The organism is Thainema salinarum CENA647 (assembly GCF_057732415.1).
On the sequence record NZ_JBYJZJ010000022.1, the window covers coordinates 5,410,495 to 5,468,165 of the forward strand.

The following is a 57,671-nucleotide window of genomic DNA, read 5'->3' on the forward strand; positions in this document are numbered from 1 at the left end:
ATACAGCAATGGGCGAATGTCTGGATCGTCGGTTAGTCCTTGTTCTGCGGCAATTCGCTGGAGATACTGTCGCTCTTCAGGCTGAATGCGACCATCAATCCAGGCCGCACCCACCAAGATTTTGAATAGTTTTTTGGTTTGGGTCGATTGAGTCATGCTGATATGCGATCGCAGATCCACGTTACGAGCATTGTGTTCTAAATCGTAGCTTGTAACGGCTGGATTACGTTGTCGAGTCTCAGCCCATCAATAGATACATGTCTGTGGGACTCAATCCTGCAAAGCGATACAGACGCGCTTCCAATCAAGCAGCGCAACAAATCTTAAAATATTAAATCTGCGTTAAGAATCTTGGGCTGCAGGTCATCATATGATGTCAAAACGATAGGACAGCACGAATCTATCCGCAGAGTCAAATCCAAATTAGATATATTAAGAAGGATAAGTGTTTTTGTTTTGGAGCGATTATGGTAGGCAACCTCGCTCAGGCTTCTGCTTTTCCCAGACCTAAAGCGCAGGGTGCTGTCAAGCTAGAGCAGTTGTTTCGGACCGTCAATGCGGAAAGTTGCCCTCGGGTCTACAACTTCCACATGCATACCGTTTGTTCAGACGGACAGCTGGAACCAGAAGCCTTGATGCAGCAAGCAGTTGATTTGAACCTGCAAGATATTGCGATTACCGATCACCACACGATCGTAGGCTATCAGCGAGCCAAGTTGTGGTGTGAAGATTGGCAATGGCGGAATCCGTCCCGCCGATTTGGTCGTGATAAATCGAGATCGCGATCGATTCCCAGACTGTGGCCTGGGGTCGAAATCAATGCTGGATTGCTGAACACCGAAGTTCACATTTTGGGCTATGCCTTTCATATTGATCATCCCAGCATTCAACCCTATCTACAACGTCATGCCCGCCACCGCAATGATCCGCTTTATGCTGCCGAAAACGTGATTGCCGGTATCCAAGAAGCGGGCGGTCTTGCCGTTTTGGCCCATCCGGTGCGGTATCGACGTTCTCCTGAAGATTTGGTGCGGGAAGCGGTGCGATTTGGCATTGATGGAGTCGAAACCTATTACGCCTACGACAATCCAGCGATTTGGCGACCGAGCCCACAGCGTACGGAGCGAATGGAGCAGCTTGCTCAGCGTTACGACCTATTGAGTACCTGTGGCACAGATACCCACGGTAAGAATTTACTGCGTCGCCTGTAAAGAAGATCTAAAGAATGAGTTCTATAGAATGTTGATCGAGTAGATCGAGTACCTCGGAAGATACTCCAAAACGGTCACACAAACAAAAACGCTCAGACCGCAAACGCTGCTCCTATCCGGGGGCAGCGCTTGACTTTTGGGTTGATTTTTTTAGATTGACTGTTGCGGTGCTAAACAACCGTAAACTTGAAATGCTTTACCCCAATAGGATTTCCAACACCAGCAGGGGACTTGATTGGGAAAACAGGAGAAGAAGGTAGAGGGCTTGTTCGACAATCTTCTCCCATAGCTTGTTCTATTTCTGTATGCTTTCCGCGTTTTTGCTGATTAGCTAAACCGCACCGGATTGAGTTGCCAAAAGGCCGATTACGCCCAAACTAGTGACAAGCAGTAGTCCACCGAATAGGAGTGACTGCCCTAGCGTTTTTTGCGTTTGAGTAACTTTCATCTCAACCTCGGTAATTTCTCGTATAGGTTGATACTAAAAATACCAATATTTATCGGAATACAACTTCATGTAACGTAAAACACATAAAACCTTACGCTGCGTTACCTTTGGCGAGAGTTGTCTCTGACGAATATGTTGCTGCATATTACAAACCGATGGGTGAGTCCAATTACCTGACTAGTTCTCGCTTGTGGTGAGTATTGGGTGTTGTGGTGAGTACTGGGTGATAGGACTACGATCGCAATTCCGTCGGCTAAGGCAAGTCATTAGACCCTAACAGCCGGAGATGGAACGACTGGCAATGGATAGAGAACCGTTTTATAAACAGTAAAGAATTGGTTAGAAGGGTGTGCGACTCAATTACTAGATCTTAGGCTGTAAAAAGTTTTCGTACATTTCCCGTCATTCATACCGCAAACGTTCATGACTCAAACGTCTTCTCGGAATTCTCGTCGTTCTCAAGGTTGGCAGCTAGCTGGTGTGCGCTGGCTCAAATGGTTGGTTCTGTTTGGCTCATCTGCGATCGCACTACCTGCGATCGCATCCTCCCTGACCTCCTCAACTGGAGAAAGCGGAATTAATGCACAACGGCTCCATGCCGAACCCTACAACCTCACAGGAGCCAAAATTGGTTTGGGGCAAGTTGAAATTGGCCGTCCAGGTTTATTTGGGCTCGATAAAGTGGTACCTGGAATGCCCGTAGTCAGCGTGAGTCGCGTCTTTTTTCGAGATAGCCGACCCGATGCCAATCAGGGTGTAGATTCTCATGCGGCTCACGTGGCTGGAGTCATGATCAGTGACGACAAGATGTTGGTGGGAGTTGCGCCAGGCGCACGCCTCTACTCTGCGGCAGTTGGTTCCCTGCGGCGCAGCGGTCAGCCGGAAGAGTGCCTGTCGTCGCAACATGTGGCAATGCAAAACGGTGGCGATGTGCGCGCCATCAACTTCAGTTTTGGTGAACCGCTCTACCGCGATCCCCGCAGCGATGCGGTTCTGGATGGTAATGCACTCTTAACTCAGTGTATTGACTGGTCTAGCCGAGTTCACGATGTTCTATATGTCATCGCGGGGAATCAAGGCCGAGGCGGAATTCCGATTCCAACGGACAACTACAACGGCTTAAATGTGGCCTATTCCGCGCGTGTGAATGGTGTGTTTAACAAAGTGGATTTTGCCAACTTAGGCAGTGAACCGGATCCGGTGCTGACCCAAGCTCCTCGTTCGGAAAGTAACGTCGGAGCGCGGCGTTCGATTGGGATTGTGGCTCCCGGTAATCAAATTGAACTGATCGATGCGGATGGCTCCGTTCGTGTGGCCAGCGGGAGCAGCTTTGCTGCGCCCCACGTTGCGGCTACAGTGGCACTGATTCAGGAATATGGCGATCGCCAGCTAGCTAGCCAAATACCGGGCTGGACGCTAGATGCTCGCGAACCACAGGTGAGTAAAGCGGTGCTGATGAATTCGGCAAATAAATTAGAAGATACAGGCGATGGTCTAAACCTGGGCATGGATCGGACAGTAAGAACCGAAAGGAACCGCGACTGGACAGTTTCAGATGCCTTTCGTGATAGCCGAATTCCGCTGCATGATGAATTGGGCACTGGGCAACTCGATGCGTTTCGCGCCTATGAACAGTTCAGTGCTGGCCAGTGGTCATCCGATACGCCAGTCCCCGTGCGGGGTTGGGACTACTCAACCGTCGGTCTAGAAGCCGATACGGCGGAGTACCAGGACTACGAAATTGAAGTGCCGCTACAGGCGAACAGCTATTTTTCAGCGACACTCACGTGGGATCGGCTAGTCGAGTTGCAGGATGACAACAACAATGGGCTGTATGATCTGGGCGAAACATTCCGCGATCGCGGTTTAAATAACCTCGATTTGTATCTCATGCGAGCGGAAGACGACGATATCGACGATGCGGTTTGGGCTTCCAATAGCAGTGTCGATAGTGCTGAGCATATCTTTTTCCAGGTTCCAGAAACCGGACGCTATAAGCTTCGTGTCGTTTACTTTACGCGGCTCAATGATTCAACCCAAGATTATGCGCTGGCTTGGTGGGGCGCAACAGAAGGAGCACGAGACGAAACTGTTGAGGAAGGAACTGTTGAGGAAGAGATAATAGAAGAAAAAACAATAGAGGAATAGAACCCTAAGCATCTCGCCCCCCCTTAGCATCAAAGCTGGGTAGAAGGAACGCTCCCAGCTTCGGCCACCAATCGACTGGGCTGGAAGACACCAGTCCTCAGCACTTACAGGGCATGAAGAGCGGGGTTAAATTTCGATTTATAGCATTAGCCACAAGTCGCCTTGGTTAGGAGATTGGGAAACTCTGAAAACGTTCAAACGTTTAAATATTGGATTTCGTAAATATCTCAATCAAAGCGGCGACGGCTACAACTCAGCCTTAGTCAACGCTCCTCACACTTCAGACGCACGCCTGATTACGCAGAACACGCTCGTAGCTATCATCTCAACTATGACTAATCCGTTTCCTGACCCCGATGATGCACCTGACATCTATCGGCTAAAGTTCTTTTTCTACCTCGTGCCGGTTTTGGGATTTTTTCCGGCTCTGTGGACGCTCTATCAAAAACAAGGAACGCGTCAAGAACGAGAGATCAGCCGCACGGCAGTGACATTGGCATTAGGCTGGGTGTTAAGTTATACCTTATTAAACACAGGGGCACAGGCTAGTGAATCCCTAACGCTGCCGCTGCTGATTACTAGCAGTTTGGTTACGTCAGGCTATTTTGTGACGAACCTTTGGTTAATGGTGCGTCTTTTGCAACATAAGCCAGTTCATTTACCTGGTCGGGGTCGGCATCGCGATCGCTGATGGGCGCTGATTAGCATCGCCAAACCAGGATTATTTACGATTGTTACAATCAACCATCACGATTGCAAAATCAAAATCATAAGCTTGCGATCTCTCAAAAGATTGCTAAGATGGCGGCTGAAATTTGCAATGTATCTGAGCCCGAAAATGCTTTACGCAAAGAATAATCGGATCCGAGCCACTTGGTTGGAAGGTGACGGCTTGCTGTTGGGTGCATGTAGGTATATGTCGGGTGCGATCGCAGATCTTGAAGATTATTGATAAATCAGTTGATTCTTTTAACCGTAGCGGATCTATTATTGTTTGACTTAGCACGTACTGAGGCGACCTGTGACTAACTCAAAGTCCAACAAAGCACGACAGTCCCCGAAAACCTCACCATCTTCGAAGTCCACACCGGCCAAAGGGAGAAAATCCCCTCAACAGTCCCCAAAAGGCCCCAAGCTCCTGCGCTGGGCGACTTTAATGGTTGGACTAGCCGGAGTAGCAGTTGTTTCTGCTACCGCTGGCGCTTTGTTGGCCGTCTCACTGTCCAGTACACCCCTGCTGCAGAGTAATCTCACCCCAGAGGAAGAAGAAGTCTTTAATCAGGGAGACGACATCGCCTCAAACTCAACACTACGTCTGCCTAAGCTGACCCGACCCGTCAATATTTTGGTGCTGGGCATTAAAGTGATCAGCTCCGAAACCGACAACCCACCACCGGAAGTTCAAAACCTCGGTTATCACGCCTTGGTGAACTCATTTGATGGACTGTCGGATACAATGCTGCTCATCCGATTTGATCCTCGTGACGAAAAGCTAACTATCCTCTCGATTCCCCGCGATACGCGCACCTGGGTTGATGGGCTCGGAACGACCAAAATCAACGAGGCAAATTACTACGGTGGCCCTGCTCTCAGCGCTCGTAGCATCAGTGAACTACTTGGTGATGTTCCCATCGATCGCTATGTGCGGATCAATGTGCAGGGCGTCGAAAAGCTGATTGATGCATTGGGCGGCGTAACTATTAATGTGCCGACAGAAATGCGCTATCAAGACGATAGTCAGCACCTTTATATTAATCTGCAGCCCGGCGAGCAAAAGCTAGATGGCGATAAGGCCATGCAGTTTTTGCGCTTTCGTTATGACGAGTATGGGGATGTCGGTCGAGTTCAGCGCCAGCAAATGCTGATGCGTGCCCTTGTGGAACAAAGCCTGAACCCCAAGACAATTGCCCGAATTCCTAAAATTCTCTCCGTCATCCAGTCTCATGTAGACACTAATCTCAGCGTAGAAGAATTGGTCGCTTTAGTCGGATTCGCTTCACAAGTGGATCATGCCGATAACCAAATGCTGATGCTACCAGGTGAGTTCAGTTCACCCAGCGAGTTTGAGCTGAGCTACTGGCTACCTAACTATCAGCGGATTGATGAAATTGTGGATCAGTATCTTCGCTACGGCTCTTCCTCTCAGATCGCCGTGAGTCCAAGCTATCTCCGCATTGCCGTTCAAGACAGCACCCGTCGTACAGCTGCTGTTGATCGGCTCATGGATAAACTTTATGACGGCGGCTACACCGGCATTGAAATCGGTGAGCGCTGGCAAGAGCGGCTTGAAACAACTCAAATCATCGCCCAGCAAGGTGACGTTGCGAGTGCTGAAATGGTGCAACGCTATTTGGGATTTGGCGAAGTTCGAGTTGAAAGCACTGGCACGCTTCAATCAGACATTACGATTAAACTGGGACAAGATTGGCTAGAGCAAAATCCCGATTTAAAGCCTTCTGATCAATACTTGGGTGATTAATCAACCTGTCGGCTCATGGCGCACCTCTCTGCTGCCAACACTGATCTGGGATAAGTTTGTCCGTCAGTATCGGCACAATCCGCGCTGATACTGACAAATCAATGTGGCAGCGGCTACTCAAAACTGACTTTTCAGACCTATCTCGCTCCAAATTTTGGTGGCTAGGCGGTATTACGGCAGTCGAATGTAAAACGTAAAAATTAGGCTTTGGCTTGAGCAGCAAATCGTGTAAGGGCACACATCTGCTTATTTATTGCGTTTCCGAAAAATTGGTCAACTCAACTGTTGGATGTAGGTTAAGCTGTGCATCACGCACATTGTTCTTTTCTCCGTCATGACTGTCCAGAGCGAAACGATTAATCAGATTGGTCGTGCCCTTAGCAAAGTGGTTGTAGGGCAATCGGTTTTGGTTCAACAACTTCTTGTGGCTTTGCTCTGTGGCGGCCATGTCATCCTTGAAGGCGTGCCGGGAACGGGAAAAACGCTCACGGTAAAAGTTTTGGCCAAGCTGATTCAGGCCGACTTTCGCCGCATTCAGCTCACGCCCGATATTTTGCCATCGGATATCTTGGGCACTAATATTTTTGACTTGAATAGCCGGACGTTTACCCTCAAGCAGGGGCCAATCTTTACGGAGGTGCTGCTGGCGGATGAGATTAACCGCACGCCGCCCAAAACTCAGGCGGCACTTCTGGAGGCAATGGAAGAACAGCAGGTGACGCTGGATGGCAAAAGTTCGCCGCTGCCGGATTTGTTCTGGGTGATTGCGACGCAGAACTCGCTGGAATTCGAAGGCACCTATCCCTTACCAGAGGCGCAGCTTGATCGGTTTCTGTTTAAGCTGATTGTGGACTATCCCGATCAGGCCGATGAAAAGCGGATGTTGCTGAATGTGCAAAAGGGATTTGAGGCCAAACGAATGAATATTGGTCGATTGGAATCCATCATCAGCGTAGAGCAAATTTTGGCGGCGCGAAAAGAAGTGCGCCAAGTGCAGGTGCAGGACAATTTGATTGACTATCTGCTGGAAATTGTGCGCCGCTCGCGCCAGCATCCTGATTTGCTGCTGGGGCCATCGCCCCGTTCAGCGGTGTCTTGGCTACAGGCTAGTAAAGCCCAAGCGTGGCTGTGCGATCGCAACTTTGTCACCCCCGACGATATCAAAGCTGTCGCGAACCCGTTACTCCGCCATCGGCTCATTCTCAATCCCGAATCCCAACTGGACGGGGTGCAAATTGAAACGGTAATTACGTCATTATTAGAACAGGTCGCCGTTCCCCGCTGATCCTTGATTATGTTGTTGGAACTGTGTGCGTTGCACACAGTTCCAACAACAAGAATGGTTTTTACAGTAGGAGAAACTGTAGGATGATTCCCGCTGCTCGACTGTACTGGTTTTTATTGCTCAGTGGTGCGATCGCAACTGCGGTTTCGGTCTTTGTGGAGTCGAGTTTGCGCCTTCAGTTTGGCATTGTGGTGCTGCTGTTCATTGATAGCATCCTACTGCTGCTGAGTTGGTGGGATAGCGTGCAGGTGCGTAGCCAGCGGGTTGAGGTTCAGCGCCAGCCTTTGCAGCGCTTATCAATTGGGCGGGACAACAAAATTGAGCTGACGATTAAAACGGCTCAGCAACCAGCAACTTTAGAAATCTATGACCTCTATCCGGCGGAGTTTCACGTTTCGGCCATGCCGCTGCGGGTAATCGTTCCGGCTAACGCGACGGAAACCGTTACCTTTACTGTTTTTCCTGACCATCGCGGCGAATATCAGTGGGGCGATATTCAGGTGCGACAGCTTGGAGCTTGGGGCTTGGGCTGGCACGCCTGGACGGTTCCGCAGGCTCAAACCGTAGCGGTTTATCCGGATCTAATTGGGTTGCGATCGCTAACTATTAAGCTAGCCATTCAGTCTACCGGATCGATTCGTCAAGCTAAACGGTTGGGCGTTGGCACCGAGTTTACCGAACTGCGCGAATATGCCATTGGCGACGATCCGCGCTTTATTGACTGGAAAGCCACCGCTCGCCGCAGCCAGCCACTAATTCGAGTGCTGGAGCCGGAGCAAGAGCAAACGCTGATTATTCTGCTGGATCGGGGCCGCTTAATGACGGCGAAGGTGAAGGAAATCTCACGGTTTGATTGGGGACTGAACGCCACGCTTTCCCTCGCTTTGGCCGGACTGCATCGGGGCGATCGGGTTGGGGTTGGGGTTTTCGATCGCCAGCTTCACACCTGGATTCCGCCCACGCGCGGACAGCAGCATTTACCCAAGCTGATTGAGCGCCTGACGCCGATTCAGCCGGAACTGGTGGAGTCGGACTATCTCAGTGCGGTGACGACGGTGGTGAACCAGCAGCATCGGCGGGCGCTGGTGGTGATTCTGACGGATCTAGTGGATAAGACCGCGTCGGCAGAACTACTCTCGGCCTTGGTACGCTTGCGTCCGCGCTACCTGCCGTTTTGCGTCACCCTGCGCGACCCGCAGGTGGATGTGCGTGCCCATGAGCTAACGGATGAGATTGAAGCCACTTACACGCGTGCGGTAGCGCTGGATCTGATTGCTCAGCGCCAGCTCGTATTTCAGCAGCTCAAGCGCAAGGGTGTGATGGTACTGGACGCCCCAGCGGATCGGATTACAGATGAATTGGTGGAGTCGTATTTGCGGATCAAGAGCCGCAGTCGGCTATAGGTCAGCGTTTAGTTTTTTCAGCGTTTAGTTTTTACTGAGTTCACCTTGTTCTGCCCGCTCTGGATAGAGTGAGTCTAAATCGAGCCTGAAATTTTCAACGGCATTCAGATTAGAGGAAACACTGATCGCCCCAATATTTTTCACTCGACTTTCAACTGAATGTATAAATCGGTTGAAATCAACATCCTGAATCGCATCCGGATTTTCAGGATCTCCTACAAACTTCTCAGTAGCTAGAACGGTGCAAATTTCATTTTCTAGGTTTACATACCCGATATATTGAATCAGGCTTTTATTATACATATCTTCGGTAGATAAAAGTGACGGGAAATTAAACAGAAAAATGTAAGTTCCACCTAAACAGATTAAAATAGTAATTAGCTTTTGATGATTGTGATCACTCCCTTTCAACACTACTCCACCCGTATAGATTAAACAAACGCTAACAGCTAGTAAGGAAAGTGCAGAACCAACGGTTAATGCTTGATTGAGGGAGTAATAGAATCTAAAAATATCATAATGGATATAGATTCTATTATGAATGTCTTCTAACTGGTTTTCGAGTCTTTTAAGTTCTGACATCGAAATCACTGGAAGCCCTATTCCACGGAGCGTATTGTCATATTGAGCGATTGCCTCGCTGGTGCTGTCGATAGCTTGCTTTCTATTTAATATTTCTGCTTTTAATTCACTGATTTGGGCATCGGTTCGCTTTGGATTATTGGTTAATGAATTTAGGCTAGCTTCAAGCCTTTCTAGCTCTTGTTGTTGCAAAAGCTTCTTTTGATATAAGTTTTGTATTGAGATATAGGATTCATGGAGTGTAACAGAGAATGAGATGTCGGTTTGATCTAGGGATTCATCGGCAGAATTAGCAGTTAAAATAGCGGATTGCCAACTGTCTTTAATACAATTCTCGGCTTGCCCCATCCCGATTTTCTCTCCCTGTTTTAGCCAACCACTCGATTTATAAAAATAAATAAAGAAGGTGGCTACTGTTACCAGTAAAATAGACGATACCGCTCCTATATTTAGCCAAATAACCCAATGCTTTACTTGTTTCGCTTGGGTGTTGTCTTGACTATCGCTGGGAGATGCTGATGTGCCACTTGCTGATGTGCCACTCATAGTAGATTCCCTTGACCTGAAAGTACTGAATATCGATTATTCCTATTCAAATTTAATTGTTGAATTCTAGAGTGGCATCACCCGCTAAGGCCATGAGCATGTGTTAATTGGCGTTTGCCGTACGGTTATATTTTCTGTTTCTGAAGCAGCAATCTGCTAGCCGATCAGAAAGCCATGCGATCGCACTTGCAACTGTTCCATATTTCTCTCTTTAGTCAGAGCTAAATATTCCTTGCTGGGATGAGGTCATTGTGTCGGTGCTCTTTGTAGTCTCTCAACAGTAGTGTTGTGCCAAATCAGTGTGAATGGTTGATGTCACGATCAACTATTCACACCACTCAAATCAAGTTGGCAGACCCGTCAGTTGGCAGTGAGGAGGATTTCATTGAGTTTTCGGATTCTCAGCATTGATGGTGGTGGCATTCGGGGAATTGTAGCCGCCCGGATGCTGGACGTGATTGAGCAGCAGTTAAACCAGCCCCTGCGCGAATATTTTGATCTCATTACTGGCACGTCAACCGGAGCGCTGATTGCCGGAAGTTTGATGGTGGGGTGCTCACCCGCTCAACTGGTGGATCTGTACCTGGCGCGAGGCAAAGAGATTTTTCGCTATCGCAGTTGGTTTAGCCTCCAGCGCCTGCCGTTACTGCTGAAATATGGCCTGTCGGCTCCCAAATTTAGCGACCAGGGACTGATTGAGGTGGTGCGATCGCAAGGTTTGGATTTTCCTATTGCCGCTGTTTCGCCCGATCCTCAGCAGTCCACCAAGTTAATGATCATCAGTTACGATACCGTTCGTCGCCTGCCCGTGTTTTTCAAGAGTTGGCGGCATGAGGAGTGGTATGCCAATGTGCCGCTCTGGCAAGCCTGCGTCTGTTCTGCAGCGGCTCCCACCTATTTTCCAGCTCAGCTTTTACAGATCCCAATTGAGAACGAAGTGCGTGAATTTTCAATGATTGACGGGGGCGTGGGGGCGAATAATCCGGTTGCCTGTGCAGTGGCGGAGGCGATTCGCCTGTTGCGATCGGGGCCAATTGCAGCACCAAAAGCTGCATCGTCAATGGATCGCATCATTGATGAAATTAAAGTGTTATCCCTCGGCACTGGTGAATTGGAACGTGGTATTCCCTGGCGGGAAGTGCGCGGCTGGGGCCAATCCAGTGGGCACCCCGAATTGTGGATGTGATTATGGATGCGCCAGCGGATATTCATCGCTACATTGCGGAGCAAATTGTCACCAAGGCTGGCACAGAGGACGTTTATGATTACCTCCGACTACAACCAGAACTAGCGCAAAAGTTCGGTGCCATCGACAATGCCAATCCAGCTTATCTGCAACAGTTGCTCATTCAAACAGATGAGTATCTGACCGCGCAAGCTGATCAGATTAAAGCTTTTTTCACCTAGAGTTCAGTTGACTCTCATCCTCCCAACCTCCTTGCGTGAGAGAACGAGAAAAGGAAGAGTAAGAGTAAGAGTAACGGACAGAGGTTGACTGAATTATTGCTATCTATGAATTAATTCGAACAATTTTGATGAATAAAATCGATAGATTTTACGGAGGTAAAATTAGACAAATAAGGCATGATGTGGGGAACCGTCTAAAAATTTGCAGGAAATCGGTTTTTACTGACAGATTCCACATCAAGACGAGTTTGGCTTGAGGACTCATGGCAAATATCGATGTGTGTCGTTTAAAAATTTCTCAACTTCGCGCCCTGGTTGCGATCGCAGATGAAGGCACCTTCGGCAAAGCTGCACTTCAGCTCGATGTATCTCAGTCAGCCGTCAGTCACGCCATTTCGACGATGGAAGAAACCTTGGGGGTGTCACTGCTGAATCGGGGTCGTCAGGGAGCCGCCTTAACTCCAGTTGGCGAAGACATCGCCGAAGAAGCCCGTCAGGTACTGGCTTCGCTAGAGCGAATTGGTAAAACGGCCACCTCAGCTCGCGGCTTGGAAACAGGGCAGGTGCGGGTTGCTTGCTTTCGCAGCGTAGCCACTCACCTGATACCGAGCATTATTGGACGGTTTCAGCAGCGCTACCCCGACATTAAGGTCATCATCACCGAGCATGTTTCTACCGATACGATTGAAGCAGATCTGCTGACGGGTCAGGCTGATATTGGTTTTGTTTTATTGCCAACCCAAAAAGATCTGCTCGAAACGCGGGCAATTCTACGCGATGAGTATGTCGTGCTACTGCCGCCGACTGAGAATCCACCGGCCAAGCTAACCTGGGAGCAGTTAGAGCAGTATCCGCTGATTTTGCCGCCGCGCCACGTTACCTGCTGCGCGATTGTGCAGGATAATTTCGAGCGCTATAATCGCCCCTTCAAGCTGGCCTACGAAATTACGGAAGATTCAACGATTCTCAGTATGGTGATGCAGGGCTTAGGCGCAACCGTGATGGCTCGCTTAGCGGCTGATCCAATTCCCAAAGAGTTACGGATTGCCTATCCGCCCGAACCAATGGAGCGTGTGATTGGCGTCGCTATTTCATCCGAGGCGCTGCATCCTCCCGCTGTTTATGCGTTCTGGGAAACTCTGCAAGCAACGTCTGACGATACAGAATCGCGGGTTGCGTAGTTCAAAGATCTCTGGCAATGGGCGGCATCACCGCTATAACTTAAAAAATCATGCCTAAAATCATGCCGATCAGGAGGAGAAAGCCCACCCAAACGTTCTGGCGAAAGATTTGACCGTAGGCGGTAGGCGGTACTTGAGTATGATTGAGGCGGCGATAGTGGCGATACCAAACTGCGATCGCACCAGCTAGCGCCATCCAAAAGGGAATCGAGAGCTGCATCACATAGCCCATACAGCCTAGCAGGATTGCTGTTCCGGCAAAGAAGAGGCCAATGGCCAAGGGCGTGCGATCACCAAAAAAGCGGGCGCTGGAGTTGACGCCGACCTGTTTGTCATACTCTCGATCGGGCATGGCGTAAACCGTGTCAAATCCCAATGTCCATAGCACTGTTGCGCCCCACAGCAGCCAGGTGGCTAACTCTAAACTAGCCGTTACCGCGCTCCAACTGATTAGGACAGCAAACCCCCAGGCAATCGACAGAACCAACTGCGGGATGGGAAAGACACGCTTGGCTAAGGGATAGAGGATAATCACGGGAACCGCTGCCACACAGAGCCAAAAACTAAGCGGATTCAGGTAGAGCGCCAAAATTAGTGCGCAGAAAAAAGCTGCGATCGCAACGCCGATTCCGGTACGTATGGAGAGAGCACGAGCAGCTAAAGGACGATTGCGGGTACGCTCCACCTGCGGATCAATATTCCGATCCCAGAGGTCATTCACGACACAGCCAGCTGCACTGGTGGTGAGGCTGCCGAGAATGATGACGCCGACTAGCGGCAGTGGCGGCAGGAGCGAGGGGGTACTTTCCGCCGCCAGAAACACGGCCCACAGTGCCGGGATCATCAAAATCAATCGTCCTTCAGGCTTGTCCCAGCGCAGGAGACGAACAATGGCTTTCCAGGTGGGTTCTGAACTGTGCGATCGCGTAACCATAGATTCAATTTTGGGCCAAGTGAACTAAAAATAAGCTGATAAGACGGTATCTGCCGCCGTTTATTAAGATATCGCTCTCCTAGGAGATTATGAAACGGGTTGGCTTCATTTAACTCGATTTAATAGAGATAAATGTTGCCGACTGCACAACGATTAGAGGCACGAGTGGCTACGAAAAATTGGGGTTCCAACTAAGATGATCGTTGGAAATAAACATCTGGTACAAGAAACCCTGCTCTTTTGAATTGAGTGGCGCGATCGCATTTACGCCACTACGACACATTCACTAACCAGAGATAAGCGAGCATACCTAGAGCCGCCACAGCTGCGATCGCATCTCGCTGCTGGCGAACAAAGTATTGCAGACTGGCCCAAACATCCCGTAGAGCTTGGCGGCGGGCATCGCCCAACTCGGTCATCAGCCGCTGCACTTCAGCATCAACTTCCTCAAGCGTCATCTCATTGCGCTTGTAGGCGGCTTCGACCTTGTCTAGCTTTTTCCAGTACTCCCGCGTTGCACTGGTCAGGTCAGTAAACATGTTGAGTAAATCACCTCGTAAACTTTTGTGAATCGCCATTGACATTCTAGCGCCACCTTAAGGTGGGGTTCTCCGTACTCAGCGGGATATTACATCTCTCTCGATCAACTGCATCGGTATCTGGATCGGCTAGGCAGCCTGTAACCTACGGCTGATTGGCCGTCACAGCCTTGTCACTATTGTCAGAGAAAATTAGCTGGGGAAGTCTTGAGAGAAGTCCTGAATCGGCTTTTTACTCAGGTTTTCCACTCAGTTAAGTGTATTGGTGCCTACTAACGTTGTAATAACTATAAATAGTATTGTGGTTGAATGTCGCTCATTTTATTTCGAGAAATACCAGTTGTTTTAGTCTTTTTAGGTACGATTACAATGCTGGTTTCAATCCGAAAGGCTCAGAAGGTATTGGGTCTTTTCGAAACTAAGCGAATTCCTAGAAACTGGAATATTTTGTATTCATTGATGATTATGTTTTTAGGAGGTTATTCGTTCGCAGCTTGGCTCATTTGGAATCAGCAATCAACCTGGATTACATTACTAACAGGAATTGTGTTCTTTGGTGGAGCCTTTTTTGTTCTGTTTAGCGTCACGACTTATCATCAAACATTGGGCCAGCTGATTTCCTCTCAACGACTCTGTGAAGATGCCAAACAGCGTGCAGAAGAATCGTTAGAACGTCTACAGCAGATACCTTCGCTAATCCAAACGGAAAAGATGGCTGGGCTAGGTCAAATGGTTGCAGGAGTTGCTCACGAGATCAATAACCCAGTCAATTTTATTCACGCCAACATTAAGCCAGCTCAAGCTTATATTGAAGATTTAATTAATCTAGTTGATTTGTATCAGATGACGTTTCCTGATCCACCAGAACAGATTCAAACCGCATTACATGAAGCTGATTATGCCTTTTTGAAGCAAGATTTACCGAAGTTGCTCAGCTCAATGAAGACTGGCTCTCAGCGCATTTCTGAAATTGTTCGCAGCTTGAAGACTTTTTCTCGGATGGATGAATCGGCGCTTAAAGAAGTCAATCTTCATGATGGTTTGGATAGTACCATCATCATTCTGGAACATCGACTGCAAGCAACAGCCAAGCGTCCGCCAATTGAAATTATTTGCTCCTATGGTGATATTCCACCCATATTTTGTTTTGCCGGGGAATTAAATCAGGTGTTTATGAATATTTTGAGCAACGCAATTGATGCGTTAGAAGATGCAGTTTATCAACACAATTTACACCAGCCTCAGATTGAAATTAAAACACGAGTCCATCAAGACTCTATCCAAATTCATATTATGGATAATGGATCAGGAATTCCTTGCTCGATTCAACCTAAACTGTTTGATCCCTTCTTTACGACTAAAGCCGTTGGCCAAGGGACTGGCTTAGGATTATCAATTAGCTATCAGATTGTGACCAAAAAACATGGAGGCAATTTGCGCTGTTATTCCAGACCCGGCCAGACTGAATTTGTGATTGAGCTGCCGCTTCGCTGTCGGCAAGTTGCCTAGCTCTCACCTGGCACTAACAATTAAGCAGGACAATTGGTAACGTGCAAGATACGGGCAGTAGGATTATTTAGGATTTTGCGTAATCTGATAAAGCCGTTGGGTCTGTTCTCGCAGAGCCTCCACATCTTCAGCGGCGATGGACTGCACATAGTTAATCTTGATTTCCTCTAGCAGCACTGTTACCAAACTTTCGAATTCCTGCACCGTGTCACCTTTACGCACCTCAGTCTGGAGATGGCGGACAATGCTATCCACCAGCGACTGCACGAGTTCGGCTCCCTTTTCGTCTTTCACCGTCGATCGCAAAATGCCCGCAATGCTTTCGTATACGCTGTGCGTCACCTGCTGGGAAAGCTGATGCGACAGTGTTTCAAAACCAGGGAAAATTTTCATGTTGCTGTAGAGCGGTGCGGAATGGAGCGATCGCTCTAAATTGTGATCCAACAGCGCCTCGACTTGAGGGCGCACTTCTGGCAGCACTTTGTAGACCAGGATGGAAACCAAGCGTCGCGTAATCGTTTCGACTTCGTTGACATCATTGAGGTCAATGTAGCGTTGTCCACTATTAGGCGTGAGCAGGATTTTGGCAACTTCGCCTTCGCGAACCAGGTTTTGAATTTGATCAATAACGCGAATAATGACAATTTCCGTCATTTCAATCGCGAAGTGAGTGACGAAAGCGCGGCGAATTCGATTACTAATCGGCTCCAGGTTAATCAGATTGGACTGGTTGATTCGAATAATCACTGGAATGATGCGGAGCCAGCGCCAAAAGGGCAAGAGCAAAATCAGGTCATACCAGCGCCATAGCACGGCATCAATCAAGTTCGTGCCTTTGTAGCGACGGCTGAGATAGATGCTGCGGAGGATGAGTTCGGCGGCAAAAATGGCAACGAACCAAATGTCGATTTTGATAAACAGATTGGTAGGATTGCCGTCTAGACCAATGCCGCGAAAGTAGTTGGTTTCAAAGAGGGGCCGAATATCTTCATTGAAGAACTGTAACTCGTCGATCCAGCCTGCCTGATTGAGATATTCAACACTCCAAAATGTTTCGAAGGCTTCTGTAGAGGATTCTTCCCCAACCCGCTCTCGCATCCGCTGTTTAATGCGCTCTAGCGTTCCCGTTTTATCGGCAATTTCAAACGGATTTTCGTCGATGATTTCCGCGCTCATCATCTGTAGCTCATTCAGCAGAACAGGTACAGATTGAACCCCAGCATCAGCTTCAACCCCATTCGTTGCAGCCTCTGAATCATCGGTATCAATGCCAGCATCCGATTCGGCTTCCGGTTCAGACCCAAAATCGGTTGGTTCATCGGCAGGTTCGTCAACCTGCGCTTCTTCCAGGCGAATGTTGCCTGCATTCGCCCCATCCACTTCTGAACTGGCGGGTAAACCGTTGGCCTCTAAGGCTTCGACTAATTCACTGACGGTATCGAGATACGCTTCCGTCGTGCGATAGGGTTCAATGCCCTTAAACTGCTCACCATACCAGGTCGTAAACTCTGGCAGATATCGCAGATAAACATCCCGCAGCGGAATGTAGCTCAGATCAAACAGAACTAAGATGTAATTGAGAAGTGCGATCGCAGCCATGATCTTCTCAAAAACATAGCTGCGGTGTCGCTTAGGAAGCTTTCCCCGCGTTCTCGGTTGAATAATCGTCATAGTTTAATTGGGTTCAACAGGAGCCAAATCGCTCTATAAGTTTTGCCGGCTAGTTCTTCATCAAAGAGTTTAAGGGGCAATCCGTCATCTATGCCCAGATAGAACCTGATTTTTCAAGAAAATTGCCAATACAGCCTCCCTACGCTTCTACCCTCCCGTACTCCCCAAAATTGCCAATACAGCCTCCCTATGCTTCTACCTTCCCTTGCTCCCCCTTTACCAGTTGTCATACAAAGTTGGGTTAAAACCCCGGTTAAAACCCAACGATTCATTTTTGTAGACGCTTGGTTCAGCGAGGCTTCTACAAAAATGAATCGGGTTCCTACAGCAATCACAAATAGGTAATGAACGAGGGAGAATAGAATAAAGAGTTATCCTCACCGAAGTAAATCAGCCATGACCTCCCTGGAAGAATTTATCCAAAGTAATCCCTCTGCCCAAGAACTGAAACGCGCCTTGGCCGTGCAACTGCACCAGAGAGGTCAAAGCTATCGGGCGATCCGAGATATCCTACAGGTTTCTCTGGGATTTATTAGTGCGAGTCACCAGCGCTATGAAGAGCGAGGAGTCGAGGGACTGAAATCCCACTACTGGGGCACCCAAGGCTATTTAAGCGCCGAGCAGAAACAGGACATCTTTGAGTGGTTGCAGCAGAAAAACTGGTGGACACTAGAGGAGCTTGTTGAGCAGATTGAAGAGCGCTATGGAGTGCTCTATCGCTCAGCCCAAAGCTATACCCAACTGCTCAAAGACGCAGGGTTTAGCTGGAAGAAATCCCACTCGGTGCATCCGGGCCAAGAGGAGGCCAAAGTCGAGGCAAAAAAGCCGAGATTCAACAGTTGCTGGTCCAGTGGCGAGCCGAGATCGCCAGTGGGCAGGTGCGAGTGATGTTTCTCGATGAGTGCCATCTGCTCTGGGGAGACCTCCGTGGATATGGATGGAGTCGGCGCAATCAGCGAGTGGACATCCCCATTGCCTCCATTCGAGAGCGGCAGACCTACTATGGAGCCTTGGACTATTTGAGCAAGAGCTTTGTTATTCATGAGTATGAGGCAGGCAATCAGCACAATACCGTGGCCTTTCTGAAGTATCTTCAATCTCAGTATGATGAGTCCACTCGCTTTTTCATCATCTGGGATGGAGCCAGCTACCACCGTTCCAAGGTGGTTCGCAACTACCTGAGTCAACAGAATCATGGTACTCGAGAGCAGCACTGGAAACTCACTTGCATTCAGCTTGCGCCTAATGCACCCGAGCAAAATCCGGTCGAAGATGTTTGGTTACAGGCCAAGCGATTTAGTCGTAAATTTGCCCGCTTGTGCCACTCCTTTCGCTCGGTCAAACTCCTCTTTTATCTGGCGACTCATCTGCAAACCTTCATCTTTGAGAAAGCCTTCATGTATGGTTACTGTTCATGTCCTGTTTGAGATTGCTGTATACACGGACTTGATATCAATCTTGCCGAGTATGTCACAGTAAAAGAGTAATTTCAGCACATCCTCACTGGAACGATTCACATCGTGGTAGCTTCTTCGATTCAAGTTCAATCTCAAACCTGGCAGTGGAACGGTTATTCCATTCGCTATCAAACGGCGGGCGAGACGGGTTCTACTCTGCTGTTAGTGCATGGCTTTGGCGCATCTAGCGATCACTGGCGCAAAAATATTCCCGTCTTGGCCGAACAGCACCGTGTCTTTGCCATTGACCTCCTCGGCTTTGGTCAGTCAGAGAAACCTTCACCTGGTATACCCAGCCGCTATACGTTTGATACTTGGGGGCAGCAGCTTTTAGACTTTTGCCAAGAGGTAATCGGTACACCCGTGTTTTTAGTGGCCAATTCCATCGGCTGTGTGGCTGCTATGCAAACCGCCGTGATAGCCCCCGATTGGGTACAAGGCGTGATTGCCCTCGACTGCTCACTGCGGCTGCTGCACGATCGCAAACGGGTAACGCTACCGTGGTACCGTCGCTACACGGCTCCACTGCTGCAGAAGGTGCTGGCTTATCGAGCCATTGGCCATCTCTTTTTTTCCCGCTTGGCTCGGGCCAAAGTGATTCGCAATATCTTGACCCAAGCCTATGGTCGTAAAGATGCCGTCACCGACGAACTGGTGGAATTGCTGCTTCAGCCCGCATTTGATGACGGTGCCGCAGATGTGTTTCTGGCCTTTACGGCTTATTCTCAAGGCCCTTTGCCGGAAGACCTGCTGCCCCAGTTGACCTGCCCTGTTTTGCTAGTCTGGGGAGAAGATGATCCCTGGGAACCCGTTGATTTGGCTCGACAGCTAGACGAGTTCGACTCGGTGGACGAGTTTATCACACTGCCGGGTGTCGGCCACTGTCCCCAAGATGAAGCCCCGGAACTTGTGAATCCTCTCATTCACGATTGGGTAACGAGAATCACCTCCCGCACCTGATCATCCTGTAGTTTTTGTCGGTTTCCCTATGCCTCTAACCGATCTTCCTCTCAATCCAACTGGGCAACAGCGCGACTGGCAATGGCGCGGCTGGAACATTCGCTATACCTATCTGCGCCCAAAGACGTTGATTTCGCAGGCGGCTCCAGTATTATGGCTGCATGGCTTTGCCTCCAGTTTGCAGCAGTGGCGCTACAACTTGGCTCCTCTGAGTGAAACCCATACGGTTTATGCGCTGGATTTGCTCGGCTTTGGCGCGTCCCAAAAGGCGGCGGCCCAATACGGCACAGAACTGTGGGTGGCGCAGGTCTATGAGTTTTGGCAAACCTGGATTGGTCAACCTGTCGTACTAGTGGGGCACTCTTTGGGGGCGTTAGTCGCGCTGCGATTGGCGACGCTCTATCCCGAAATGGTGGATCGGCTGGTGCTGATGACGCTGCCTGCGGCGCGACAGGAGTTGATGCCGGGTGCGGTCAATTCCGTGGCCATGACGATGGAGCGGCTATTTGCTTCACCACTGCTGCTGAAGCCGATGTTTCGCTTACTGCGGCGACCGCCGTTGATTCGCAAGGTGCTGCGTTCGGTTTATCATCAGCCGGATGCCGTGACGGATGAGCTGGTGGACTTGTTCTGTACGCCACCCCGCGATCGCAATGCGGAACGTGCCTTTTGTTATCTAGCAAAATCTCGTACCGATCCGGCTTTTACGCCGACAACGCGATCGCTGTTGCAGCATCTGCATGTGCCAACCCTGCTGCTTTGGGGCGAACAGGATCGGGTAATTCCCTTACAGTGGGGTCGCCAAGTAGCACCGCTGAGCGAGTGGATTGAGCTAATTGAGATTGCCGAAGCGGGGCACTGTATTTATGACGAGCATCCAGACCAGGTCAATCAACTGATTGAAGACTGGCTAATTCGGTCACACCGCAACCGTGGGGATAGCTGATTCTGGATCTGAATCGTGAACCTTTTCTTTCCTTTTCTTTAGAGAGAAGAATCGGAGCGCAATAACCAGTATTGTAGCCATACATGGACTTGATTTGCTTTTCATCCTGTATTGAGGTTATCTAACCGTGCAGTTCGGCTCGATCCTGGGCACTATTGCTCTCATCATCTCACTCTATATCTTGTGGGAAATTCAAGGTGTCATCCTATTAGGATTCGCCGCTGTTGTGTTTGCAACCGTCATTAATCGGTTGGTGCAGCCGCTTGAGCGGTTGAAATTGCCTCGGGGTGTGGCTGTCATCTTGGCGCTGTTTGCCATCTTAATTGTGGTGGCGGGTCTACTCTCCTTGGCTGCGCCACCCGTGGTTCGGCAGTTTCAGGATTTAATTCAGCAGATTCCGGTGATTGCGGATCAAGTGACAAACTGGACAGGTTGGCTACAGAGACGGCTGCCATTAGAGGTCGCTGCCTATATTCGCAATCTCGACTCAACGGCGCAAGATTTGCAGATGTGGATTGAGCGGCTGTTTGGCAATTTTTTCAGTATTTTCTTCAGCACCCTGGGCGTGATGATCAATGCAGTGCTGTTTACTTTTGTGACCATTATGCTGCTGCTAAATCCTCAGCCTTATCGTCGGGGATTTATCTTGCTGTTTCCGTCGTTTTATCGCGATCGCGTTGATCAGATTTTGGATCAGTGTGAAAGTACGCTAACGGGCTGGGCAACTGGCGTACTGTTCAATATGACGGTGATTGGCATCCTCAGCGCTACAGGGCTTTGGATTCTCGGCGTTCCACTGCCGTTAGCGAATGCTATTCTGGCTGCCACTTTGGCGCTGATTCCCAACTTGGGGCCAGTCTTAAGCGTGATCCCGCCCGCGCTGTTGGGCTTTTTGGAAGCACCGTGGCGAGGAGTTGCCGTTATTATTCTGTACATCGTTATTCAGCAAATCGAAAGCAACATTTTGACCCCCTTGGTGATGCAGCGACAGGTCTCGATCCTGCCAGCGGTGACGCTACTCTCACTAGCGGCGTTTGGCTTACTGTTTGGGGTGCTGGGCCTCTTTCTGGCGCTGCCAATTGTGGTCGTTGCCCAGGTCTGGATTACGGAAGTGCTAATTCACGATGTTTTTGACCCCTGGCAAAAAGCGCGATCGCAATCCCAAACTCCATCCCAGGCTCCGCCTGACGATGAGGTATAAGAACCAGAAGATGGTGCTACTCAGCTGGTGGTACCGTTTCAGGCTCAGCGGCGGGAGTTTCAGTTTGAGGTTCTTCAGCCGGAGGTTCTTCAGTCGCTCCTTCCACCTCTTCCGTCCCCTCAGTGGGCGACACGGCTCCGCAGTATTCATTCACCTCTTGAATACTCTGGGATTCTTGTTGCGATAGCTGCTGAATCTTTCCGACGGCTGTTGTGACTTGGGTTTGAGACTGCTCAATTTGATCGGGTAGCTCTTCTTCCGACTGCACGTTGACAATCGAACCAATGGCGGTACTCGCTTCCGTCAATGCGCTGCTATAGCCCCGGATGATGGTGATGTAGTCATCGCGGAACTGCACCAGGATTTCATCCTCTAACTCGGTGGTTTCCAGTTCGCTCGCCAAGGTGTCCCAGTTGGTGACGACTTTCTCGACCGCTGCTGTATATTCCCCAGTGGCGGCTTTAATATCGTCTAAACTTTCGACGTTAGTAATGTCTTGGCTGAAGCTTTGAATTTCGGTTTCAAACTCCCCCATAAACGACTCGGTTTGGTTCACCATTTCAGCCAAACGATTGCACTGAGCAACTTTCGATTCACCGCAGCTCACTAAACCAACTGCGATCGCACCAGTCGCAATCAAGCTACTCGAGCGATAAAACCGAGAACGAATCCAACTCAAACAGGGACGCAACGACAACAGCATTCAGTGATTCTCCTCAAACCTTCCTCAAACTCATATCGCATATCTTGCCAATCAAGAACCGGAGGACGTGATGGCATAATCGCTTTGGCAGTGAAATCAGCCTTCTGGATTGTAGTGCAAGATGCCAATGAACCTCTGCAGGACATCATAACCAAGCGGCTATGATTCGTCAGAACCTATTGATTATTTTTTGCCAATCGGCGTTCCCGCAGCCGCAGCAAAATTTCGGCATGGGTTTCGCGGGTAATAGGATAAAAATAGGCCAGTACGAGCCCTAAAATCAGCAACACCATTGGCATTAGGCCCATCATCAGCCGAATTGCCCACAGTGCTGATTCCGGCTGAGTAGCGGACCCTGCCACGAAGCCGCTAGCGCTGAGGGCAGCACTGACGAGAAATAATCCTACTCCGCGACCAATTTTTTGCAGCAGCGTCATAAAGGCGTAGAAGATTCCCTCGCGACGCTGGCCCGATCGCAGTTCGTCCAGGTCAATCGCATCCGGCAGCATCGACCAGGGGACAACGTAAGCGGTTGCCACCCCAATACTGACAATCACACACAGGATATACATCAGCAGCGTTTGCCCTGGCTGCAGGAAGAGGAGAAAAAACTGCACAGCAATCCAGGGAGCCATGCCCAGAAAATACAGCCCCCGTTTACCCGCTTTCTTACTCACCTGATTGCAGCCGTACACCATCAAAATCGATGTGCCCTGCACCAGCAGCGCGGCTAGGAAGTAATCGTCCAGCCCCATCCAAAACTCAACGTAGAACGGGATCACGGTTGCCGTCACCTGGAGCGCCAGCCAGGAAAACATATAAATGCCGATGATCATCAAAAACGGCACGTTGGTAATGAAAATTTTGATTTGATCTGCGATCGCAACTTCGTCGTCGGTTTCATCAATCTGCTGCACCGCCTGCGTCCGCTGCTTGGCCTGAGGATAGGTGCCAAAGATACACCAGTAAATCGGTATTATCGACACTAGACCACACACACCGCCCAGCACCGCATACTGCAGTTGCTGATTTTCAATCTGACTACTAATCAGCAAGCCCAAGGCTAACGCCAGCACTGCGCCAAAGAGCGAGAATGAAATTCGAAAAGTGGTCAGCTCCGTTCGTTCGTCGTAGTCTTCGGTAATCTCTGCCGTCAGCGTCGTATAAGGCAAGTTCACTGCCGTAAAGAAAATCTGGAACACCAGTGACGTGATCACGTAGTACCAAAACTTCCCCGTTGCCCCAAAATCCGGTACCAGCCAGGTGAGGAAAAAGGTAATGCCAAAGGGGATTCCCGCGAGAAACATCCAGGGATAGCGTCGTCCCCAGCGCGTCCGCGTGCGATCGCTGAGCACCCCAATCAGCGGGTCGTTAATCGCATCCCAAATATTGCCAATAAGCAGTACCGTTCCCGCCGCTAGGGGATCAACCCCAGCCACATTAGTCAGAAAGATTAAAAACGAGAACACAATCAGGTTGCTGGTTATACCAGCTCCTGCATCTCCGGCCCCATAGGCTATCTTGGTGGCTAGAGGTAGCTTGGGTTGCTCTTCGTAGGATGAAACATCAGACGAATCGTGGCGCGGATCTAGCGGATCAGGCGGAACATCATGCATGGTAACGGGTAACGTATGAAATCGGTGACGTCATCAAGTGGCCGTTGAACCCAGTTATCGACTTGGGCGCAACGTCCAGACTCGATTTGTCACTCAAGATACTAAAGAATAGGCATTGCTTACTTTAACTATTGTTGGCGGGACTGTTGGCAGAATCGCCGCATATTGATTAGAAAGTATTGAAAACCGTTAACGCCATGTAGGGGCGAACGATGTTCGCCCCTACTCAGCCCGTAGAATAGCTACCATCGTGAATGGATTAAATCGCGAGATGCTGCTGCACTGTTTGCGATAGCAAGTCTGTCCAGTGAGCTGTCATCGCTGCGTCAATCGCTTCGACCATGACCCGAATCACGGGTTCAGTACCCGATGCCCGGACTAGGACACGGCCCTGATCGCCCATTGCCAGTTCTGCTTGAGCAATGGCCTGCTGCAGCGGATCGCAATCCTGCCAGTTCAATCTGCGATCGCGATCTTCCACCCGAATATTTTTGAGCAACTGCGGATAGGTTTGGAAGCTCTGATCCACCAGATCCGCCAGCGACGTGCCGGATTGCCGCACCAGTCCGGCAATGTGCAGCGCCGTCAACACGCCATCACCCGTCAAGCTGTAGTGGTGGCACAAAATATGACCGGACTGCTCGCCGCCCAGCATCGCGCCGCGCCGCCGCATTTCAGCGTGAACATGCTGATCGCCCACGGGAGTGCGGACGAATTCGCCACCCTGAGCCTGCCACGCCCGCTCAAAGCCCAAGTTCGCCATCACGGTCGAAACAATTAGGTTCTCAGGCAGTTGGTTGGCTGATTGCAGCAGTTTGCCCCAGAAGTAGAGAATATAATCGCCATTTACTTCCCGACCCTGCGTATCAACGGCCATCACCCGATCGGCGTCGCCATCAAAGGCAAAGCCCAAATCGGCCTGATGCTCTAGCACTGCCGCCTTCAACGGTTCGAGATGAGTCGAACCGCAGTGGACGTTGATCCGATTGCCATCGGGGGTGCTGTGCAGGGCAATCACCTCGGCTCCTAAAGACTCAAAAACTGCGATCGCAGATCGAGTGGCAGAACCCCAGGCTAGATCGAGCGCAATCCGCATGCCCGCCAAATCAACGCCCATCGGTAATGACCGATGCAGAGCTTGGGCATATCGGTTCACTAGGTCAAACCGCTGTTCACAGCGTCCCCAGGGGTTCAAGCCCGTTTCGGGTAGGGCGCTGGAGATGGGAGACAAGTTGCCGCGTAGAGCCGCCTCGATTTCTTTTTGCAGCACCGTGCTGAGCTTGGTACCATCAGCAGCAAAAAACTTAATGCCGTTGTCCTGGGGCGGATTGTGGCTGGCGGAAATCATCACGCCACCCAATGCGTTCAACTGGGGCGTTAACGTGGCGACGCAGGGCGTGGAACACAACCCCAAGTTCCAAACCTCCAGCCCAGAAGCCGTCAGTCCGGCAGCCAAGGCCGCAGACAGCATATCACTGGAGTTGCGAGAATCCTGACCAATCAAGACTACACCCGTTCGCTGGGCATGGGATTGTAAAACCTGTCCAGCCCAAAAGCCCACCTGTAGCGCTAGGGGAGCGTTGAGCAACTCTCCCACCTGTCCACGAATGCCATCCGTACCAAACAACGAAGACTGGGGTAGCGATAAGGGTGCCCAGCCCGCCATCGCAGGATGCGAAACAATACCGGGTTGAGCCAAACGAGGTTGCGATCGCGCTGTCACAGCACGACGGGGGGGAGACGTAACCATAGGTATAAACACTCCTTACACACACTCACTCACAGTGGAGCATACCATCTTCACGAAAATTTGCACTGTTTACTTATGACAACTCTCCAGAAACGTCTGAAGCGTTCGCTCTTGAGTTTGCAGCGCATCAATCGAGCTAATGGAAAATGAACAGTCACATTTCGATGGTCACTTTTTGAAAGACTATCCGAAGATGACTTGACGCTCCGATTTGGTTATGCTCCAGCATAGGATAGGAGCAGATATTCAGAATGGCTCAATCGGGAGATATTTGTTCACTGAAAATAAGGAACATCGCAATTGGCGCATCCTGAATGCGGATCCACATATAGATCTACGGCTTTAGTACAAATAGTCCGGATCTTGTTTACATCAGGGCAGAAATTCAGGCAATGGTTTGAGAACTTTCAGCGTTAGCGACAAGATATTTACCGGACGCATTCAAGGGTCAAATCAAATGACGGATCAACTGCCGACCGACTTTTGGCAAGGACTGGAACAGTTCAATCGCGGCGAATATTACGCCTGCCACGATACTCTGGAAGCGATTTGGCTGGAAGCTCCCGATCCGCCCAAGAGTTTATATCAGGGCATTTTGCAAGTCGCGGTAGGAATTTATCACCTGAGCAATCAGAACTGGAAGGGATCGGTGATTTTGCTAGGCGAGGGCATCAGCCGCATTCGCCGCTATGACTCTGACTATGCGGGCGTCGATATTGATGATCTGCTCGAACAAAGCTCCGATCTGCTGATGGGTTTACAGATGGCTGGCCCCGAACAAGCCGTGGCCTGTGCGCACTACTTAGGCTTACTGCCAGAGGATTCGGTGGCGGAAATGACCCAGGAAGCAGCGGAGCAGTTGTCCGACACCCCACTGGAAGCTGCGAGTCCAAATTTAGCCGAGCCGCTGGATGCAGATCTGAAATTGCGATTGAAGTTGCCCAAAATTCGGTATCAAAAGCCTGATTGAAACTTTAGGTGCGATCGCACCGTCATTTCATCCAACACCATCGCATGAAGCAGCCCCCGACTGATCTAACGACAGACCGACTCAAACTCCGTTGCCCCTCCCTGGCGGATGCTGCTGCCATCTTTGAGTATGCTTCTGATCCAGAGGTAACGCGCTATATGGATTGGCCAACGCATACCGATATTCAAGACACCGTTCAGTTTCTTGAATGGTGCATACCTCGTTGGGAAGCAGGCCAAGAGTTTTGCTGGATGATTACAGTTCAGTCAGCAGACCAAGCAATTGGTGCCATCGCCTGTCGGATCGATGAGCATAAAGCCGACTTTGGCTATGTTCTTCATCGGCAACACTGGAGGCAAGGGTATATGACTGAAGCCACTCGTGCGGTGCTCACATGGCTGACCCGTCTCCCAACCATTTATCGAATCTGGGCGATATGTGATACTGAAAATCTGGCATCAGCTAGGGTTCTAGAGAAGGTGGGTCTGCTCCGTGAAGGCACGCTGCGCTGTGCCACGATGCGCCCCAATCTGTCATCTCGTCCCCGCGATAGTTTCATTTTTGCGAAGGTGCGCGATCCTGAATCCGGATGTTGGGCAAATTAACCTGTAAGAGAGGGTAAAGGACTCAATCATTTTGCTACATTTCTGACGTAGCCCGTTTGACCCTGTTAGATTTTTAGTAATAACCCATCCACCGCTAAATTTGCGACGCATCAAACTCTTTTACAAAACGCTGAGAACACCCGTAAAACCATGTTGCGACGATTGTTTCGTTCAAGCTTGTCATCCGCTCGCTGGCTCTTACCGTTGATGATTGCCGGAAGTGCGATCGCACCCTATTCCGGACAAATTGCCAAAGCCCAAACGGGTGGTAACCAAGCGCTCACGCTGCGTTCTGACGTGCAGGAAGCTAACTCTGTCACGGGCGTAATCACTGCACGCGGCAATGTCCAAATTAACTATCCGGCCCGTCAAATTCAGGCCACTTCTGCCCAAGCGCAGTACTACAGCCGCGAACGCCGCATCGTCCTCAGCGGTGATGTCTACGTGCTGCAAGAAGGTAATAGCTTACAAGCTGAAACGATTACCTATTTGATTGATGAGGGCCGCTTTGTTGCCTTGCCTCGCCAGCAGGAGCAGGTTGAAGCCATTTATCTGGTTGACGACCCCAATGCCCCTGCGGAACAGCCTGCGAGTTCCGGCGGTGGCGCTGTTGGTGGTACAGAAGACTTCAATCCCAAACCTGTCTTCAAAACTCCATTCAGCGATCAGTAATTTATCTCTGCTCAAAAACTGAAAGAGGCACCTTGTCGCAGCGCGGCAAGGTGCCTCTTTCAGTTTTGGGTGTGCAATGGCTTAATCGTTTTCTTGATAAATCCGGATCGCCCTGTGTTGCACAATCCAAAGTTTGCCCGTCAGATCATTGTTTTCTAATGCTCCAATCAAGGTTGCGATCTCATCCAGCTTTAATTTCATGCCACGGAATCTATTGGAATTTCAACGAATCGTTCGCGCGACATTTCTGCGCCATAGGCGATACAGGCCAAAATATCTTCCGGTTCTAGCTGCGGATATTCCTCTAAAACCTCAGGAATCGCCATGCCGCTAGCCATAAAATCCAGAATCAGCGAAACCCAGATGCGATGACCCTGAATACAGGGCTTGCCAAAGCAGATATTGGGATTTATGGAAATACGATTTAGAAGTTCCTGGCGGCTCATCATGCCTCCTGCCTGTGCGGGATTGTGATCTCAATTTTCCCACGTGTTTTTGATAGAAAGCAGGTCTGGCCTCTACCTTTTGTCTCAGATCGCAGGGTAAACCATGCCATAATGATCCGGCTAAGACGCAAGTGAACGTTTCGCCGCATGACCCAAGCTCCTTTTACCGCAGACCTTTCGACCAGCAACCCCGAAGACTTTGACCTTTCCTTTCAACTGCCCGATCCCGAAGATGACCAAATTTCCGAAGCCGAGTTTCAGCAGCAGGTGGAAACGGCATGGCTGATCTGCGATCGCTTTGATTTGCAGACCGATATTTGGCGTGGTCGCATTCTCAGAACCGTGCGCGATCGCGAAAAGCGCGGCGGCGATGGACGCGGCACGGGCTTCCTCAACTGGCTGAAGGATCGAGAAATCAGCAAGAGTCAGGCTTATGCTCTGATTGAACTGGCCAACAGCGCCGATACGCTGCTGGAAAATGGCGTGTTGGAAGCGCAGGACGTGAACCAGTTCAGCAAGCGGGCCTTTGTCGAAACCGCTCAGTCTTCACCAGAAGTGCAGCAATTGGTCAGTGAAGCCGCGCATCGGGGCGACCACATTACCCGGCGCGAAGTGCGTCAGCTCTCGGACGAATGGACGGCGATGACCTCGGATTTGCTGCCGGATGAAATTAAGGAAAAAGCGGCTAATAACACCATTCCGGCTCGCTACCTGTCGCCGCTGGTTAAGGAAATGGAAAAGCTGCCGGAACCGCATCAAAACACGCTCAAAACCGAGGTGGCGCTCAACCCTGATATCGATACCCTGAAGCAAGTCACCACTGAAGCTCGTTACTTATCGAAGTACCTCGCTGCGGCGGTGCAAGTCCAGGTGCTGAATCAGGAATCGCTTGATATTGAGCAGGCATTGGAAGAAGCGCTCCGTGTCGGCTGTCTGAATGCCACAGCGGATCTCGTCAACCAAGCCGCTCAACTGGAACAGGCGACGGTAAAGCTCTATACGGCTTGGAAAAAGATTAAAGACCTCTCCGATCGCGTTTATGTGGATAGCGGAGCCAGTACGCCCCATCTGCGATCGCTGTTATCCCATTTAACGCCGCTCACGGGTGATCTGATCCGGGTACAGCTTGGAGATCCGAATAGTCAGCTATCCCGCACAATTCGATTACAAGTCTTACCTGACGAGGAATCGCTGTATGAGGACAACCCAGTCGAAAACCTCAACTAGCCTATTTGTGTAAGTTGGGTTGAGTGATCACGAAACCTAACAAACGCCGAAAACATTGGGTTTTGTGTTGCTCAAACTAATCTACGAAACTAGCAACCGATCAGCTCTTTACGCCTGTCGAGGCGATCCCGCGTATAAACTGGCGCTGCCCAATCAAAAACAGCAGCACAATCGGCAGCGTCGCGATCACCACCGCCGCCATCAGCAGCGGCCAGTCGCTGGTGTACTGCTCTTGGAACTGGGCCAGCGCAAGCTGTACCGTCTGTAGTTCAGGCCGTGTGGTAAACACCAGCGGCTTGAACAAGTCATTCCATTCGCCGATGAACGTGAAGAGAAATAGGGTAACCAGTGCAGGACGAGCCAAGGGCAACATAATTTTCCACAGCACCTGGAGCCGATTTGCACCGTCGAGCATAGCCGCTTCCTCTAGCTCAACCGGAATCGATTGGAAATACTGCCGCATCAGGAAAATGCCAAAAGCATTCGCCGCAGTCGGTAAAATCAATGCGCCATAGGTGTTAATCAGTCCGCCCCAGCGCAGAACCAGGAAAATTGGAATCACCAAAAGCTGAAACGGAATCACCAGTGACGCGACAATGAGCAGTAAGAGTGCTCGGCGACCTCGAAACTGTAAACGTGCGATCGCATATCCCGCCAAAGCCGAGGTCACAATCTGAGCCGCTGTTACCGCTAGTGCCACGAGTGTGGAATTGGCGTAGGCCAGCAAGAAATTGCCCTGTCGCCACGCCAATCGGTAGCTGTCGAGCGATAACCCCAAAGATTGAAAAATCTCATCCGGGATCGTATTCGGTGGAGCAAAGGCGCTCAACACCACGACCACCAGCGGCAGCAAAACAATCACTGCCCCGATCGTGAGCAACACCAGATTCAAAATCCAAAACCAGCGAGTCTGATTTGCCATGCTGTTGACAATCCTTTGGCAATCCAAATGATTAAAACTTCTAATCAGATCCAATCAAGTATCGCAAGTACTAAGTACTAATGCTTATCTAAAATCTATACTTATCGGTTGCGCTTTAACCTCCCTAATCTTTCCTATGACTGCTTGTAAAGCGTAGCTTAGAAACAGTAGGGTGTAGAGAGTGGCAAGATCTAGCCAAAACAAATTATTTTATAGTTCTGGCAGTCGGAGGGGGACATTTCGCGAGTTTTCTTTACGCTAAAGTAGGGCTGGTGACATTTTTTATGTCTAGCCATGCCAGCAATGCTTGCCGCTTAGCACCATGATCGTTTGATTGTAAAGTCATCAAGCATTCTGGCGCTAACCGCAGCCAATCAACATTCTTGGCTCGTTTGATCTAGTAGAGGTGACAGTAGACCTATGCAGCAGCTTGAGGCTAATCCAGTACTTGATTACTATAGCGAGGCGTATCAAAGCGCCTACAGCCGCATCAATGCGATCGTAATCGAGGGCGAAGAGGAAGCAAACTCCAACTACCAGCAGTTGGCTGAGCTTATGCCAGAACACAAGGAGGAGTTAATCCGTCTGGCTAAGATGGAGAACCGCCACAAAAAGGGCTTCCAAGCCTGTGGCCGCAACCTATCCGTTACTCCAGACATGGAGTTTGCCAAGGCATTCTTCGATCAGCTCCATCAGAACTTTCAGGAGGCATATGCTGAAGGCCGCATTGTCACCTGTTTACTCATTCAATCGCTGATTATTGAGTGCTTTGCCATTTCGGCCTACAACATCTACATCCCTGTAGCCGACGACTTTGCGCGTAAGATTACAGAAGGAGTTGTCAAAGATGAGTATCTTCATCTGAACTTTGGCGAAGAGTGGCTCAAAGCGAATTTTGAGGCATCCAAAGAAGAGCTAGAGCAGGCCAATCGCCAAAACCTACCGCTGGTTTGGAAAATGCTCAATCAAGTTGAAGACGATGCCGCTGTGCTGGGCATGGAAAAAGAAGCCCTCGTGGAAGATTTCATGATCAGCTACGGTGAAGCGCTAGGCAACATTGGCTTCAGCAACCGCGACATCATGCGCATGTCCGCTCATGGTCTAGCCGCTGCATAGATAAGTAGATTGACATAAAACACATCTAGAAACTGGGGGAGCGCCCCGGAGGAACACCCCCAGTTTCTAGATTATGCATCTATTTGTATGCAGATTACATGCAGCTACTTATCTTCAGTTCAGCAGCTAGCTAAACGTGAAACCGATCAAGTGGTTCACAGACTGTTTGATCGGTTTTCGTCTACGAGTAGTTTGTATCAAATGAACATGACGTAAATTTCAAAATCATGTTTTTCTGAATAGGCTGCTCTAATTTGCAGATTACACAACTCCTGTCCACCCAATTCTTAACGAGCCTTTGCAGGGCTTCAGCCTGACACAACTATGTTTGGTTTAATCGGTCATCTGACGAGCTTAGAACACGCCCAATCCGTTGCTAGAGATTTAGGATATCCAGAATATGCCGACCAAGGTCTTGATTTTTGGTGTAGCGCACCGCCACAAATCGTAGATGACTTTTCGGTCGTTAGCGTAACGGGACAAACCATTGAAGGGCGCTATGTCGAATCCTGTTTCTTGCCGGAAATGCTAGCCACCCGCCGCATCAAGGCCGCAACCCGCAAGATTATCAATGCGATGGCTCACGCCCAGAAAAATGGAATTGACATTACGGCTCTGGGTGGGTTTTCATCGATTATTTTTGAGAACTTCAATCTCCAGCGGATTCAGCAGGTTCGCAACGTCAAGCTCGACTTTCGCCGCTTTACGACCGGGAATACCCACACAGCCTACGTGATCTGTCGTCAGGTTGAGCAGGCTGCAGAGCAAGTTGGCATTAAGCTAGCCGAGGCAACAGTGGCTGTTTGTGGTGCAACGGGTGACATTGGTAGTGCTGTGTGTCGCTGGCTGAATGCGCGAACGGATATCGCTGATCTGCTGCTGGTGGCTCGTAATCAAGAGCGGCTAAAGCTGCTTCAAGATGAACTGGGACGCGGCAAGATCCTGCCAATGGAAGAAGCTTTACCGCAAGCCGATATCGTTGTTTGGGTGGCCAGTATGCCGAAGGGCGTTGAGATTGATCCATCGACTCTGAAGCAGCCCTGCTTAATTGTTGACGGTGGCTATCCCAAAAATATGGGCAGCAAATTTGACCATCCTCACATTCACGTCCTGAATGGTGGCATCGTCGAGCATTCGCTGGATATCGACTGGCGAATTATGAACATCGTCAATATGGATGTGCCTGCCCGTCAGATGTTTGCCTGCTTTGCCGAATCGATGCTGTTGGAGTTCGAGAAGTGGCATACGAATTTTTCCTGGGGCCGCAATCAAATTTCCCTTGAAAAGATGGATATGATTGGTCAGGTTTCGATTAAGCATGGTTTCCGGCCATTGCTGCTGGGACGTTGATGGCTTGAGGTGTTCACCTTTCGGCCTCGTTGGAAGTGTTAGGAAGGGTTGATGGTTGATAGTTAGTGTGGTTAATGGTTAGTGTGCGATCGCACTTTCTCCGCACCTTCCTCTCCTGACGTTTTTACTCATCGTTGCTCATCTGCCGACACTTTTTGATAGGTTAATAACTAGGTTTCTATACCTAATTGCTCTTGTTCACCCTCGTTGTGATACACAATCCGCTTCATGGCTACTTCAACTCGCCGACCCATCCTTTTAGATTTTGAAAAGCCGCTGTCCGAACTGGAAGCGCGGATTAATCAGATCCGTGACTTAGCGGAAGAGAACGATGTTGATGTGACCGATCAAATTCGACAGCTAGAGGCTCGGGCTGAGCAACTGCGGGAGGAAATCTTTAGCGGGTTGTCGCCCGCTCAGCGGCTACAGGTCGCTCGTCATCCCCGACGTCCTAGCACGCTGGATTACATTCAGGCGATTACCGACGAGTGGATCGAGCTGCATGGCGATCGCAGTACGGGCAAGGATGACTCGGCCATTGTCACAGGTATTGGACGGCTGAACGGTCGCCCGGTTGTTCTACTCGGACACCAAAAAGGGCGGGATACCAAAGACAACGTGGCGCGCAACTTCGGTATGGCCTCCCCCAGTGGCTATCGCAAAGCCATGCGAATTATGAATCACGCCGATCGGTTTGGTATGCCAATCATTGCATTTATCGATACACCTGGCGCATTTCCTGGCCCGGAAGCCGAGCGGTTGGGACAGGGCGAGGCAATTGCTTACAACCTACGCGAAATGTTTCGGCTGAATGTACCGATTGTCTGTACTGTAATTGGTGAAGGCGGTTCCGGCGGTGCGTTAGGCATTGGAATTTGCGATCGCTTATTGATGTTTGAGCATTCGGTATATACCGTTGCTAGTCCAGAAGCCTGCGCCGCCATTCTCTGGAAAGATGCCGCTAAAGCACCTCGTGCGGCTGAAGCGCTCAAAATCACAGCCAAAGACTTGAAAGAACTGGGTATTCTAGATCAGCTTCTACCAGAACCGATTGGTGGAGCGCACGCCGATCCGGTGAAAGCAACTGAAACTCTCAAAACCGCTTTGATTGAGAATATCAATGAGCTGAGTCAGCTAACGAACGAAGAGCGAAAAAATCTGCGCTATCAAAAATTTCGGCAGATTGGTCGATTTACGACCGAACCCGTTGCTTAAGTAGTTTGAATAATGCAGTAAAAGAGTGATGAGAGGCGAAGTGAGCTAAGTTCACTTCGCCTCTCATCACTCTTTTGGCTAAATTGCTACAGTCATAGCCATGCAAGATAACTGCCAACGAAAATTTAAGCAACCTCTAAGGCTAATGACGAAATTCAATGTAAGCTGAAACCTATGGTAATCCTTTAGGAATCTAGTCGGAAAACCGAATTCAGCCAAACGTACCTAAAGAGAAAATCAAGTGCTAAAATGAGAGGCGAAACATAACTTAATACTTGCCGATCAGCAAACAGTAGCAACCTTGAGGCTGATCCATTTGGGTTAGCATATTCAACTTGATGAATCAAACATAGAGTTTTCTCAATTTGCCAAACTGCCAGCCTACTGTTATCAACTAGTGGTGAAGCATTTTAGATTTTAATCCTTGTTTTCTTGCTTCTTGAGCACATCAGAATCGTAGTATCAAATAATTAATTGCTTAGTTAATTACTGCGATACTATCAGCGCTGGCACAATCAATTAAGTTGATTAAATTTACCGTTTTGTTTGATTGCTAGTGTTTCTTGATATATCAAGAAACCGCATATTGCTTGAGCTACGTAGGGCAACATTAGCTGTTAGTATTGCTCTATTTGAAGCGGGCTCAACTATTTAGTTAATCTCAATGGTTATGACAAGAAACTAATTTAGTTTGAGTCAAGTAGTGATCACAGCCGCACATTCAGTAATTTCATGACTTTATCCAAGACACAGCGTGTCCTTATCACTGGAGCCAGTAGCGGAATTGGCAAAGCGACTGCGATCGCATTTGCTAAAGCCGGATTCAATGTGGTTCTAGTCAGTCGATCTACCGACAAGCTTGAAGCTGTTGCTAAAGATGTACAAGCGGCAGGGAGAACAGCCCATGTCTACTCGCTGGATTTAGCCAGCGTTGAGCAAGTCAAACCTCGCATGATGGCAATTGTTGAGGAAAGCGGCGGCATCGACATCTTGGTCAATAATGCTGGCATGGGCTACACCAACACGATTGACGACACGTCGCTAACAGATTGGCAGCAGATACTTGATCTAAACCTAACCAGCGTTTTTCAGTGTATTCAGGCCGTTCTGCCCGGCATGCGTGGCCAACAGCGCGGCATGATCATCAATGTTGCTTCGATTGCAGCAAGTAGTGCGTTTCCAGGATGGGGAGCCTACAGCGTTAGCAAAGCGGGGCTAGTGACCTTATCGAAAATCTTAGCCGCAGAAGAGCGGAGCAACGGCATCCGAGTCGTCACCATCTCTCCTGGCGCTGTGAATACACCGATTTGGGATACGGATACGGTGCAGGCTGATTTTGATCGGTCTGGTATGTTGACGCCGGAAATCGTAGCCCAGTCCATTCTTCATGCAGCCTCGCTGCCCGAGCAGGCTGTCATTGAGGATTTAACCGTGATGCCGAGTGCTGGTGCACTCTAAATCATCGGCTCGTCCAGTTCAGTTTACGTTTACTCATTTGACTTCGGAGAACTTAGGTTCCAATTTGCTATGACTATCGCTTCTAATTATTCCAATGGTACGACCTCTAATGGTGCAGGTAACAACGGCCCTCGTCTAGAAGAAGAACTGTCCTCTGCAAAAGAGGCGTTGTTGAATAAATCTGCCGAAACTCGTCCCGATCGCAACACCAGCCACGGGAAAGAGTCTCAGCCGCGTCCGACCACCGAGACGGCCAACGCAGAGATGATGGATGCCGTTCGCACCATGCTCCTGTCCGTTGGCGAAGATCCAGAACGGGAAGGTCTGCTCAAGACTCCAAAGCGGGTAGCTGAGGCGATGCGGTTCCTCACCAACGGCTACAACCAGTCACTTGAGGAACTGGTGAATGGAGCCATTTTTGATGAAGGTCACAACGAAATGGTACTGGTGCGGGACATTGATGCCTTTAGTCTCTGCGAGCACCACATGCTGCCGTTTATGGGTAAAGTGCATGTCGCCTATATTCCGAACCAAAAGGTTGTTGGCTTGAGTAAGCTGGCCCGAATTGTGGAAATGTATGCTCGCCGCCTACAGGTGCAAGAGCGTCTAACCCGTCAAATTGCCGAAGCGGTTCAAACTATCCTCGATCCGCAGGGCGTTGCGGTCGTTATGGAAGCTAGCCACATGTGTATGGTGATGCGCGGTGTCCAGAAGCCTGGCTCATGGACGGTAACTAGCGCCATGCTGGGTGTCTTCCAAGAGGATCAGAAAACGCGTGATGAATTTCTCAGCTTGATTCGTCACAAGCCCTCGTTCTAACGACTCCTGCGTAAATTGCGATGCGGCGTTTCGTACTATCTAACGCATGCGATGCAGGACATTTGAACGATAAACCCCAATAGAGAGAAGGACTAGCTCGTGGCGCGAGCTAGTCCTTCTCTCTATTGGGGTTTTCATCTGCTTGTTCGGTTAGCATTTGTAACGCATTGGCGGCGGCTTGTTTTTCTGCGTCCTGCTTGCGCTTGCCAGTCCCCGTGCCAAAGGGTTGTCCTTTTACGCTGACAACGGCTGTAAACGTCTTATCGTGGTCGGGGCCAGATTGATGGGCAATGGTATAGACTGGATTCTCGCCAAATTGAGCCAGTGCCCAGGCTTGAAAGCGACTTTTGACGTTATCAAAGGTAGGGGTCGTGTCAAGCTGTTCTACTGCTGACTGAAAGAGCGGCTGCATATAGGTTTTAACGGCCTGAATATTAGATCGAGTATCCAGCAGGTATGCACCAATCATTGCTTCAAATGCACTGCTCAGCAGATTTGAATTGGTTCGTCCACCAGTTTGTTCAGTGCCTTTGCCCAGACGCAGATAACTACCCAGATCGAGCGCGATCGCAAATTTCGTTAACTGAATCTCATCAACAAGCGCCGCCCGCATAGAGGTCAGCGTACCTTCTGGATAGTCTGGATAGCGCTGGTAGAGAAACTCGCCAGCGATGTAGGTCAACACCGCATCCCCTAAGAATTCTAACCGTTCATTATGATCGCCATCGTCTGGATATTCATTCACGTAGGAACGATGGGTCATGGCCTGCTGGAATAGGTGGGGAGATTGAAACGGGGGCAGTTGCAGCATGATCAAGCAACAAAGTTGAGTACAGGGGCAAATCGATAGTTTGGAAAAACAGGTTGGGGAAAAACTCCTGTTTTTCCAAACATAAATTCCAACATAGATTTGTTTGACTACAAGTGGCTAGATAAATTTCGTTAGCGAAACAATGCCAAAGATCATGAACAGGCTGCCGCCCAGGGCTGTGACAGTTCGTTCTGAGATGCGACCCGCAATTAAACGCCCACATAAAACTGCGATCGCAGCACAAATTGTGTGACCCAAGATTGCTCCGATAGTCACACCCAGCGGATGATAGGCCGTTGCCAGCATGACCGTGGCAATTTGAGTGCGATCGCCCCATTCGGCAACAAAGGTCAGCGTAAATGCCTTGGTCAGGATCTGCATCGCTTGCCTAGGAACGGTCTTAGACTCGGCTGCTTCTACGGTTTGAATCGCGGCTTCCTGCTCATCAACCGGAGGCTGATCAGACATTTTACTCGCATCGTAAAGTAATTTCAGACCAAAACCTAAAAAGAGTACAACCTCTGCCACCCGCACCCATGTCGTCGGTAACTGGGCAACGGCCTGCCCGAGCGCCACGGACAGCAGCGTCATCGCCACCAAGGCCAGCACCACGCCGAGCAGCACCCAGCGCCGCGCATGGCGCATGGCCAAAATAGCCGCGATAAAAAACGTTTTATCGCCCAACTCAGAAATGGTGATTAAGGTTAATCCTGCTGTAAATGCCGCTAACATAGCCTCAAGCTCCTCTAGGTCGGTGGATGAAGTGACCACGCGATTGTGAGCTTGAAGGAGGACTACGGGAAACTGGCGAACTCCACCAAGCCCACATCGATACGTGATTTGTGGTCACGATTCAAGTGAACTTAGTGAAGGTCTCGCTTTCAAACTAATCGTTGCTCATTGAGCAATGCTCAACTTAAGCTGAACGCGATTAACTTGCCACCTAAGCCAGGTTCATCACCAGCATGTTGACCTAGGCGTACTGGCTGAGCCAGCAGCTACTCCCCTTCTACATCCAAAAATATACCAGGTTGTGGGTGGTTAAGTGCGATCGCAACCCCAAATATCGGCAACTCATGAAAAAACGATGTCGGTTTGGTCAGATAACCGTTGTAGGGGCGAATGGCCATTCGCCCCTATCCTGGCCATTCGTCCCTACCCAAAATTTTGGAAATGACAAATCACGTCAGGTCAAACTCATCGAAGGAGACGGTTGGCAAATCCATTGGCAGAACGTCACGGTTAAAGCTCGCTTTCTGGCTTTGGCGCTGGGTGGCGACTTCAACCGTAACGGCCTCAATTTGCACTTCTAAGCAGCCCTTAGGCACAATTAGTGGCACCACGGTTTCTAGGTAGCCTTGACCATCCGGCTCTAAATCCGCTAGCCAGCGGGGGCCATCTAGAATAATCCGCATTTGGCGATCGCTCATCCAAAACTTGATGTAAACCCGCAGTGGATGGGACGGCAAGCGCACCTGCACATCGAGCGCTTCGCCAGCTTTGAGATCGCCTGCTGGAAGCTTCAACTGGGGCACAGGTAGAGGCGGCAGATTTGACCAGCTATCGATATCGGGTTCGATGGCGTCATTGATCGGGTTGGGATGGGTAGAGTTTGCGATCGCAGGTGAACCCGACGGGGGCACAACGTCAGCCTCAACGTCATCGACAACGATTTCATCGTCATAGATCACGACTTCATTGGCTGTCAGTTCCGCTTCTCGCGCCAGTTCCTCCGCACTTGGAGATGAATCAAAGTCGGGCAAAAGCGACTCGGCGGGTAACGAAGCGGAATCATTGCCGTTGGGCTGGCCTTCCCTATCAAACGACTGAAATTCGCTGAGCGCATCGAAATCAACTCCGTGCGGGCGATAGGCGGTCGAATCCTCGATTTGCTGCATTTGAGCCGCCTGAGCATCAAACGCTAGAGCCGAGAGCCGAGAGAAGAATCGATCCTGTAGGTTGAGCGACAAAAACGACTGTTCCAGCGGATTCGCAGGCGCGGGTTCAGCGGTTATATCGAGTTCAAACGTCGGCTCTTCACCCGCTTCATCCATTGCGTCAGCTTGATCCGCAAAATCTAGATCAACTTCGCGAACCGTTACGTCTTCGATCTCTGCATCATCACTCAGGTCATCTGCACGAACTGAATCGATCTCACTCGAGTGATTGACCTGCGGATCGGCTGGTACCTCAAATGGATCAAAACCGATATCAGTCAGTGACTCATCGCGTGACTCATCTGTTGGCTGCGGTCGATTAGAGCCAGGAACTGCGGCTGGAGCAAATTCATTCGCTTGGTCGTCCAGATCCGCTTCAGCCAATGATTCGTTATCGGCTAAATCATCTGCGCCGTTATCGACTGCGATCGCATCCTCTCCGTACAGGTTAGCAGTAACCGAATCATCACTATTCGCTGCATCAACGGGACTCACAATATCCGAAGAAGTCTCCTCTGGATTGGTCGCCACCTGATTCTCAGGCTCATCCCCATTCGCCTGTGCAGTCCCTTGAGCCTGAATCGGACGTAGAGTCGGGAGTTTGGGCAATAGCGGCTCGAATCGGTTTGAGGAATTAGCGGGAGCAGGTTCAGTTGGCTGGGGGGCTGGCTGCGCTGGAGTCAATGCACTGGATTGATCGGTTGATGGCGCACGATTAGCCGAAGCGGCACTGGGACGAATTTGGGGCGGCAGCGACATGCCCAGTTTGGGCTGAAAGAGGGAGGGCTGGAATGGAATCGCCTGTGGTGGTTGAAACTCGATTTTCGGTTTAGCCGCTGTTTCGCTAGTTGCAGTCTCGCCGCTAGCGGTCTCATCAGCATCTGCTGTAGCCGATGGCCTCTCTTCATCTGTATTGAGAAATGGTGCCGCCACATCGACAGGTGGCGCGTCAAAATTGAACAGCTCAATCGGGTCAGCCGCTTCCTCTGCCGCAAACATATCCTGATTGGCGATCGCATCCAGCAGTTCATTCAAATCCGTGGTGATCGAAAACTCCTGAGATGCCGAAACGAGTAGCTGTCCGCCAACCTCAGCACTGAGGGTCAATTCACCCAGGATGAGATGTGACCGATGGGCAGGCGGTGCGATCGCAACTTGGAAGGTCGCGGGTAAAGGCTGTGCCGGAACGGTCTGCTGAATCCGATCAATGGTCTGGGCGGTTTGCGGATCAAACAGGCGAATCGTGAGGACGCTTTCGGGCAGCTGGGGCGAGTCGACCTGATCAGCAGATGAATCGGTATTTGGATCGGCAAGTGCGATCGCGCCCGCTAACTGGACGGGCCGACCACCTTTAACAATGTAGGCATCGGTCTGGAGCTGGAGCTGAACGGGCCGATCAGCTAGCGTTAGCTTACCTGCTGCGTCAGAGGGTAAGGTGCGATCGCGATTCGCCCCCGAATGCTGAGCGACATCCCGCTGCGGATCAATGGCGGACTCGACATCTAAAAACGCCTCGTCAACTACATTCTGCGACATCTGCTCGGCCAGGGAACGCCAGTCGGCATGAGTCGGCAGCGGATCATGCGGCATCGTAGTTTCAGACGACGGCATGGCTCCATCCCAGTTGTTCGCTGGCGTAACTGTTGCCGAATCAGCCGCAGAATACTCAGCCGGATCGGAGGCAGAAGCGTCCAAATTGGGCTGCATCTGGGCTAGCTCTGATGATTCAACTTCTAGATCGACATCATCCGCTTCCGCTTCTAACGGAGGCTCTAGCGCTACATTATCTGCGGCAATTTCTTCTGGCTCATCGACACTAGCTGTCTCTGCATAGGCAGGAACATCAACCTCTTGAGCATCCCGGTCTGACAACGGTAAATCGGCTAAATCTAAATCGGGTTGGGCATTAGTAGAGAAGGAAGCATCCGGGTCTAAGTCACTGGTAACAGCAGCATTGAGAGCAATTTCATCAACGCTGATATCTGGATCAGGACGGGACGCATCAACGACTGGGCCTGACCAATCTTCGTCGGTCATCTCCTCATGTGCTACCACTTGCAGCTTGACGGCGTACAGCCAGCGCTCACCGACAAAATCAGACATTAAGTCATTGGTGCAGCGCAATTCCCACATGCCGGGGCGAAAATGAACAAACGGCACAATGGAAACTAAGCCGGAATTGTTGGTATGTCCAGAACGTTTTTTAGTACGCCAGCGGGGCGGCACGTCTTCTGGAGAGGTGTGACGGATTTGAATCTCAACTGGGGTGTCCTTGCGGCTGGAACGAGCCACAATCCGATAGCGTCCTTCTAGAATCTCCACATCGGACGATTCCAGCGGGAGCCATGAGCGATCGCCTTTCTTTTGAAGCAAAAATTCCCAGTATTCCATTTCAATCCTCAGAGGATGCGCTGCCGATGCATCTAGTGGTCTGTCAGGTCACTGTTTGGGATTAACGCAGGATTCCCCTCAACAGTCAACCGTGTGCTGTATTCGTTCGAGACTAGCAACCATAGTGTAAGCGAAGCATCCAATCTTGGATCATGCCAATAAAATTTAAGGTTTCTTTGGTATTACAGTTGCGATTCGTTTCGACTTCTTTGGGCGCAATTTAAATCGTCCGTCCACTGTGGGTGGTTTATACCAATCCTATGGGTCACAGCTACAGAGATCTTGCACTGGACGCACAACCAGACATTTTTACAGGAAACGATTTATAGGGATGGGTTTTGGCAATCAACTTTAATTGAGACCCATAAGTGGAATGCTAAACTTGCCCCTACAAGGGTTTATCTGCATCTTTGAATTTCTCTAACACCAAGTAGTAACTGGCGGTGTTGTCTCCACTAACCGCTTCCCCTTAGAAATCACGTGAGTGACCGTAGCGCGACGGCGAATTGCTTCATAGGGAGTTTCAGCATCCAGCACGATCAGGTTCGCAGGCTTACCCACTTCAATGCCGTACTGATCTTCGATTTTGAGCGTTTTGGCTCCATTCGTTGTCACCATGTTGAAGCACGCTTCAATTTCAGGCATACCCGTCATCTGCGACACATGCACCGCCATTGCCGCTACGTCGATCATGTTGCCCGTCCCTAAGCTGTACCAGGGATCTTGGATATCGTCGTGGCCAAGGCTGACGTTGAGGCCACGCTGCCACAGTTCCTTCACTCGCGTCACGCCCCGTCGTTTCGGGTAGGTATCCATCCGTCCCTGGAGCGTAATATTCACCAGCGGATTGGAAATAAAGTTCATCTGCGATCGCACTAAGTTGCTCATCAGCTTGAAGGCATAGGCATTGTTGTAGGAACCAAACGCGGTTGTATGACTGGCCGTGACCCGCGACCCCATGCCGGAGCGAATTGTACAGGCCGCCATCACTTCCACAAAGCGGGACTGCTCATCGTCAATTTCGTCGCAGTGGACATCAATTAGCTTGTCGTATTTCTCGGCCAGTTGGAAAATACGTTGAATTGAGTTAACACCATCTTCGCGGGTCAGCTCATAGTGAGGAATTCCGCCGACGACATCCGCGCCCAACTTCAGGGCTTCTTCGATTAGCTCATCATTGCGCGGACTGCCATAAATGCCGTCTTGGGGAAACGCCACCACTTGCAGCGTCATCCAGTCTTTGACCTCTTCTCGCACTTCCAGCAGCGCTTTCAGTGCCGTTAAAGTTTGCTCACTTACATCGGCATGACTACGGACAAAGAGCACACCCTGCTGAGCCTGAAGCTTTAAAGTTGCGATCGCACGTTGCTTCACGTCTTCCAGCGACAGTTCCTGCTTACGCTCTCGCCAGATTTCAATGCCCTCGAATAGAGTCCCGCTTTGATTCCAACGGGGCTGTCCGGCTGTCAGCGCTGCATCAAGATGGACATGAGACTCAACAAAGGGTGGACTGACCAGTTGACCATTGATGTCGATGACTTCGGCTGTATCGTCGGGGGAAAGGTGAGGTGCGATCGCGCTGATTTTGCCTTCTCGAATTTCAATATCTACTAAATCAGGCTGCCCCAAAACACGACAGCCACGTAAGACCAGAGCAGCCGCAGTAGACATAGCTGAACACCTCGCAAAACGATGCCCTGACTATAGCAAGAGTCGCTATGAAAAAATGTAAGTTCAGATCATATCCAAGCCTGTGTATAAGCATCCATTTTTGTAAAATGCCTGCGAAGTATTTGTTTAGCGCCGTCATACGATCCCCCGCTGTCGCCGCCCCCTTGAAAAAGGGGCTATGCCAACGCTAGCTCAAAGTCCCCCTTTATTAAGGGGATTTAGGGGGATCTGGCAGAGTGTCACGCTAAACAAATACCCTGCGAAGCAGGCATTTCACAAAAACAAACTAGTGTTTTCGACCCACCTGAACCATAAGTTTTATTCGGGAACCCAGACCGAAACTGAACCAGCCGCACAGCAAAAATCAGCCCATCCTTCATCATTCGTTGTGACTGGTTCGCTGATGTGTTCTGTGATGTCGATATAGGTGCAGTTCGGCTGACCTACTTCCATCCACTTGGTTCCCGCATCGCCGTTGCTGAGCACAACCGCCATGCCGCTGGGATGTTCTTCATCACCTAACCGCGTCCAACCAATCGTATTGGCATGGTCAAAATAGTCATACTGATCGCCATAGGCGTAGGTTTGACGAGCATGAAGGAATTTATCAATCAGCCACTGATGGCTGTCAAGCCAGATTTCGTACTCATTGCCGTCGCGTCCGGTATCGGTGTAGTGAGCACCATAGTAATCAGCATAGAAAATACAGGGGTAGCCCTCGCGCCGTAGCAGAATGAGTGCATAGGCTAGGGGTTTGAACCAGCCCTCGACCACCGACTCTAGCGCCTGCAATGGTTGAGAATCGTGATTATCAACCAGCGTAACGGCTAAGGCGGGCTGATGCTGCACCAGGGTGCCATCGAAAATTTGCCGCATGTCATAGTTGTTGCCCTGGGTGCTAGCAACCCTGAAGTTGTAGTGCAGCGGCGCATCAAACAGCATCACATCGCCACCTGTCAGCCCGATAAAGTGGTGCAAAGCCTCAACATCGTAAGACCAATATTCACCCACCGCAAAGAGGGGTCGGCCTGCTTGTTTGCGACAGTGGACTAACCACTGGGGAAAGAAACCCGCTTTGACATGCTTGACGGCATCAAACCGAAATCCGTCTACATCGGTTGTATCGACGTACCAGGCTCCCCACTGCTTTAGCTCATCCTGAACGTCAGGATCCTCCATGTCGAGATCGCAACCCATCAAATAGTCAAACGCGCCTTTTTCCAGGTCAACATTGTCATCAAATTTCTTGCCTTTAAACAGGTAAATCGCGTCTTGGCCTTCGTCATAGGCGTTGTAATCCACGGCATCGAAATGCCACCAGTGCCACTCAAAGTCGGAATATTTGCCCTCGCGACCGGGAAAGGTAAAGTGCGTCCAAACTTTAACGGTTTGCATCTCGCCAATGGGCTGATGGCGATCGTCAGGATTAAAGGGAGTCGCTTCTACCTCTTCCGCCTCATCTGCTCCTAGTTTGTGGTTGAACACGACATCGGCGTAGACACGCATACCAGCAGTTTTGGCAGCCTTGATCGCAGCGAGATATTCATCTTTGGTGCCGTACTTTGTTCGGACGGAGCCTTTTTGATCAAACTCGCCCAAATCATACAGATCGTAGACTCCGTAGCCAACATCGTATCCACCTGCTGTGCCTTTATAAGCAGGCGGTAACCAAACCGACGTGACTCCAGCATCAGCTAATTCTTGAACTCTATCTGCGAACTCATTCCAAAGACTGCCATCGGGTGGAATGTACCAATGGAAGTACTGCATCATCACGCCATTCAATTGAGCCATGTACAGCCTCGACTTTTTAGAGAGGAAAAAGAAAACGAGATGAAAAAAGACGCGAAAACGTGTAATCAGATGAAATCCAGTTAGAAACCTATTATTTGTTTTTGTGAAACGCTTGCTTAGCAAGCGTTTCACAAAAACAAACAGGGTTCTCATACACGGATTTGATATCAGATGACTATACTCTGAGAAAATCTTTTCCGTCTCTCTATCGGCGGGCAGAGCTAATACTATTTCTTGATGGTGCTACAGATCAGATCAGCGTTGGGTGCGTCGGAGCCAGGGAGCGAAGGAGCTTTCATTTGTAGCCACAACTGCGAAAATCGCTATATGAGTCATACAAATAGCAAAAGCTCCCATCGATACTGGAACAACGATGGAAGCTTTCTTAGAAATTATGAACGGGTTAGAAATTTAGGAATAATAGATTGCGATCGCAACCCACCAACCCATAAACTTAGCGACCTAACGGTCAACCGATCCCATAATCACGTCGATGCTGCCCAAGATAGCCATAATGTCGGCTACCTTCACACCCTTGAGCAGGGTTGGCAGAATTTGCAGGTTGTTGAAATCGGGTGGACGGATCTTCCAGCGCCAGGGGAAGACATTATCGTCACCAATGATGTAGATACCGAGTTCACCCTTACCCGTTTCCATGCGGACATAGTGCTCACCCGCCGGAATTTTGAACGTCGGTGCAATCTTCTTACCAATGAACTGGTAATCAAACTCGTTCCATTCCGACTTGGGCCCAGACGCCATCCGCTTGGCTTCTAGATTTTCAAATGGGCCACCCGGAATCATGTCGCAAGCTTGGCGAATGATTTTGACCGACTCGCGCATTTCGCGGATTCGCACGGCATAGCGAGCAAAGCAGTCGCCAGCGGTTTCCCACTGCACTTCCCAATCAAAATCGTCGTAGCACTCGTAGTGGTCAACCTTACGCAGATCCCACTTCACGCCCGAACCGCGCAGCATCGGGCCAGATAGTCCCCAGTTGATCGCATCTTCGCGGGTAATGGTGCCAATCCCTTCAACTCGGCGACGGAAGATGGGGTTGTCGGTAATCAGCCGCTCATACTCATCTACCTTCGGCAAGAAGTAATCGCAAAAATCGCGACACTTATCCAGCCAGCCGTAGGGCAAATCGGCAGCAACGCCACCAATCCGGAAATAGTTGTTGTTAATCAGACGCTGACCTGTTGCAGCTTCCCACAGGTCATAGATCATCTCCCGTTCGCGGAAGATATAGAAGAACGGCGTTTGAGCGCCAACGTCCGCCAAGAAGGGGCCAAGCCACAGCAGGTGATTGGCAATCCGGTTTAGCTCCAGCATAATCACTCGGATATAGCTGGCTCGTTTCGGCACTTCAATGTCGGCCAGTTGCTCCGGCGCATTGACTGTAATGGCCTCATTAAACATGCCCGCTGCGTAGTCCCACCGACTGACGTAGGGGACAAACATGACGTTGGTGCGGTTCTCAGCAATTTTCTCCATACCGCGATGGAGATAACCAATTACGGGTTCACAGTCAACCACATCTTCTCCATCCAGGGTGACGATTAGTCGTAAAACCCCGTGCATGGAGGGATGGTGAGGCCCCATGTTGAGAACCATGGGTTCAGTTCGAGTCTCAATCCTAGGCATAGGTGTTGTTGTGTATCGGCTAGGAAACGAATGAAATAGAGTTCAGTCCTAGATTAAAGTAGCTCAATCCGAGCCGCTGGTCTAATAAATACCGAATTCGCCAGAAAACCGAGATTGGTTTGATCATCAGAACTCGTATTGACACGTGAACTCTCAATTCGTATAGATTTGTTGCACTCTTTCTACTATAGGAGATCTCGGTCAAACCGTGCCGTCATCCAGTCAGCCGTCTAGCGATTTTGGCCATAGTTAATCGGATTGAAACGATGCAGAATTCTTATGGTTTGAGCAAATGATTTGAGCAAATTCGTGGAACTGGTGTTACTTAGGAAGGCGGATTTAATAAGGTGAAATCTTTGAGGTAGGGACACGGCAGTGCCGTGTCCCTACGGATGAAACGGTTTATAGGCTATTTAATCCACAATCCTTAGCTGCCTGCTGACCAAACTGCTGTTCCCAGCGATCGTGATTTTCGCGAGCCACCTGCACAACGGGCGACGCGGAAACGAGCTTGAAGGCCAGCTCATTAATCCAAGACAGCGGAGGACGCAGCGGGCGGGCAATATCCAGGAATAGCACCGCTCGGTAGCCGTTTGTCTCGTTCCAGACCTCGTGGTAGAAGGTATCGTCAAAGATTAGGCTCTTGCCTTCTTCCCAGTAAGTGATTTGTCCGTTGACGCGGATGCGGCATTTTTCTTGGGGTTCCGGTACGCGCAAACCCAGGTGATAGCGCACCAGTCCTTTGTGCTTGCCTCGGTGTTCGGGAATATGCTTACCGGGAGCCAGGATAGAAAAGAACGCCACCTTGAGGCCGGGAATGTCCTTAATTAGCTCCCAGGTTTGGGGACAGCGATCGCAGTTTCCCTTGGCCACGTAATCGAAGGCGCAGAAGAAGTAGGTTTTCCAGAGGTTATCACCCGCGATTCGCTTTTGCCGGGGTGAAATATCCTGAAAATTGGGCAGCGCATCGGCATATTCCAACACCTGATCCAGTTCTTGGCGAATCACCTGCCAGTTGTCTTCCAGTGACTGCGCCCAGGGAAATTGTTCGGTCTCAAAAAAAACGCGATCGCCCACTTTTGAGAACGAGCCGACAAATCGCTCAAACTGGCGATATAGCGCATGGTCAAAGACCGGATGCAAGGGAGTTTGGGGATCGAGCGGGGCGATGGGTATCGCTGCCTGGGGTTCAATTTGATTAACAGTTAGGCGGGTCATAGATTCGGAGAAATGCCAGATCTCGAATTAAAGCAAAATGGGAGTCGGTTGAGCAAATCGAGGTAACGTCACCGTCTGTTCAACCACAAAGTCCGCCAGCAGGTTGCGATCGCAACTAATGTGCGGAAACTTGAGCTGCGAGTTTTCCACTCCCGGTCGCAGCGGGCGCTGACGCAAAATGTCAAAGCTGCCCGCTGCCAGAATATTCAACTGCGGTGCCGGAATATCGTTATTCAGACGCTTCACCTCATAGGAGTGATTATGCTGACACATGAGTTGGTCAAACATCGCCAGAAACCGCTCCGAATGGGTCAGTATTTCACCCTCGGCTAATTCGATATTGAGGATATAGTGCGATCGCAGAATGTCCTCTGACAGCGTCACACAAAAATCTTCCAGTTGGATATCAAATTCCTGCTGGAGTAGCTTCAAAACCTGAATCACCTGATACTCAGAGGTTTTCTCGGTTGTGGCAGACAGGACACCGCCCTGCCGATAGCGAAACACAATCAAAGGGGTTTGGTTATAGAACCCTTCAACTTGCACGACATCGCCAATATCGTAGCGATAGAAGCCCGCATAGTTCGTGATCAAAATCCGGTAGCGCTCTCCTACTTGTAATTCGTGTGGCAACAGCGTTTGGGGCTGATCTATGTCCCACTGATCTTCGGGAATGAACTCAAAAAAGTTGCTGCTGAGCGCTAAAACCGTGCCATCGGTATTAAAATTGTGGTGAACGCCATAGGTCGATTCCGATGACGCATATGTGCCACCAAAAATTGGCGTATCGCCAAAATACTCAGAAAACCGCTCAAAATAAAAATCCGAGGTGCCGCCTCGGGCCGTGATGATGCAGGACAGATCCGGCCAAGCAAATTGGGGAGTCAGCCGTCCTTCTCGATTCAGCACCTGAGCCAGTTCTTTGGCTCGTTGGGGTGCCGCCCGGAACTGCCGCTGAAGTTGCGATCGCTCTTGAGGCGTCAGCGCAATATGACGTGAAATTTGGCCACTGGCTAAATCTTCAATCAGCCAGTCACCCTGACGCTCCAACTCATCACACAGTTGAAGCGCAATCAGCGGAAATGTCGCCGCAAATACACGCAGATGGGCATTCCGCAGCGCAAATAGCAGCGACATATAATTACGCGCCTGAGTATCCTTGACCAGCATGGTCTCAAACGGCTGGGCAAAAATCTGACGGTATAGACCATTGGCAAGCTGCACCGAGCCACCGCTGATATGACCGTAGTCAATACCACCGCTAGTCTTGCCAACTTTGCGCGCTGATCCCGTCAACAGCGTCTTACCTAAGGGCAAATCCCGGCGCTGAGCCGCTTCAAACAGATAGCCCATAGCGCTTTGATTCGCTCGTCCAATAAATCGCTTTGAGCGTTTCGTTACCGGAATCATCTTTTGGCTACCCGTTGAACCACTCGTCATATTGATATAAATCAGCGGATCAGGAGTGACGACGTTTTGCTCACCAGCCGCAGCCCGTTCCAGGTAAGGCTCATAGACACCGTAGGGCAAAATTGGTACTCGCTGACGAAATTCTGCCACCGTCGTAATACGATCCACGCCAAACGTTTGCCCCAGTTCGGTTCCTGACTGAATCTTGAGTAAAGACTGTAAAAATTGTGCTTGAGCCTCAATCGATCGATACGTTTGCCGCTCTAGGTTAGCCTTGGCCCGTTTAGCCGCTAACCCAATTAGCGAAAAGATTGGATTTTCCATGCGAATCAAGTCCTCACACCACCTCAAACGATGCACTTGCTACTGATTGAACTGGATTTACAGAAATACATCAATTTTTGTATCTTGTAATCCACTAACCTTATCGATACAGCGCCCAATCATCTGAGCATGAATGCATCACTCTGATAACCGATCACCGATTCGTCATTCCGGAAGTTGTCACCTTTACACCAGATGGGATTTGGGTTTTAGCGGGAACAATCTCAGCCGAAATAGCCAAGCACCGTACTTGAGCAGAATGGCGATACATTTCTTAAGCCTAGGGTGGCTTCAGATCAAATGAAACAAAACATGGGCCAGATAGTGAATCGTCTTTCGTTGGCCTGCTCTCTTTATTCGCTGCAATATTCCACCAGAACCGTTAGCTGACTCAGCTAATTTGCTCTGTATGATGAAGAAATATTGCAGATACTGCGACAGCGAGATGACAACAATGGCCACAACTCAGATTCAAGAATTTCTATTTAATGGTGCCAACTGGTTTGCTTTACCCTCTTGGACACTGATGATTTTTCTGCCAAAGTGGCAAGTCACGAGGCGGGTGATGGCTTCCTATCTGCCATTCGTGGCGCTGGCAAGCGTGTATAGCTATTTCTTCGCTACGAGTTTGGATCCACAAACCGCCGAAGCCTTTTCTGATCCTCAGCTTCAGCTCTCAACTCTAGCTCAACTGTTTTCTCAAGAATCAGTCATGGCAGCCGGTTGGGTACATTACATCGTCATGGATTTGTTTGTCGGGCGCTGGATTTATCAACAGGGTCAGGCAACAGGCGTTTGGACAATTCATTCACTGATTCTCTGTTTGTTTGCTGGCCCCTTGGGTTTGCTGTCCCACATTCTAACTCAGTGGATCACTCAAACGTTCTTCCCATCCTCTACTCAAGCAGATGCTGAACCTCAAGGAGAAGCAGCATAGCTAGGCTACTACCAAAGCAAAAGGGCAATTTATCACCATATCACGATGACAAATCGCCCTTTTGAGTTCCAAGCTCTAAATCGCAGGATGATAGAAATGGAGGTGCGGAATATGGCTAATGCTACTGACCGTCTTGCAATATCCTCTTAGGAAGGCGGATTTAACAAGGTGAAATCTTTGAGGTAGGGACACGGCAATGCCGTGTCCCTACAGATGAAACGGTTTACAGGTTATTTAATCCACAATCCTTAGACCGTGAGTAGATAAGCCGGATCAACAAGATCATCAACGTAGCGAATCTTGGATAACAGCTTCAGGCGCGAACCGACCGCCTGCACCACTTGTTCCACCTGGAAATTGATCTGGGGGACTCCCATTCGCTTGCGCAACGTTTGCACTTAAACCAACAGTCAACAAAGCAATTCCAATTCCTGTAGCCAGTAATCGACGATGACGAACGTACATTTTTCCAAACCCGGTAGATGACCACTGAATCCTGAACATTGATCTCGACGAAATTCTCCGTGAACAAGTGGAACTTATTCAGCACCATGACTCTTCTAAACAAGAGTATTCAGGGAGACATTTTCATCGAGTCATACAAAGTAGATGATGAAATGAGTCAGCATGTACTATTGAGTCTGTTTGGATAGGGCCCTATTCTTATTTAGACGCAATGCATCTGCTCCACATTTACAACTTAATAGTTGAAACTTATGGTAGTCAGCCGTGGCATCACCTAAACGAAATTAAAGCCTCGGCAAACTTTCTGTAAACTCGGCTGAGGTAAGTTGGACCCCAAGCAAGTTCAGCTCAAACACAATACATATGGCATATTACGTCCTGGGACAGAATGCCAAAATGATTTTGGGTGATTGATTTTATGATTAACCTTCGGCTAATCTTGGGCAGTTAAACTTTTGCGATCGCAAAAATCCAACTCCACAACTAACCTTAAAAATCGACCACACCAATCAATTGCAACAGCCATTCTGGGATTTTACTGAATCAAATTCCGTATATAAAAGCAATCTCAGACGACTGATAGTGCGACATTGTGAAGCTGAAATATCGTGAATGTGATGTTGTGAATATCATATTGTGAATGCCACATATAAATGCCATTCGATTTGAGCAGGTGACGCTACAGTTTCCGTCAGCATCTCAGCCTGCGGTCAAGAACTGCACAATTGATGTGGCAAAGGGGCAACTCGTTGTTGTTTTGGGGCCGTCGGGCTGCGGTAAAACTACGCTGCTCAAAATGGTTAATCGCCTCTACGAGCCAACTGAAGGTCGCATTTACATTAATGATCAGGATATTCACCAGCAATCAGCAACCGCACTACGACGACAAATTGGCTATGTGATCCAGCAATCTGGGCTTTTTCCGCACATGACGGTAGCCCAAAATGTTGCTGTTGTCCCCAAATTGCTTGGTTGGTCAGGTGTCAAAACTCAGGCACGGGTAGATGAACTGCTGATGCTGGTAGGGTTAGTGCCTAAAATCTATCGCGATCGCTATCCGGCCCAACTTTCGGGCGGACAACAGCAGCGGGTCGGAATTGCGCGAGCATTGGCTGGTGACCCGGATTTGCTGCTGATGGATGAACCGTTTGGTGCCATTGATGCGATTACCCGCACCAAGCTACAGGATGAACTGCTTGCGCTTCAGCGTCGGCTGCACAAGACGATTCTGTTTGTGTCGCACGATGTGGAAGAAGCGCTACGCCTCGCAGACAACATCTTGATTCTGCGGGCGGGAGAAGTGGTGCAGTACGATACGCCTTTCAAAATTCTGACTCAACCTGCCGATGATTTTGTGCGGCAGCTTGTAGATGCGGATGATATGGTGCGGCAGCTTAGCCTGCTACGCGTCGAAACAGCAATGATCAGTAACACTAACTATTCAGCATCTTCAAACCAACCTGCGATCGCACAAAATCAAAATTTGCGGGCGGCTCTCTCGTTGATCCTGCGGACGGGCGTTCACCAGTTAACGGTCGTTGATCCGGAGCAGGGATATCCAGTCGGTGTTCTCACACTTGAACATATCCAAGATTCGGCAGTTAATCACCATAGTTGAACGCCCTTTCCATCAGCCTTGCAATGCTTTATCTTCTACAAAATTTTGGCACCATTCTGACCCTGACCTGGCAGCATCTCCAAATGACGCTGGTGACGCTGGCAGTTGCGATCGCAGTTGCCGTACCGCTATCGCTGGTGATTGTGCGCTATCGCTGGCTGGCTGTGCCCGTCCTGGGCCTTTTGGGAACGCTGTATACGATTCCGAGCTTAGCGCTGATTATTTTACTCGTGCCGCTTTTTGGCCTCAATCGGCTATCAGTGATTATTGCAATGGTGCTCTATAGTCAGGTGATTCTCGTCCGCAATTTGACGGTGGGGTTAAACGGTATTTCCACCGCTGTTATGGAAGCGGCTCGCGGCATGGGGATGAATGGTTGGCAGCGCTGGTGGCAGGTTCAGGTACCTTTAGTCCTACCTGTTTTTCTGGCCGGAATCCGAATTGCCGCTGTTGTCAGCGTTGCGATCGCAACAATTGGGGCCAAATTTGGGGCCGGTGGCCTCGGCGTACTGCTGTTTGAAGGCATCGCCCAAGCAGGTCGCTATGACAAAATCTGGGCCGGTGCGATCGCAGTTTCCATCCTGGCGTTTGCCCTTAATACCAGCCTGCTAGCCCTAGAACATCGCGTGAATCCAGCCCGAAATACGTAGACACGTCTGCATGGCCGCGATTTTATGGAGTTCAATCATCTACTGGAGTTTAGACTAAGGCCAAATTGCACCACCTGTGACAGTGGCGCATGTTTGGAGTAACAGGAGCCGAATGGCGGGGTTAAGGGACAGATGTGGCTTGTTTTTTAGAGCGTTTTCCTCGTTTTCGGATGGTGGGGCAGTAGGGTTTGGGGGGTCGAGGGGTGCCAGTCGGCCAGCCCGGTGATTTTCCTCGGGGTTTGGGAAGTGCAGTCGGTGTGCCCAACTGAGCGAAAAGTGGAGCGATGGAATCAGCCACTCGTCCAGGAGTCAGAGCGGCTTGAGGTTTTTGCCAGGGCAAGGGTTGGTCTTGGACGAGATCACGCGCTAACCATAACTGCCAGGTGGCTAAGGGCATCAAGTCACTCCAGCGTTCCGCCGCTTTGGGGTCTGCCAGTTTCGGCAAGAGCCAATGCAGTCGCTGCTTGATGAAGCGGTACCAGTGGTCGATAGCAAAGCGTTGCAGATAGCGTTGCCAGAGGGTGTCTAAGGGCGGTGGACTCTCGCCAACCCACACCAACCAGAGGGGGCGAGCGGGGCGAGGGTGTCCGGTGGCATCAAGGCGTTGCACCTGAATCAGCCGCATGGGATGAGCAGCGGCTTGCCGAAAATGCAACTGGTGCCAACAGCGCACCCGCACTGTCCCCAACTTGGGATGCTCGAGAATTGCTGTCTCATCGGCTGACCACCAGGTGTCGGGGTCATTGAGTTTGAATTTGTCGCCGTGGACTTTGGGACGTCCTCGTCCACTGTAGGGCGGCGGTGCTCCCCAGAGGTTCAAGTTAGAGCGCAGACGCATGAGTTTATCGGCGGCAATATCAGCGGTTTCCAGCACGAAGCGAGCACAGCCATACTCACTGTCCCAGAGCGTCAAGGGACGACAGGATAACTCTTTACACACTTGCCGCAGTTGAAATGCAGCTTTGCTTAATGGGCTCTCCCAACTGGTAATTCGCTCATGCCGCAAAGGCAAGGCCCAACTGCCTGACTCGGGTGGAATCCAGGCCAACGTACTGTAGCCTTGACCGACGGTAATCGGCCCCCCTCCTCCCACACCCTGAGCCTGATGTTCATACGTCCGTTCGGGTAAGCACTTCGCGTCTGGACGGGGCCATGCCGTATGGTCGCCAGCCAACACCACTGGCTCCTCCTGGGGCAGTTGCTCCAGGTACAGCTGCATCAGTCGGCGGCGCTGCGGTCGGCTGTCATGTACAGCGCTATAGATACTCGGCCATTGGCGACGAAAGAATGGGGAGCGCGAGAGCTCGACAAAGCTGGGCGCTTGCCGTGTCGTCAACACCGCGTCAATGAGTTCAAAGGTCGCATCATGCGCTCGTCCCAAATACTGATGGGCGCGCTGGCGAAATCCGTACAGGCTATCGTAGGGCATAGTAGTCGCTGAGGTGAGTGGTATTGTCTCAGCTTCTGCTATAACGCGGTTCGTGCCTAGCACGACCGCGATTTTCTTTCGCTCTTTAGTCTAAACTCCAGTCATCTATAGTGATTCCAGTTAAGAGTGAGAGAACGAGAGAGGAGAGTGCCTCATCCTGAGGCACTCTCCTCTCTCGTTCTTATCTAGAACCGCTATATAAAATCATCTATAAAATTAACCTGCAAATTCGGAAATCAAAGCCGCGCTGCATAGAGCGACGCTCCAATCAGACCAACCTGGGGATTCAGTACCACATATACAGAAACCCGCTTGAGCAAATCCGTCATCCGTCCTTTGTGCAAAAACGAAGACAGGAAGGGGCCTTCTTTAATGAGCGGCAAATTCTTAGCTGCGATTCCTCCCGCAACGTACAGGCCACCATAGGGCAGCAGCTTCAGCGCTAAATTTCCGGCCTCTGCACCATAGGCGGCCACAAACAGTTCCATCGTTCGGCGGCAGAGCGGATCGCGATTCTCAACCGCAGCTTTAGAGATCACAGCTCCCGGATCAACGCTTTTTTCTGCCAGTCCGGCTTCCTGTTCCCAGAGGCGAATGGCTTTTGCAATGTCAGTCGATTCGCTCATGTGCTGGCGATCGCGCAAAAACTGATAAATGGCGACAATCCCCTGACCAGAGACCACTCGCTCAACGGAAACACGAGTAATTTGATGACGATCCAACAGATAGTCGAGCAACTCAAACTCAACCTGGGAACGTGGCGCAAAATCAGCATGCCCCCCTTCCGAGGGATAGACAAAATAGCGGGACTGCTGCTGAATTAAGAATCCTTGTCCTAAGCCCGTGCCCGCCCCAATAATGGCAATTGGTGCATCGGTTTTAATCACTCCAGTCTGCAAAGTGTACAGATCCTGGCTCGTTAAGCCCAATACGCCGTAGCCAACCGCCTCAAAATCGTTGATCAACTGCACCTGATTTAAGTTTAATTCCTTAGCCAGTCGGTCTGCCGATAGTGACCAGGATAGATTGGTCAAGGCTGACGTATTGTTTACCACTGGGCCTGCGATCGCAAAACAGGCCGCCTGCGGCTGTGGAGTTTGGCCCAACTGATTTGCCGCGCTTTGCAGAAAAATCTGCACCATTGGCACAAGATCAGGAAATTCTCGGCTAACATACTGCTGCTCATAAAGCGCCTGCTGTTCGAATCCAGCTTTATTCTGCGCTGGCATCGACTCCACGAGTCGAAGAATGGTCTTTGTGCCACCAATATCACCTGCAATCTGTTGGGCCATGAATCTTCATTAATCAAGTTCTGCTTGTTATCAGGATACCTTTGCGCTCCGTAATCTACGCCGAATCTCTTTCCGATGAAGGAGTAACGTAATTTGGTCTGATCAGCAAAACCCATAATTTAGTCTGTTTACGTGAGGCGCTTGACCTGCGGTGAAAGACTAAATTATGGGTTTTTCAGGTTGACGCACTGGGATCCGGCTGCAGCGTTAGCTCCGGTCTATGAGTCAGAAGACTCGCGGCGCTGGTTATCTGGAGCATCATACAGCGCATCAAGCTGGTTACGGGCATCTTCCAACGTCATAGACTTCATCACCAGCAGAGGTTCACGAATCACCGAGCCAGCATCATCTAGCATTTCTGGATGGGTCACGGTTGGCGATGCCTTACGTCGTTTGGGAGCAGCCCAATCCGATGCCGGTCGATTGACATCAGAACTAAACATCAGCAGATTGCGAATCAAATTACCAACGGCCAGAAACGCAAGTACTGTAAAAGCCAAAATATAGAGGAGCTGTAACATGGTTCTTTACTTGAGGAATGTGATGGATTTGGAGCAAGGAGCAGATCAAAATCGAGAGTTACACCCAGGAGTAGGCAAGACTTAATCCAATATCACGTTAGTCCCCGACCTCAGTTCGTCTGACTGGTCGGTTCGTCTGACTTAGAATTATTGTCTCACTGTGTATTACTGCGCGTTTAAATTGCATTTAAATTCTGCATTCAAGTTTTGTCTTATATTAATGTTTCCATTTTCTCAGATTTCTCCCTGAGATCCTAGACATCCTAATCCTCAATTCGCCGATTGGCTCGATGGCGCATGGCCACCTGCCAGCATTCTGTCACCAGATGATGCCATGAAAGCAGAACGGACGTATCAACTCCTGCCTGATTATCCATTAGTTTAACCATAGTCTGCGTCGCACGAACCAGCTCTGCCGCTGACTGCACGCGATGGAGCAAATCTGTTTGTTCTGCATCAGACAAAAACTCGATTCGCTCGCTTTCCAGTAGCGATCGCGATCGGCCAAACCAATACGTAAAGTCATCGAGCAGCGGTTCAAGCACGTTTTTTAGCAGTTCTGAAGATTCAGACGAATTGGAATTGAACATAATTAACTCTGGATGATTATCTCTGACAAACAGGAGCAAAACTGAGCAATATCTTATCTATTGTTTATATTTCTTAACGTTAGTCTAGTTGTTTTTTATCAAACTTGCGACCGGCGTTGCATCGCCCGGCAGACTGAACAGAGGAAACTCGCTCGAGTTCACCTTCCCCCGATGCTCTTACCGCTATCGC

The 57,671-nt window shown here is 50.0% G+C and carries 51 protein-coding genes (1 of these 51 running past the window's edge); 27 read left to right on the forward strand and 24 right to left on the reverse strand.

All coding sequences use genetic code 11. From position 1 onward, the window contains the following. Nucleotides 1–156: the 5' portion of a tellurite resistance TerB family protein gene (locus tag AC286M_RS30380; protein ID WP_488207949.1), read on the reverse strand. It extends 264 nt beyond the left edge of the window; the window shows 156 of its 420 coding nt (coding positions 1–156); its start codon is at nucleotides 154–156; its stop codon lies beyond the left edge, outside the window. A gap of 311 nt (nucleotides 157–467) precedes the next feature. Between AC286M_RS30380 and AC286M_RS30385 the strand changes: the two genes are divergently transcribed. The 6 genes from AC286M_RS30385 to AC286M_RS30410 all read left to right on the forward strand — a co-directional run bounded on the left by AC286M_RS30385 (nucleotide 468) and on the right by AC286M_RS30410 (nucleotide 8,974). After that, nucleotides 468–1,211: a PHP domain-containing protein gene (locus tag AC286M_RS30385; RefSeq protein ID WP_488207950.1), complete on the forward strand. Its 744-nt coding sequence runs from the start codon at nucleotides 468–470 to the stop codon at nucleotides 1,209–1,211. A gap of 871 nt (nucleotides 1,212–2,082) precedes the next feature. After that, the gene (locus tag AC286M_RS30390) at nucleotides 2,083–3,807 is read left to right on the forward strand and encodes a S8 family serine peptidase (protein ID WP_488207951.1); all 1,725 of its coding nucleotides are present in this window, start codon (nucleotides 2,083–2,085) and stop codon (nucleotides 3,805–3,807) included. Nucleotides 3,808–4,138: 331 nt separating this feature from the next. Then, complete coding sequence (locus AC286M_RS30395; RefSeq protein WP_488207952.1) at nucleotides 4,139–4,498, forward strand: hypothetical protein; 360 nt, start codon at nucleotides 4,139–4,141, stop codon at nucleotides 4,496–4,498. A gap of 330 nt (nucleotides 4,499–4,828) precedes the next feature. Then, complete coding sequence (locus tag AC286M_RS30400; RefSeq protein WP_488207953.1) at nucleotides 4,829–6,286, forward strand: LCP family protein; 1,458 nt, start codon at nucleotides 4,829–4,831, stop codon at nucleotides 6,284–6,286. Nucleotides 6,287–6,620: 334 nt separating this feature from the next. Beyond that, nucleotides 6,621–7,571, forward strand: coding sequence for an AAA family ATPase (locus tag AC286M_RS30405; protein ID WP_488207954.1), 951 nt, complete (start codon nucleotides 6,621–6,623; stop codon nucleotides 7,569–7,571). Nucleotides 7,572–7,654: 83 nt separating this feature from the next. Beyond that, entirely contained in the window at nucleotides 7,655–8,974 is a 1,320-nt protein-coding gene (locus tag AC286M_RS30410) for a DUF58 domain-containing protein (RefSeq protein WP_488207955.1), read from the forward strand. Between the two features lie 24 nt (nucleotides 8,975–8,998). Here AC286M_RS30410 and AC286M_RS30415 read toward each other — a convergent pair whose 3' ends face one another. Then, nucleotides 8,999–10,102 carry a hypothetical protein gene (locus AC286M_RS30415; RefSeq protein WP_488207956.1) on the reverse strand — a complete coding sequence of 368 codons (1,104 nt, stop codon included), beginning with the start codon at nucleotides 10,100–10,102 and terminating at the stop codon, nucleotides 8,999–9,001. 385 nt (nucleotides 10,103–10,487) lie between these two features. On the opposite strand from AC286M_RS30415, the gene AC286M_RS30420 reads away from it, so the two are divergent. The 3 genes from AC286M_RS30420 to AC286M_RS30430 all read left to right on the forward strand — a co-directional run bounded on the left by AC286M_RS30420 (nucleotide 10,488) and on the right by AC286M_RS30430 (nucleotide 12,690). After that, nucleotides 10,488–11,288 carry a patatin-like phospholipase family protein gene (locus tag AC286M_RS30420; RefSeq protein ID WP_488207957.1) on the forward strand — a complete coding sequence of 267 codons (801 nt, stop codon included), beginning with the start codon at nucleotides 10,488–10,490 and terminating at the stop codon, nucleotides 11,286–11,288. Between the two features lie 2 nt (nucleotides 11,289–11,290). Then, nucleotides 11,291–11,509 (forward strand): hypothetical protein, encoded by a 219-nt coding sequence (locus tag AC286M_RS30425; protein ID WP_488207958.1) that lies wholly within the window; start codon nucleotides 11,291–11,293, stop codon nucleotides 11,507–11,509. 263 nt (nucleotides 11,510–11,772) lie between these two features. Beyond that, nucleotides 11,773–12,690: a LysR family transcriptional regulator gene (locus AC286M_RS30430; protein ID WP_488207959.1), complete on the forward strand. Its 918-nt coding sequence runs from the start codon at nucleotides 11,773–11,775 to the stop codon at nucleotides 12,688–12,690. Nucleotides 12,691–12,730: 40 nt separating this feature from the next. Here AC286M_RS30430 and AC286M_RS30435 read toward each other — a convergent pair whose 3' ends face one another. Next, nucleotides 12,731–13,624 carry a 4-hydroxybenzoate solanesyltransferase gene (locus AC286M_RS30435; protein WP_488207960.1) on the reverse strand — a complete coding sequence of 298 codons (894 nt, stop codon included), beginning with the start codon at nucleotides 13,622–13,624 and terminating at the stop codon, nucleotides 12,731–12,733. A 272-nt stretch (nucleotides 13,625–13,896) separates the two neighbouring features. Next, nucleotides 13,897–14,208 (reverse strand): hypothetical protein, encoded by a 312-nt coding sequence (locus AC286M_RS30440; RefSeq protein WP_488207961.1) that lies wholly within the window; start codon nucleotides 14,206–14,208, stop codon nucleotides 13,897–13,899. A gap of 264 nt (nucleotides 14,209–14,472) precedes the next feature. On the opposite strand from AC286M_RS30440, the gene AC286M_RS30445 reads away from it, so the two are divergent. Beyond that, entirely contained in the window at nucleotides 14,473–15,672 is a 1,200-nt protein-coding gene (locus tag AC286M_RS30445; RefSeq protein ID WP_488207962.1) for a sensor histidine kinase, read from the forward strand. Nucleotides 15,673–15,735: 63 nt separating this feature from the next. Here AC286M_RS30445 and AC286M_RS30450 read toward each other — a convergent pair whose 3' ends face one another. Continuing rightward, nucleotides 15,736–17,343: a hypothetical protein gene (locus AC286M_RS30450; RefSeq protein WP_488207963.1), complete on the reverse strand. Its 1,608-nt coding sequence runs from the start codon at nucleotides 17,341–17,343 to the stop codon at nucleotides 15,736–15,738. 396 nt (nucleotides 17,344–17,739) lie between these two features. Here AC286M_RS30450 and AC286M_RS30455 point away from each other — a divergent pair, with 396 nt between their 5' ends. From AC286M_RS30455 to AC286M_RS30475, 5 genes are all read left to right on the forward strand, one after another. Then, nucleotides 17,740–18,231 (forward strand): helix-turn-helix domain-containing protein, encoded by a 492-nt coding sequence (locus tag AC286M_RS30455; RefSeq protein ID WP_488203724.1) that lies wholly within the window; start codon nucleotides 17,740–17,742, stop codon nucleotides 18,229–18,231. Next, on the forward strand, nucleotides 18,183–18,770 hold the full coding sequence (locus AC286M_RS30460; protein ID WP_488203438.1) for a transposase: 588 nt from the start codon (nucleotides 18,183–18,185) through the stop codon (nucleotides 18,768–18,770). Before AC286M_RS30455 ends, AC286M_RS30460 begins: the two co-directional genes overlap by 49 nt. A gap of 93 nt (nucleotides 18,771–18,863) precedes the next feature. Then, on the forward strand, nucleotides 18,864–19,760 hold the full coding sequence (locus tag AC286M_RS30465) for an alpha/beta fold hydrolase (RefSeq protein ID WP_488207964.1): 897 nt from the start codon (nucleotides 18,864–18,866) through the stop codon (nucleotides 19,758–19,760). Between the two features lie 28 nt (nucleotides 19,761–19,788). Then, nucleotides 19,789–20,706 carry an alpha/beta fold hydrolase gene (locus AC286M_RS30470; protein ID WP_488207965.1) on the forward strand — a complete coding sequence of 306 codons (918 nt, stop codon included), beginning with the start codon at nucleotides 19,789–19,791 and terminating at the stop codon, nucleotides 20,704–20,706. A 127-nt stretch (nucleotides 20,707–20,833) separates the two neighbouring features. Then, entirely contained in the window at nucleotides 20,834–21,907 is a 1,074-nt protein-coding gene (locus AC286M_RS30475; RefSeq protein ID WP_488207966.1) for an AI-2E family transporter, read from the forward strand. A 16-nt stretch (nucleotides 21,908–21,923) separates the two neighbouring features. Here AC286M_RS30475 and AC286M_RS30480 read toward each other — a convergent pair whose 3' ends face one another. The 3 genes from AC286M_RS30480 to glmM form a co-directional block, all read right to left on the reverse strand. Next, a complete protein-coding gene (locus AC286M_RS30480; protein WP_488207967.1) occupies nucleotides 21,924–22,610 on the reverse strand; it encodes a hypothetical protein in 687 nt (228 codons plus the stop codon). Nucleotides 22,611–22,786: 176 nt separating this feature from the next. Next, complete coding sequence (locus tag AC286M_RS30485; RefSeq protein WP_488207968.1) at nucleotides 22,787–24,226, reverse strand: MFS transporter; 1,440 nt, start codon at nucleotides 24,224–24,226, stop codon at nucleotides 22,787–22,789. Between the two features lie 259 nt (nucleotides 24,227–24,485). Further along, nucleotides 24,486–25,976 (reverse strand): phosphoglucosamine mutase, encoded by a 1,491-nt coding sequence (gene glmM / locus AC286M_RS30490; protein ID WP_488207969.1) that lies wholly within the window; start codon nucleotides 25,974–25,976, stop codon nucleotides 24,486–24,488. A gap of 397 nt (nucleotides 25,977–26,373) precedes the next feature. On the opposite strand from glmM, the gene AC286M_RS30495 reads away from it, so the two are divergent. From AC286M_RS30495 to AC286M_RS30505, 3 genes are all read left to right on the forward strand, one after another. Further along, entirely contained in the window at nucleotides 26,374–26,946 is a 573-nt protein-coding gene (locus tag AC286M_RS30495) for a DUF309 domain-containing protein (RefSeq protein ID WP_488207970.1), read from the forward strand. A 44-nt stretch (nucleotides 26,947–26,990) separates the two neighbouring features. Then, a complete protein-coding gene (locus AC286M_RS30500; protein ID WP_488207971.1) occupies nucleotides 26,991–27,551 on the forward strand; it encodes a GNAT family N-acetyltransferase in 561 nt (186 codons plus the stop codon). Between the two features lie 150 nt (nucleotides 27,552–27,701). After that, entirely contained in the window at nucleotides 27,702–28,223 is a 522-nt protein-coding gene (locus tag AC286M_RS30505; protein ID WP_488207972.1) for an LptA/OstA family protein, read from the forward strand. A gap of 197 nt (nucleotides 28,224–28,420) precedes the next feature. On the opposite strand, the gene AC286M_RS30510 is transcribed toward AC286M_RS30505, so the two are convergent. After that, nucleotides 28,421–28,672 (reverse strand): DUF433 domain-containing protein, encoded by a 252-nt coding sequence (locus AC286M_RS30510; protein ID WP_488207973.1) that lies wholly within the window; start codon nucleotides 28,670–28,672, stop codon nucleotides 28,421–28,423. Nucleotides 28,673–28,816: 144 nt separating this feature from the next. Between AC286M_RS30510 and AC286M_RS30515 the strand changes: the two genes are divergently transcribed. Then, on the forward strand, nucleotides 28,817–29,896 hold the full coding sequence (locus tag AC286M_RS30515) for a hypothetical protein (RefSeq protein WP_488207974.1): 1,080 nt from the start codon (nucleotides 28,817–28,819) through the stop codon (nucleotides 29,894–29,896). Between the two features lie 100 nt (nucleotides 29,897–29,996). On the opposite strand, the gene AC286M_RS30520 is transcribed toward AC286M_RS30515, so the two are convergent. Continuing rightward, nucleotides 29,997–30,818: a carbohydrate ABC transporter permease gene (locus tag AC286M_RS30520; protein ID WP_488207975.1), complete on the reverse strand. Its 822-nt coding sequence runs from the start codon at nucleotides 30,816–30,818 to the stop codon at nucleotides 29,997–29,999. Between the two features lie 420 nt (nucleotides 30,819–31,238). Between AC286M_RS30520 and AC286M_RS30525 the strand changes: the two genes are divergently transcribed. The 5 genes from AC286M_RS30525 (at nucleotide 31,239) to folE (ending at nucleotide 36,776) form a co-directional block, all read left to right on the forward strand. Beyond that, nucleotides 31,239–31,934, forward strand: a complete 696-nt coding sequence (locus AC286M_RS30525) for an aldehyde oxygenase (deformylating) (RefSeq protein WP_488207976.1) — start codon at nucleotides 31,239–31,241, stop codon at nucleotides 31,932–31,934. A gap of 324 nt (nucleotides 31,935–32,258) precedes the next feature. Continuing rightward, entirely contained in the window at nucleotides 32,259–33,284 is a 1,026-nt protein-coding gene (locus tag AC286M_RS30530; protein WP_488207977.1) for a long-chain acyl-[acyl-carrier-protein] reductase, read from the forward strand. A 228-nt stretch (nucleotides 33,285–33,512) separates the two neighbouring features. Further along, entirely contained in the window at nucleotides 33,513–34,499 is a 987-nt protein-coding gene (gene accA, locus AC286M_RS30535; RefSeq protein WP_488207978.1) for an acetyl-CoA carboxylase carboxyl transferase subunit alpha, read from the forward strand. Between the two features lie 732 nt (nucleotides 34,500–35,231). Then, nucleotides 35,232–35,957: an SDR family oxidoreductase gene (locus tag AC286M_RS30540; RefSeq protein ID WP_488207979.1), complete on the forward strand. Its 726-nt coding sequence runs from the start codon at nucleotides 35,232–35,234 to the stop codon at nucleotides 35,955–35,957. A gap of 69 nt (nucleotides 35,958–36,026) precedes the next feature. Beyond that, complete coding sequence (folE, locus tag AC286M_RS30545; RefSeq protein ID WP_488207980.1) at nucleotides 36,027–36,776, forward strand: GTP cyclohydrolase I FolE; 750 nt, start codon at nucleotides 36,027–36,029, stop codon at nucleotides 36,774–36,776. A 109-nt stretch (nucleotides 36,777–36,885) separates the two neighbouring features. Here the strand turns inward: folE and rnc are convergent, their stop codons facing one another. The 9 genes from rnc to AC286M_RS30590 form a co-directional block, all read right to left on the reverse strand. Next, nucleotides 36,886–37,587: a ribonuclease III gene (gene rnc / locus AC286M_RS30550; RefSeq protein WP_488207981.1), complete on the reverse strand. Its 702-nt coding sequence runs from the start codon at nucleotides 37,585–37,587 to the stop codon at nucleotides 36,886–36,888. A gap of 117 nt (nucleotides 37,588–37,704) precedes the next feature. Further along, nucleotides 37,705–38,319: a TMEM165/GDT1 family protein gene (locus AC286M_RS30555; RefSeq protein ID WP_488207982.1), complete on the reverse strand. Its 615-nt coding sequence runs from the start codon at nucleotides 38,317–38,319 to the stop codon at nucleotides 37,705–37,707. Nucleotides 38,320–38,585: 266 nt separating this feature from the next. After that, the gene (locus tag AC286M_RS30560; RefSeq protein WP_488207983.1) at nucleotides 38,586–38,717 is read right to left on the reverse strand and encodes a hypothetical protein; all 132 of its coding nucleotides are present in this window, start codon (nucleotides 38,715–38,717) and stop codon (nucleotides 38,586–38,588) included. 51 nt (nucleotides 38,718–38,768) lie between these two features. Then, nucleotides 38,769–41,915 (reverse strand): hypothetical protein, encoded by a 3,147-nt coding sequence (locus AC286M_RS30565; RefSeq protein ID WP_488207984.1) that lies wholly within the window; start codon nucleotides 41,913–41,915, stop codon nucleotides 38,769–38,771. A gap of 420 nt (nucleotides 41,916–42,335) precedes the next feature. Next, nucleotides 42,336–43,586 (reverse strand): cytosine deaminase, encoded by a 1,251-nt coding sequence (codA, locus tag AC286M_RS30570; protein WP_488207985.1) that lies wholly within the window; start codon nucleotides 43,584–43,586, stop codon nucleotides 42,336–42,338. A gap of 318 nt (nucleotides 43,587–43,904) precedes the next feature. Beyond that, nucleotides 43,905–45,380, reverse strand: coding sequence for an alpha-amylase (locus tag AC286M_RS30575; RefSeq protein WP_488207986.1), 1,476 nt, complete (start codon nucleotides 45,378–45,380; stop codon nucleotides 43,905–43,907). 462 nt (nucleotides 45,381–45,842) lie between these two features. Further along, the gene (locus tag AC286M_RS30580; protein WP_488207987.1) at nucleotides 45,843–47,027 is read right to left on the reverse strand and encodes an NAD(P)H-quinone oxidoreductase subunit H; all 1,185 of its coding nucleotides are present in this window, start codon (nucleotides 47,025–47,027) and stop codon (nucleotides 45,843–45,845) included. Nucleotides 47,028–47,429: 402 nt separating this feature from the next. Next, nucleotides 47,430–48,245: an aspartyl/asparaginyl beta-hydroxylase domain-containing protein gene (locus tag AC286M_RS30585; protein ID WP_488207988.1), complete on the reverse strand. Its 816-nt coding sequence runs from the start codon at nucleotides 48,243–48,245 to the stop codon at nucleotides 47,430–47,432. 27 nt (nucleotides 48,246–48,272) lie between these two features. Further along, nucleotides 48,273–49,979: a GH3 auxin-responsive promoter family protein gene (locus AC286M_RS30590; RefSeq protein WP_488207989.1), complete on the reverse strand. Its 1,707-nt coding sequence runs from the start codon at nucleotides 49,977–49,979 to the stop codon at nucleotides 48,273–48,275. Nucleotides 49,980–50,433: 454 nt separating this feature from the next. Between AC286M_RS30590 and AC286M_RS30595 the strand changes: the two genes are divergently transcribed. Next, the gene (locus AC286M_RS30595; RefSeq protein WP_488207990.1) at nucleotides 50,434–50,916 is read left to right on the forward strand and encodes an ABA4-like family protein; all 483 of its coding nucleotides are present in this window, start codon (nucleotides 50,434–50,436) and stop codon (nucleotides 50,914–50,916) included. A gap of 248 nt (nucleotides 50,917–51,164) precedes the next feature. Here AC286M_RS30595 and AC286M_RS30600 read toward each other — a convergent pair whose 3' ends face one another. Next, nucleotides 51,165–51,293 (reverse strand): hypothetical protein, encoded by a 129-nt coding sequence (locus AC286M_RS30600; RefSeq protein WP_488207991.1) that lies wholly within the window; start codon nucleotides 51,291–51,293, stop codon nucleotides 51,165–51,167. A gap of 728 nt (nucleotides 51,294–52,021) precedes the next feature. On the opposite strand from AC286M_RS30600, the gene AC286M_RS30605 reads away from it, so the two are divergent. Together AC286M_RS30605 and AC286M_RS30610 are read left to right on the forward strand one after the other, a co-directional pair. Beyond that, nucleotides 52,022–52,999, forward strand: a complete 978-nt coding sequence (locus AC286M_RS30605) for an ABC transporter ATP-binding protein (RefSeq protein ID WP_488207992.1) — start codon at nucleotides 52,022–52,024, stop codon at nucleotides 52,997–52,999. A gap of 23 nt (nucleotides 53,000–53,022) precedes the next feature. Then, nucleotides 53,023–53,649 (forward strand): ABC transporter permease, encoded by a 627-nt coding sequence (locus AC286M_RS30610; RefSeq protein ID WP_488207993.1) that lies wholly within the window; start codon nucleotides 53,023–53,025, stop codon nucleotides 53,647–53,649. Nucleotides 53,650–53,770: 121 nt separating this feature from the next. Here the strand turns inward: AC286M_RS30610 and AC286M_RS30615 are convergent, their stop codons facing one another. From AC286M_RS30615 to AC286M_RS30630, 4 genes are all read right to left on the reverse strand, one after another. Further along, complete coding sequence (locus AC286M_RS30615; RefSeq protein ID WP_488204827.1) at nucleotides 53,771–55,078, reverse strand: NF041680 family putative transposase; 1,308 nt, start codon at nucleotides 55,076–55,078, stop codon at nucleotides 53,771–53,773. A 236-nt stretch (nucleotides 55,079–55,314) separates the two neighbouring features. Further along, nucleotides 55,315–56,370 (reverse strand): glucokinase, encoded by a 1,056-nt coding sequence (locus tag AC286M_RS30620; RefSeq protein WP_488207994.1) that lies wholly within the window; start codon nucleotides 56,368–56,370, stop codon nucleotides 55,315–55,317. Between the two features lie 218 nt (nucleotides 56,371–56,588). Then, a complete protein-coding gene (locus AC286M_RS30625) occupies nucleotides 56,589–56,891 on the reverse strand; it encodes a DUF2973 domain-containing protein (protein WP_488207995.1) in 303 nt (100 codons plus the stop codon). Nucleotides 56,892–57,154: 263 nt separating this feature from the next. After that, nucleotides 57,155–57,481 carry a DUF2605 domain-containing protein gene (locus AC286M_RS30630; RefSeq protein WP_488207996.1) on the reverse strand — a complete coding sequence of 109 codons (327 nt, stop codon included), beginning with the start codon at nucleotides 57,479–57,481 and terminating at the stop codon, nucleotides 57,155–57,157. Nucleotides 57,482–57,671: the final 190 nt, after the last annotated feature.

What these genes read in the sequence shown, in the direction of transcription:
- AC286M_RS30385 (WP_488207950.1), top strand. Translation starts at nt 468, where the DNA reads ATGGTAGGCAACCTCGCTCAGGCTTCTGCTTTTCCCAGACCTAAAGCG.
- AC286M_RS30390 (WP_488207951.1), top strand. Translation starts at nt 2,083, where the DNA reads ATGACTCAAACGTCTTCTCGGAATTCTCGTCGTTCTCAAGGTTGGCAG.
- AC286M_RS30395 (WP_488207952.1), top strand. Translation starts at nt 4,139, where the DNA reads ATGACTAATCCGTTTCCTGACCCCGATGATGCACCTGACATCTATCGG.
- AC286M_RS30405 (WP_488207954.1), top strand. Translation starts at nt 6,621, where the DNA reads ATGACTGTCCAGAGCGAAACGATTAATCAGATTGGTCGTGCCCTTAGC.
- AC286M_RS30410 (WP_488207955.1), top strand. Translation starts at nt 7,655, where the DNA reads ATGATTCCCGCTGCTCGACTGTACTGGTTTTTATTGCTCAGTGGTGCG.
- AC286M_RS30415 (WP_488207956.1), bottom strand. Translation starts at nt 10,102, where the DNA reads ATGAGTGGCACATCAGCAAGTGGCACATCAGCATCTCCCAGCGATAGT.
- AC286M_RS30425 (WP_488207958.1), top strand. Translation starts at nt 11,291, where the DNA reads ATGGATGCGCCAGCGGATATTCATCGCTACATTGCGGAGCAAATTGTC.
- AC286M_RS30430 (WP_488207959.1), top strand. Translation starts at nt 11,773, where the DNA reads ATGGCAAATATCGATGTGTGTCGTTTAAAAATTTCTCAACTTCGCGCC.
- AC286M_RS30435 (WP_488207960.1), bottom strand. Translation starts at nt 13,624, where the DNA reads ATGGTTACGCGATCGCACAGTTCAGAACCCACCTGGAAAGCCATTGTT.
- AC286M_RS30440 (WP_488207961.1), bottom strand. Translation starts at nt 14,208, where the DNA reads ATGTCAATGGCGATTCACAAAAGTTTACGAGGTGATTTACTCAACATG.
- AC286M_RS30445 (WP_488207962.1), top strand. Translation starts at nt 14,473, where the DNA reads ATGTCGCTCATTTTATTTCGAGAAATACCAGTTGTTTTAGTCTTTTTA.
- AC286M_RS30450 (WP_488207963.1), bottom strand. Translation starts at nt 17,343, where the DNA reads ATGACGATTATTCAACCGAGAACGCGGGGAAAGCTTCCTAAGCGACAC.
- AC286M_RS30455 (WP_488203724.1), top strand. Translation starts at nt 17,740, where the DNA reads ATGACCTCCCTGGAAGAATTTATCCAAAGTAATCCCTCTGCCCAAGAA.
- AC286M_RS30470 (WP_488207965.1), top strand. Translation starts at nt 19,789, where the DNA reads ATGCCTCTAACCGATCTTCCTCTCAATCCAACTGGGCAACAGCGCGAC.
- AC286M_RS30480 (WP_488207967.1), bottom strand. Translation starts at nt 22,610, where the DNA reads ATGCTGTTGTCGTTGCGTCCCTGTTTGAGTTGGATTCGTTCTCGGTTT.
- AC286M_RS30485 (WP_488207968.1), bottom strand. Translation starts at nt 24,226, where the DNA reads ATGCATGATGTTCCGCCTGATCCGCTAGATCCGCGCCACGATTCGTCT.
- glmM (WP_488207969.1), bottom strand. Translation starts at nt 25,976, where the DNA reads ATGGTTACGTCTCCCCCCCGTCGTGCTGTGACAGCGCGATCGCAACCT.
- AC286M_RS30500 (WP_488207971.1), top strand. Translation starts at nt 26,991, where the DNA reads ATGAAGCAGCCCCCGACTGATCTAACGACAGACCGACTCAAACTCCGT.
- AC286M_RS30505 (WP_488207972.1), top strand. Translation starts at nt 27,702, where the DNA reads ATGTTGCGACGATTGTTTCGTTCAAGCTTGTCATCCGCTCGCTGGCTC.
- AC286M_RS30510 (WP_488207973.1), bottom strand. Translation starts at nt 28,672, where the DNA reads ATGATGAGCCGCCAGGAACTTCTAAATCGTATTTCCATAAATCCCAAT.
- AC286M_RS30515 (WP_488207974.1), top strand. Translation starts at nt 28,817, where the DNA reads ATGACCCAAGCTCCTTTTACCGCAGACCTTTCGACCAGCAACCCCGAA.
- AC286M_RS30520 (WP_488207975.1), bottom strand. Translation starts at nt 30,818, where the DNA reads ATGGCAAATCAGACTCGCTGGTTTTGGATTTTGAATCTGGTGTTGCTC.
- AC286M_RS30525 (WP_488207976.1), top strand. Translation starts at nt 31,239, where the DNA reads ATGCAGCAGCTTGAGGCTAATCCAGTACTTGATTACTATAGCGAGGCG.
- AC286M_RS30530 (WP_488207977.1), top strand. Translation starts at nt 32,259, where the DNA reads ATGTTTGGTTTAATCGGTCATCTGACGAGCTTAGAACACGCCCAATCC.
- accA (WP_488207978.1), top strand. Translation starts at nt 33,513, where the DNA reads ATGGCTACTTCAACTCGCCGACCCATCCTTTTAGATTTTGAAAAGCCG.
- AC286M_RS30540 (WP_488207979.1), top strand. Translation starts at nt 35,232, where the DNA reads ATGACTTTATCCAAGACACAGCGTGTCCTTATCACTGGAGCCAGTAGC.
- folE (WP_488207980.1), top strand. Translation starts at nt 36,027, where the DNA reads ATGACTATCGCTTCTAATTATTCCAATGGTACGACCTCTAATGGTGCA.
- rnc (WP_488207981.1), bottom strand. Translation starts at nt 37,587, where the DNA reads ATGCTGCAACTGCCCCCGTTTCAATCTCCCCACCTATTCCAGCAGGCC.
- AC286M_RS30555 (WP_488207982.1), bottom strand. Translation starts at nt 38,319, where the DNA reads ATGTTAGCGGCATTTACAGCAGGATTAACCTTAATCACCATTTCTGAG.
- AC286M_RS30560 (WP_488207983.1), bottom strand. Translation starts at nt 38,717, where the DNA reads ATGGCCATTCGCCCCTACAACGGTTATCTGACCAAACCGACATCGTTT.
- AC286M_RS30565 (WP_488207984.1), bottom strand. Translation starts at nt 41,915, where the DNA reads ATGGAATACTGGGAATTTTTGCTTCAAAAGAAAGGCGATCGCTCATGG.
- codA (WP_488207985.1), bottom strand. Translation starts at nt 43,586, where the DNA reads ATGTCTACTGCGGCTGCTCTGGTCTTACGTGGCTGTCGTGTTTTGGGG.
- AC286M_RS30575 (WP_488207986.1), bottom strand. Translation starts at nt 45,380, where the DNA reads ATGGCTCAATTGAATGGCGTGATGATGCAGTACTTCCATTGGTACATT.
- AC286M_RS30580 (WP_488207987.1), bottom strand. Translation starts at nt 47,027, where the DNA reads ATGCCTAGGATTGAGACTCGAACTGAACCCATGGTTCTCAACATGGGG.
- AC286M_RS30585 (WP_488207988.1), bottom strand. Translation starts at nt 48,245, where the DNA reads ATGACCCGCCTAACTGTTAATCAAATTGAACCCCAGGCAGCGATACCC.
- AC286M_RS30590 (WP_488207989.1), bottom strand. Translation starts at nt 49,979, where the DNA reads ATGGAAAATCCAATCTTTTCGCTAATTGGGTTAGCGGCTAAACGGGCC.
- AC286M_RS30595 (WP_488207990.1), top strand. Translation starts at nt 50,434, where the DNA reads ATGGCCACAACTCAGATTCAAGAATTTCTATTTAATGGTGCCAACTGG.
- AC286M_RS30600 (WP_488207991.1), bottom strand. Translation starts at nt 51,293, where the DNA reads ATGGGAGTCCCCCAGATCAATTTCCAGGTGGAACAAGTGGTGCAGGCG.
- AC286M_RS30605 (WP_488207992.1), top strand. Translation starts at nt 52,022, where the DNA reads ATGCCACATATAAATGCCATTCGATTTGAGCAGGTGACGCTACAGTTT.
- AC286M_RS30610 (WP_488207993.1), top strand. Translation starts at nt 53,023, where the DNA reads ATGCTTTATCTTCTACAAAATTTTGGCACCATTCTGACCCTGACCTGG.
- AC286M_RS30615 (WP_488204827.1), bottom strand. Translation starts at nt 55,078, where the DNA reads ATGCCCTACGATAGCCTGTACGGATTTCGCCAGCGCGCCCATCAGTAT.
- AC286M_RS30620 (WP_488207994.1), bottom strand. Translation starts at nt 56,370, where the DNA reads ATGGCCCAACAGATTGCAGGTGATATTGGTGGCACAAAGACCATTCTT.
- AC286M_RS30625 (WP_488207995.1), bottom strand. Translation starts at nt 56,891, where the DNA reads ATGTTACAGCTCCTCTATATTTTGGCTTTTACAGTACTTGCGTTTCTG.
- AC286M_RS30630 (WP_488207996.1), bottom strand. Translation starts at nt 57,481, where the DNA reads ATGTTCAATTCCAATTCGTCTGAATCTTCAGAACTGCTAAAAAACGTG.